Source organism: Burkholderia sp. 567, assembly GCF_040545115.1.
Taxonomy (GTDB): domain Bacteria; phylum Pseudomonadota; class Gammaproteobacteria; order Burkholderiales; family Burkholderiaceae; genus Burkholderia; species Burkholderia ambifaria.
On the sequence record NZ_JBEPLG010000001.1, the window covers coordinates 228,687 to 282,726 of the forward strand.

Annotated in this window: 58 protein-coding genes, 1 tRNA gene, 1 pseudogene and 1 riboswitch (2 of these 61 only partly in view); of the genes and pseudogenes, 30 read left to right on the forward strand and 30 right to left on the reverse strand. The window is 67.5% G+C overall.

The window, feature by feature from the left end; all coding sequences use genetic code 11:
* The 3 genes in view from pcnB to hda are tightly spaced (at most 11 nt apart) and all read right to left on the reverse strand, a layout consistent with a single transcriptional unit that may run on beyond the window.
* A protein-coding gene (pcnB, locus tag ABIC50_RS01030) for a polynucleotide adenylyltransferase PcnB (RefSeq protein ID WP_354161117.1) crosses the window boundary here: on the reverse strand, nt 1-710 show its 5' portion. Its footprint begins 853 nt before the window's first position; 710 of the gene's 1,563 nt are visible here — the first part of the coding sequence; it begins with the start codon at nt 708-710; the stop codon falls past the left edge of the window.
* A gap of 5 nt (nt 711-715) precedes the next feature.
* Entirely contained in the window at nt 716-1,393 is a 678-nt protein-coding gene (locus tag ABIC50_RS01035; RefSeq protein ID WP_011656045.1) for a histidinol-phosphatase, read from the reverse strand.
* Nucleotides 1,394-1,404: 11 nt separating this feature from the next.
* Nucleotides 1,405-2,139: a DnaA regulatory inactivator Hda gene (hda, locus tag ABIC50_RS01040; RefSeq protein WP_006760485.1), complete on the reverse strand. Its 735-nt coding sequence runs from the start codon at nt 2,137-2,139 to the stop codon at nt 1,405-1,407.
* 259 nt (nt 2,140-2,398) lie between these two features.
* Here hda and purM point away from each other — a divergent pair, with 259 nt between their 5' ends.
* A complete protein-coding gene (purM, locus tag ABIC50_RS01045) occupies nt 2,399-3,454 on the forward strand; it encodes a phosphoribosylformylglycinamidine cyclo-ligase (protein WP_175735645.1) in 1,056 nt (351 codons plus the stop codon).
* A 107-nt stretch (nt 3,455-3,561) separates the two neighbouring features.
* Nucleotides 3,562-3,957, forward strand: coding sequence for a YybH family protein (locus tag ABIC50_RS01050; protein ID WP_354161119.1), 396 nt, complete (start codon nt 3,562-3,564; stop codon nt 3,955-3,957).
* 39 nt (nt 3,958-3,996) lie between these two features.
* On the opposite strand, the gene tet is transcribed toward ABIC50_RS01050, so the two are convergent.
* Nucleotides 3,997-5,190, reverse strand: a complete 1,194-nt coding sequence (tet, locus tag ABIC50_RS01055) for a Tet(A)/Tet(B)/Tet(C) family tetracycline efflux MFS transporter (RefSeq protein ID WP_354161121.1) — start codon at nt 5,188-5,190, stop codon at nt 3,997-3,999.
* Between the two features lie 62 nt (nt 5,191-5,252).
* On the opposite strand from tet, the gene tetR reads away from it, so the two are divergent.
* Nucleotides 5,253-5,888: a tetracycline resistance transcriptional repressor TetR gene (tetR, locus tag ABIC50_RS01060; protein ID WP_354161124.1), complete on the forward strand. Its 636-nt coding sequence runs from the start codon at nt 5,253-5,255 to the stop codon at nt 5,886-5,888.
* Between the two features lie 18 nt (nt 5,889-5,906).
* Here the strand turns inward: tetR and miaA are convergent, their stop codons facing one another.
* Nucleotides 5,907-6,881: a tRNA (adenosine(37)-N6)-dimethylallyltransferase MiaA gene (miaA, locus tag ABIC50_RS01065; RefSeq protein WP_354161127.1), complete on the reverse strand. Its 975-nt coding sequence runs from the start codon at nt 6,879-6,881 to the stop codon at nt 5,907-5,909.
* Complete coding sequence (gene mutL, locus ABIC50_RS01070) at nt 6,878-8,857, reverse strand: DNA mismatch repair endonuclease MutL (RefSeq protein ID WP_354161130.1); 1,980 nt, start codon at nt 8,855-8,857, stop codon at nt 6,878-6,880. The genes miaA and mutL overlap by 4 nt, the downstream gene beginning before the upstream one ends.
* A gap of 173 nt (nt 8,858-9,030) precedes the next feature.
* Here mutL and ABIC50_RS01075 point away from each other — a divergent pair, with 173 nt between their 5' ends.
* Nucleotides 9,031-9,714, forward strand: coding sequence for a DedA family protein (locus ABIC50_RS01075; protein WP_041491321.1), 684 nt, complete (start codon nt 9,031-9,033; stop codon nt 9,712-9,714).
* Between the two features lie 69 nt (nt 9,715-9,783).
* On the opposite strand, the gene ABIC50_RS01080 is transcribed toward ABIC50_RS01075, so the two are convergent.
* Nucleotides 9,784-10,596 carry a mechanosensitive ion channel family protein gene (locus tag ABIC50_RS01080; RefSeq protein WP_011656053.1) on the reverse strand — a complete coding sequence of 271 codons (813 nt, stop codon included), beginning with the start codon at nt 10,594-10,596 and terminating at the stop codon, nt 9,784-9,786.
* Between the two features lie 122 nt (nt 10,597-10,718).
* Between ABIC50_RS01080 and ABIC50_RS01085 the strand changes: the two are divergent.
* A pseudogene (locus tag ABIC50_RS01085) lies at nt 10,719-11,089 on the forward strand (GNAT family N-acetyltransferase); the annotation flags it as partial.
* Nucleotides 11,090-11,164: 75 nt separating this feature from the next.
* On the opposite strand, the gene cysC reads toward ABIC50_RS01085, so the two are convergent.
* The 3 genes from cysC to ABIC50_RS01100 form a co-directional block, all read right to left on the reverse strand.
* Entirely contained in the window at nt 11,165-11,776 is a 612-nt protein-coding gene (gene cysC / locus ABIC50_RS01090) for an adenylyl-sulfate kinase (RefSeq protein ID WP_354161133.1), read from the reverse strand.
* Nucleotides 11,777-12,479: 703 nt separating this feature from the next.
* The gene (locus ABIC50_RS01095; RefSeq protein WP_354161136.1) at nt 12,480-13,313 is read right to left on the reverse strand and encodes a class II glutamine amidotransferase; all 834 of its coding nucleotides are present in this window, start codon (nt 13,311-13,313) and stop codon (nt 12,480-12,482) included.
* Nucleotides 13,314-13,470: 157 nt separating this feature from the next.
* Nucleotides 13,471-13,800 carry a carboxymuconolactone decarboxylase family protein gene (locus tag ABIC50_RS01100; RefSeq protein WP_105831886.1) on the reverse strand — a complete coding sequence of 110 codons (330 nt, stop codon included), beginning with the start codon at nt 13,798-13,800 and terminating at the stop codon, nt 13,471-13,473.
* A 130-nt stretch (nt 13,801-13,930) separates the two neighbouring features.
* Between ABIC50_RS01100 and ABIC50_RS01105 the strand changes: the two genes are divergently transcribed.
* The 8 genes from ABIC50_RS01105 to ABIC50_RS01140 all read left to right on the forward strand — a co-directional run bounded on the left by ABIC50_RS01105 (nt 13,931) and on the right by ABIC50_RS01140 (nt 21,171).
* On the forward strand, nt 13,931-14,881 hold the full coding sequence (locus tag ABIC50_RS01105; RefSeq protein ID WP_354161139.1) for a cupin domain-containing protein: 951 nt from the start codon (nt 13,931-13,933) through the stop codon (nt 14,879-14,881).
* Between the two features lie 104 nt (nt 14,882-14,985).
* Nucleotides 14,986-15,429 (forward strand): inner membrane protein YiaA, encoded by a 444-nt coding sequence (gene yiaA, locus ABIC50_RS01110; protein ID WP_175661450.1) that lies wholly within the window; start codon nt 14,986-14,988, stop codon nt 15,427-15,429.
* A 139-nt stretch (nt 15,430-15,568) separates the two neighbouring features.
* Complete coding sequence (locus tag ABIC50_RS01115; protein WP_045554944.1) at nt 15,569-16,633, forward strand: glycosyltransferase family 2 protein; 1,065 nt, start codon at nt 15,569-15,571, stop codon at nt 16,631-16,633.
* Between the two features lie 63 nt (nt 16,634-16,696).
* Nucleotides 16,697-17,713, forward strand: coding sequence for a hypothetical protein (locus ABIC50_RS01120; RefSeq protein WP_354161142.1), 1,017 nt, complete (start codon nt 16,697-16,699; stop codon nt 17,711-17,713).
* Complete coding sequence (locus ABIC50_RS01125; RefSeq protein WP_354161145.1) at nt 17,710-18,459, forward strand: hypothetical protein; 750 nt, start codon at nt 17,710-17,712, stop codon at nt 18,457-18,459. The genes ABIC50_RS01120 and ABIC50_RS01125 overlap by 4 nt, the downstream gene beginning before the upstream one ends.
* Nucleotides 18,456-19,613 carry a glycosyltransferase family protein gene (locus ABIC50_RS01130; protein WP_354161147.1) on the forward strand — a complete coding sequence of 386 codons (1,158 nt, stop codon included), beginning with the start codon at nt 18,456-18,458 and terminating at the stop codon, nt 19,611-19,613. Before ABIC50_RS01125 ends, ABIC50_RS01130 begins: the two co-directional genes overlap by 4 nt.
* Nucleotides 19,589-20,227, forward strand: a complete 639-nt coding sequence (locus tag ABIC50_RS01135) for a phosphatase PAP2 family protein (protein ID WP_354161150.1) — start codon at nt 19,589-19,591, stop codon at nt 20,225-20,227. The genes ABIC50_RS01130 and ABIC50_RS01135 overlap by 25 nt, the downstream gene beginning before the upstream one ends.
* Nucleotides 20,224-21,171 carry a fatty acid desaturase family protein gene (locus tag ABIC50_RS01140; protein WP_354161153.1) on the forward strand — a complete coding sequence of 316 codons (948 nt, stop codon included), beginning with the start codon at nt 20,224-20,226 and terminating at the stop codon, nt 21,169-21,171. The genes ABIC50_RS01135 and ABIC50_RS01140 overlap by 4 nt, the downstream gene beginning before the upstream one ends.
* A 160-nt stretch (nt 21,172-21,331) precedes the next feature.
* Here ABIC50_RS01140 and ABIC50_RS01145 read toward each other — a convergent pair.
* The 9 genes from ABIC50_RS01145 to ABIC50_RS01185 form a co-directional block, all read right to left on the reverse strand.
* Nucleotides 21,332-21,408 (reverse strand) — tRNA-Lys (locus tag ABIC50_RS01145).
* A 109-nt stretch (nt 21,409-21,517) separates the two neighbouring features.
* The gene (gene ybgF / locus ABIC50_RS01150; RefSeq protein ID WP_011656065.1) at nt 21,518-22,267 is read right to left on the reverse strand and encodes a tol-pal system protein YbgF; all 750 of its coding nucleotides are present in this window, start codon (nt 22,265-22,267) and stop codon (nt 21,518-21,520) included.
* Between the two features lie 19 nt (nt 22,268-22,286).
* A complete protein-coding gene (gene pal, locus ABIC50_RS01155) occupies nt 22,287-22,796 on the reverse strand; it encodes a peptidoglycan-associated lipoprotein Pal (RefSeq protein ID WP_006753270.1) in 510 nt (169 codons plus the stop codon).
* Nucleotides 22,797-22,813: 17 nt separating this feature from the next.
* The gene (tolB, locus tag ABIC50_RS01160) at nt 22,814-24,109 is read right to left on the reverse strand and encodes a Tol-Pal system beta propeller repeat protein TolB (protein WP_006753269.1); all 1,296 of its coding nucleotides are present in this window, start codon (nt 24,107-24,109) and stop codon (nt 22,814-22,816) included.
* Nucleotides 24,110-24,217: 108 nt separating this feature from the next.
* Entirely contained in the window at nt 24,218-25,285 is a 1,068-nt protein-coding gene (gene tolA, locus ABIC50_RS01165; RefSeq protein ID WP_126227218.1) for a cell envelope integrity protein TolA, read from the reverse strand.
* Nucleotides 25,282-25,731 carry a protein TolR gene (gene tolR / locus ABIC50_RS01170; protein WP_175726755.1) on the reverse strand — a complete coding sequence of 150 codons (450 nt, stop codon included), beginning with the start codon at nt 25,729-25,731 and terminating at the stop codon, nt 25,282-25,284. Before tolR ends, tolA begins: the two co-directional genes overlap by 4 nt.
* 10 nt (nt 25,732-25,741) lie before the next feature.
* Entirely contained in the window at nt 25,742-26,419 is a 678-nt protein-coding gene (tolQ, locus tag ABIC50_RS01175; protein ID WP_006753266.1) for a protein TolQ, read from the reverse strand.
* A gap of 144 nt (nt 26,420-26,563) precedes the next feature.
* Nucleotides 26,564-27,049: a tol-pal system-associated acyl-CoA thioesterase gene (gene ybgC, locus ABIC50_RS01180; protein WP_105785405.1), complete on the reverse strand. Its 486-nt coding sequence runs from the start codon at nt 27,047-27,049 to the stop codon at nt 26,564-26,566.
* 109 nt (nt 27,050-27,158) lie between these two features.
* Nucleotides 27,159-27,905: an SDR family NAD(P)-dependent oxidoreductase gene (locus ABIC50_RS01185; RefSeq protein ID WP_175668721.1), complete on the reverse strand. Its 747-nt coding sequence runs from the start codon at nt 27,903-27,905 to the stop codon at nt 27,159-27,161.
* Nucleotides 27,906-28,085: 180 nt separating this feature from the next.
* Nucleotides 28,086-28,186: riboswitch (ZMP/ZTP riboswitch) on the forward strand.
* A 137-nt stretch (nt 28,187-28,323) separates the two neighbouring features.
* On the opposite strand from ABIC50_RS01185, the gene glyA reads away from it, so the two are divergent.
* The 7 genes from glyA (at nt 28,324) to ABIC50_RS01220 (ending at nt 33,111) form a co-directional block, all read left to right on the forward strand.
* Nucleotides 28,324-29,571, forward strand: a complete 1,248-nt coding sequence (glyA, locus tag ABIC50_RS01190; protein WP_269016571.1) for a serine hydroxymethyltransferase — start codon at nt 28,324-28,326, stop codon at nt 29,569-29,571.
* A gap of 6 nt (nt 29,572-29,577) precedes the next feature.
* A complete protein-coding gene (gene nrdR, locus ABIC50_RS01195; protein ID WP_006754597.1) occupies nt 29,578-30,057 on the forward strand; it encodes a transcriptional regulator NrdR in 480 nt (159 codons plus the stop codon).
* Nucleotides 30,058-30,210: 153 nt separating this feature from the next.
* The gene (locus ABIC50_RS01200) at nt 30,211-30,771 is read left to right on the forward strand and encodes a GspH/FimT family pseudopilin (RefSeq protein ID WP_354162155.1); all 561 of its coding nucleotides are present in this window, start codon (nt 30,211-30,213) and stop codon (nt 30,769-30,771) included.
* Nucleotides 30,768-31,184 carry a hypothetical protein gene (locus tag ABIC50_RS01205; RefSeq protein ID WP_354161156.1) on the forward strand — a complete coding sequence of 139 codons (417 nt, stop codon included), beginning with the start codon at nt 30,768-30,770 and terminating at the stop codon, nt 31,182-31,184. The genes ABIC50_RS01200 and ABIC50_RS01205 overlap by 4 nt, the downstream gene beginning before the upstream one ends.
* The gene (locus ABIC50_RS01210; RefSeq protein ID WP_354161159.1) at nt 31,168-32,007 is read left to right on the forward strand and encodes a PilW family protein; all 840 of its coding nucleotides are present in this window, start codon (nt 31,168-31,170) and stop codon (nt 32,005-32,007) included. The genes ABIC50_RS01205 and ABIC50_RS01210 overlap by 17 nt, the downstream gene beginning before the upstream one ends.
* A gap of 106 nt (nt 32,008-32,113) precedes the next feature.
* Nucleotides 32,114-32,662: a hypothetical protein gene (locus ABIC50_RS01215; RefSeq protein WP_354161162.1), complete on the forward strand. Its 549-nt coding sequence runs from the start codon at nt 32,114-32,116 to the stop codon at nt 32,660-32,662.
* Nucleotides 32,659-33,111, forward strand: coding sequence for a type IV pilin protein (locus tag ABIC50_RS01220; RefSeq protein WP_354161163.1), 453 nt, complete (start codon nt 32,659-32,661; stop codon nt 33,109-33,111). Before ABIC50_RS01215 ends, ABIC50_RS01220 begins: the two co-directional genes overlap by 4 nt.
* Nucleotides 33,112-33,220: 109 nt before the next feature.
* Here ABIC50_RS01220 and ABIC50_RS01225 read toward each other — a convergent pair whose 3' ends face one another.
* The 3 genes from ABIC50_RS01225 to ABIC50_RS01235 form a co-directional block, all read right to left on the reverse strand.
* Nucleotides 33,221-33,664 carry a DUF3318 domain-containing protein gene (locus ABIC50_RS01225; RefSeq protein WP_175679128.1) on the reverse strand — a complete coding sequence of 148 codons (444 nt, stop codon included), beginning with the start codon at nt 33,662-33,664 and terminating at the stop codon, nt 33,221-33,223.
* A 43-nt stretch (nt 33,665-33,707) separates the two neighbouring features.
* Nucleotides 33,708-34,097 carry a phage holin family protein gene (locus tag ABIC50_RS01230; protein WP_105832615.1) on the reverse strand — a complete coding sequence of 130 codons (390 nt, stop codon included), beginning with the start codon at nt 34,095-34,097 and terminating at the stop codon, nt 33,708-33,710.
* Between the two features lie 123 nt (nt 34,098-34,220).
* A complete protein-coding gene (locus ABIC50_RS01235; RefSeq protein ID WP_006754606.1) occupies nt 34,221-34,523 on the reverse strand; it encodes an ElaB/YgaM/YqjD family protein in 303 nt (100 codons plus the stop codon).
* Nucleotides 34,524-34,838: 315 nt separating this feature from the next.
* Here ABIC50_RS01235 and ABIC50_RS01240 point away from each other — a divergent pair, with 315 nt between their 5' ends.
* A complete protein-coding gene (locus ABIC50_RS01240; RefSeq protein ID WP_012363183.1) occupies nt 34,839-35,477 on the forward strand; it encodes a peroxiredoxin in 639 nt (212 codons plus the stop codon).
* 118 nt (nt 35,478-35,595) lie between these two features.
* Here the strand turns inward: ABIC50_RS01240 and ABIC50_RS01245 are convergent, their stop codons facing one another.
* Complete coding sequence (locus tag ABIC50_RS01245) at nt 35,596-36,783, reverse strand: acyl-CoA dehydrogenase (protein ID WP_175664172.1); 1,188 nt, start codon at nt 36,781-36,783, stop codon at nt 35,596-35,598.
* A gap of 212 nt (nt 36,784-36,995) precedes the next feature.
* On the opposite strand from ABIC50_RS01245, the gene ABIC50_RS01250 reads away from it, so the two are divergent.
* Nucleotides 36,996-37,787 (forward strand): IclR family transcriptional regulator, encoded by a 792-nt coding sequence (locus tag ABIC50_RS01250; RefSeq protein ID WP_175695675.1) that lies wholly within the window; start codon nt 36,996-36,998, stop codon nt 37,785-37,787.
* Between the two features lie 128 nt (nt 37,788-37,915).
* Nucleotides 37,916-38,326: a GFA family protein gene (locus tag ABIC50_RS01255; RefSeq protein WP_126227225.1), complete on the forward strand. Its 411-nt coding sequence runs from the start codon at nt 37,916-37,918 to the stop codon at nt 38,324-38,326.
* A 175-nt stretch (nt 38,327-38,501) separates the two neighbouring features.
* Here the strand turns inward: ABIC50_RS01255 and ABIC50_RS01260 are convergent, their stop codons facing one another.
* Complete coding sequence (locus tag ABIC50_RS01260) at nt 38,502-39,305, reverse strand: EAL domain-containing protein (protein ID WP_012363186.1); 804 nt, start codon at nt 39,303-39,305, stop codon at nt 38,502-38,504.
* 385 nt (nt 39,306-39,690) lie between these two features.
* Between ABIC50_RS01260 and ABIC50_RS01265 the strand changes: the two genes are divergently transcribed.
* From ABIC50_RS01265 to fahA, 5 genes are read left to right on the forward strand one after another with little or no spacing between them, the layout of a single operon-like run.
* Nucleotides 39,691-41,367 carry an FAD-dependent oxidoreductase gene (locus ABIC50_RS01265; protein WP_354161166.1) on the forward strand — a complete coding sequence of 559 codons (1,677 nt, stop codon included), beginning with the start codon at nt 39,691-39,693 and terminating at the stop codon, nt 41,365-41,367.
* A 47-nt stretch (nt 41,368-41,414) separates the two neighbouring features.
* Nucleotides 41,415-41,645, forward strand: coding sequence for a DUF2783 domain-containing protein (locus ABIC50_RS01270; RefSeq protein ID WP_354161169.1), 231 nt, complete (start codon nt 41,415-41,417; stop codon nt 41,643-41,645).
* Nucleotides 41,642-43,003, forward strand: coding sequence for an MFS transporter (locus ABIC50_RS01275; protein WP_175668716.1), 1,362 nt, complete (start codon nt 41,642-41,644; stop codon nt 43,001-43,003). The genes ABIC50_RS01270 and ABIC50_RS01275 overlap by 4 nt, the downstream gene beginning before the upstream one ends.
* Nucleotides 43,004-43,018: 15 nt before the next feature.
* Complete coding sequence (gene hmgA / locus ABIC50_RS01280) at nt 43,019-44,353, forward strand: homogentisate 1,2-dioxygenase (RefSeq protein ID WP_354161172.1); 1,335 nt, start codon at nt 43,019-43,021, stop codon at nt 44,351-44,353.
* Nucleotides 44,350-45,654, forward strand: coding sequence for a fumarylacetoacetase (gene fahA / locus ABIC50_RS01285; protein WP_354161175.1), 1,305 nt, complete (start codon nt 44,350-44,352; stop codon nt 45,652-45,654). Before hmgA ends, fahA begins: the two co-directional genes overlap by 4 nt.
* Before the next feature lie 126 nt (nt 45,655-45,780).
* Here the strand turns inward: fahA and ABIC50_RS01290 are convergent, their stop codons facing one another.
* From ABIC50_RS01290 to ABIC50_RS01310, 5 genes are all read right to left on the reverse strand, one after another.
* Nucleotides 45,781-46,941: an MFS transporter gene (locus ABIC50_RS01290; RefSeq protein WP_175656172.1), complete on the reverse strand. Its 1,161-nt coding sequence runs from the start codon at nt 46,939-46,941 to the stop codon at nt 45,781-45,783.
* A 217-nt stretch (nt 46,942-47,158) separates the two neighbouring features.
* The gene (bluB, locus tag ABIC50_RS01295; protein WP_354161178.1) at nt 47,159-47,929 is read right to left on the reverse strand and encodes a 5,6-dimethylbenzimidazole synthase; all 771 of its coding nucleotides are present in this window, start codon (nt 47,927-47,929) and stop codon (nt 47,159-47,161) included.
* A gap of 124 nt (nt 47,930-48,053) precedes the next feature.
* Nucleotides 48,054-49,052 carry a 2-hydroxyacid dehydrogenase gene (locus ABIC50_RS01300; protein ID WP_126227232.1) on the reverse strand — a complete coding sequence of 333 codons (999 nt, stop codon included), beginning with the start codon at nt 49,050-49,052 and terminating at the stop codon, nt 48,054-48,056.
* Nucleotides 49,053-49,082: 30 nt separating this feature from the next.
* On the reverse strand, nt 49,083-50,069 hold the full coding sequence (locus ABIC50_RS01305; RefSeq protein ID WP_126227233.1) for a LysR family transcriptional regulator: 987 nt from the start codon (nt 50,067-50,069) through the stop codon (nt 49,083-49,085).
* A 294-nt stretch (nt 50,070-50,363) separates the two neighbouring features.
* Nucleotides 50,364-50,660, reverse strand: coding sequence for a hypothetical protein (locus ABIC50_RS01310; RefSeq protein WP_354161180.1), 297 nt, complete (start codon nt 50,658-50,660; stop codon nt 50,364-50,366).
* Between the two features lie 166 nt (nt 50,661-50,826).
* Here ABIC50_RS01310 and ABIC50_RS01315 point away from each other — a divergent pair, with 166 nt between their 5' ends.
* Nucleotides 50,827-52,038, forward strand: coding sequence for a pyridoxal-phosphate-dependent aminotransferase family protein (locus tag ABIC50_RS01315; RefSeq protein ID WP_011656093.1), 1,212 nt, complete (start codon nt 50,827-50,829; stop codon nt 52,036-52,038).
* 60 nt (nt 52,039-52,098) lie between these two features.
* Here ABIC50_RS01315 and ABIC50_RS01320 read toward each other — a convergent pair whose 3' ends face one another.
* On the reverse strand, nt 52,099-53,034 hold the full coding sequence (locus tag ABIC50_RS01320) for a helix-turn-helix domain-containing protein (RefSeq protein WP_175660913.1): 936 nt from the start codon (nt 53,032-53,034) through the stop codon (nt 52,099-52,101).
* Between the two features lie 133 nt (nt 53,035-53,167).
* Here ABIC50_RS01320 and ABIC50_RS01325 point away from each other — a divergent pair, with 133 nt between their 5' ends.
* Nucleotides 53,168-54,040 carry the 5' portion of a DMT family transporter gene (locus ABIC50_RS01325; protein ID WP_011656095.1) on the forward strand. Its footprint extends 24 nt past the window's final position, so the window shows 873 of its 897 coding nt (coding positions 1-873); the start codon lies at nt 53,168-53,170; the stop codon falls past the right edge of the window.

Sequence of the window (54,040 nt, forward strand, 5' to 3'; positions counted from 1 at the left end):
GGATCGCCGATCATCCGCAGCAGGCGGGCGCGGATGTCGGCCATCCCGTCGTGGTAGTCGAGCACCGTCTGCGTCGACGGGTCGTAGTACATCGCGTTGATCGTGAAGTCTCGGCGCGCGGCGTCTTCGTGCTGTTCGCCCCAGACGTTGTCGCGCAGCACGCGGCCGCTTGCATCGACCGCATGCGTGCGGCGATCGAGTTCGTCGCGCTTCAGCCGCTTCGGCGGCTCGGCCGCGGCGGCTTCGGGCGGCGCGTCGACCATGGCGCGGAACGTCGACACCTCGATCAGTTCCTGGCCGAACTGCACGTGGACGATCTGGAAGCGGCGGCCGATCAGGCGCGCACGGCGGAACAGGCGCTGCACCTCGGTCGGCGTCGCGTCGGTCGCGACGTCGAAGTCCTTCGGCGCGATGCCGAGCAGCAGGTCGCGCACCGCGCCGCCGACGATGAACGCGCGAAAACCCGCCTGCTGCAGCGTATCGGTCACGCGCACCGCGTTCCGCGAGATCAGCGAGGGATCGATCTGGTGCACGCTGGCCGGCACGACGGTCGGTTCGTGATTGCCGCGCGGCTTTTTGGCAGCGCCGCCACCGCGGCTACCCTTCGCGGGGCGTGGAGCGGGGGCCGTTTCGACGGCGGGCGCCTCGACGGGTGACGTTTGTTCGGCGTCGTCCTGGCCGAGCAGCTTGCGAATGAATTTTTTGATCACGACGTTCAGAAGAGATCCAGGATGCGCCAGCCGCGGTTGCTTGCATGCGCACGCAGCGTGTCGTCGGGGTTGGTCGCGATCGGGTCGGTGACTTTCTCGAGCAACGGAATGTCGTTGTGCGAGTCGCTGTAGAAGTAGCTGTGTTCGAAGTCGTCCCAGTGCTTGCCGAGCGACGCGAGCCATGCTTCGGTGCGCACGATCTTGCCTTCGCGATAGCTCGGCGTGCCGGTCGGCCGGCCCGTGTACGGCGAGTCGGGGTGCCCGTCGGTCGTTTCGACCTCGCACGCGATCAGCGTGTCGACACCGAACGCGGTCGCGATCGGACGCGTGATGAATTCGTTGGTCGCCGTCACGACGCAGCACAGATCGCCGGCATCGACGTGCTTGCGCACGAGTTCGAGCGCGGCGGGCGTCATCGCGGGGCGGATCACCTCGTGCATGTACTGCTCGTGCCATTCGGCGAGCTGCGCGCGCGAGTACTTCGCGAGCGGCGTGAGCATCGCGCACAGATACGCATGGATGTCGAGCTTGCCGGCCTTGTAGTCGGCGAAGAACTGATCGTTCTGACGCGAGAAGCTTTCCGCGTCGACGATGCCGAGCTTCACCATGAAGCGACCCCATTCGTGGTCGCTATCGGTCGGGATCAGCGTGTGATCGAGGTCAAAGAGTGCCAGATTAGTCATGGATGCGCATTTTACTCGAAGCGGTTGGGGCCTGTGCCGGGCGGTGCGATGTCGTCGCCGGGGCGCGCCAGCATCCGGCGCAGCAAGGGCAGCGTGACGGCGCGTTTCTGCTCGAGCGAGAAGCGGTCGAGCGCGTCGAGCAGCGCCATCAGGCTGGGCATGTCGCGGCGGAAATGGGTCAGCAGGTACGCGGCGATGTCGTCGGTGAGCGCGATCCCGCGCTCCTTGGCCGCGAGCTTCAGCACGGCGATCTTGCCGGCGTCGGACGGCGGCGACAGGTGGAACACGAGCCCCCAGCCGAGGCGCGTGCGCAGATCCTCGCGCACGTCGAGCGCGAGCGGCGCCGCGGGGCCCGCCGCGACGAACGCGCTCGACGGGTGCGCGCGGACCTCGTTGAACAGGTTGAACAGCGCGACCTGCTGCGTGTCGCTCATCCGGTCGCAGTCGTCGATCGCGTAGATGCCGATGCGCGGGTCGAACGTGAACGCGCCGAGCGGGCTCTGCGGTGTGAGGTAGCGCGCGTAGCCGTACGACGCGTCGCTCACGAGCGCCTGCAGCAAGTGGGTGCGGCCGCTGCCGGGCTCGCCCCAGATGTAGAACGACCGGTCCGGCACGGGCCCCGCCGCGAGCGCGAGGTCGAGCTTCTGAAGCCGCGAGATGAGCTCGTCGTTCTCCTCATTCATGATGAAGTTGTCGAACGTGGCGGGCGGCGGCGTGCCGAGATCGAGCGTCAGTTGACGGGACACAACAGTCACAATGCGGGTCGGTTGATGAAACGCGGGCCGTACGGCGCGCCGTACGCCGGGCACGCGCGAGGGGCTGCTCCGGCGCCTGCACACGCGGCCGCACGCACGGCGGCGCGCGGGTTTCGGCGCGGCTCGCGGGGCGATGAAAACGGGGACGTGTCGACCAAGATGCAATCCCTGACGATTCGGTGCTGGGAATTCCGGCCAACGGGCCGGCTTCGGGTAAAATCGCATTTTACCGACCTTCTCGCATTCCCCCATGAATCCTCCGAAATCCGCTCCCGACGCTCAGGGTCTGTCCTACCGCGACGCAGGCGTCGACATCGACGCTGGCGACGCGCTCATCGACAAGATCAAGCCTTTTGCGAAGAAAACCCTGCGCGACGGCGTGCTCGGCGGCATCGGCGGGTTCGGCGCGCTGTTCGAAGTGCCGAAGAAGTACAAGGAGCCCGTGCTCGTGTCGGGCACCGACGGTGTGGGCACCAAGCTCAAGCTGGCGTTTCATCTGAACAAACACGACACCGTCGGCCAGGATCTCGTCGCGATGAGCGTGAACGACATCCTCGTGCAGGGCGCCGAGCCGCTGTTCTTCCTCGACTACTTCGCGTGCGGCAAGCTCGACGTCGACACGGCCGCCACGGTCGTCAAGGGCATCGCGCACGGCTGCGAACTGTCGGGCTGCGCGCTGATCGGCGGCGAGACGGCCGAAATGCCGGGCATGTACCCGGACGGCGAATACGACCTGGCCGGCTTCGCGGTCGGCGCGGTCGAGAAGAGCAAGATCATCGACGGCAGCACGATCGCCGCAGGCGACGTGGTGCTCGGCCTCGCATCGAGCGGCATCCACTCGAACGGCTTCTCGCTCGTGCGCAAGATCATCGAGCGCGCGAACCCCGACCTGTCGGCCGATTTCCACGGCCGCTCGCTGGCCGACACGCTGATGGCGCCGACGCGCATCTACGTGAAGCCGCTGCTCGCGCTGATGCAGAAGCTGCCGGTGAAGGGCATGGCCCACATCACCGGTGGCGGACTCGTCGAGAACATTCCGCGCGTGCTGCGCGAAGGCCTTACCGCCGAGCTCGACCAGAACGCATGGCCGCTGCCGCCGCTGTTCAAGTGGCTGCAGGAGCACGGCGGCGTCGCCGATGCGGAAATGCACCGCGTGTTCAACTGCGGGATCGGCATGGCGGTGATCGTGTCGGCGGCGGATGCCGACGCGGCGATCGCAGACCTGACGGCCGCCGGCGAACAGGTGTGGAAGATCGGCACCGTGCGTGCGAGCCGCGAAGGCGAGGCGCAGACGGTCGTGGTCTGACGCACCGCACGCAGGATGCAGCAACGAAAGCCGCCCGGAGTTGATCCGGGCGGCTTTTTTTCTGGCGCGGGCCGGCATCTCGACGCGCCCCCGAAGGAGGAACGACGATGACCGAAGACGAACGCGCGATTCGCGAGCTGGTGGAAACCTGGTTCGTGTCGAGCCGGCGCGGCGATCTGGCGACCGTGCTCGACCTGATCGCCGCCGACGCGATTTTCATGGTGGCCGGCAAGCCGCCGTTCGACAAGGCGGCGTTCGCGGCCGCGTCGCGCGACGCGAATGCGGCGGCCGCCAACGGGCCGAAGGTTGATGGCCGCTACCGGATCGACGAACTGCGCGTGATGGGCGACTGGGCGTACCTGCGTAATTTCATCGAGATCGACGTGACGCCGCCGGGCGGCGATACCGTGCGCCGCTCCGGCCATACGCTGACGATCTTCCGCAAGTCGGACGGCCGCTGGCAGCTCACGCGCGACGCGAATCTCGTGACGCCCGCGCCCTGAGCGAGGTGGCGTGAGCGCTTCCGGGCCGCCGGCCGCCGGTCACGTGGACGGCCGCGGGGCGCGCGTCGGGCGCGCGCCCGCCAGCAACGGCGGCACCAGCAGATAGAGCAGCGCCGCCGCGGCCCATACGAGCCCCGGCCACGTGCCGCGGGTGGCCGCGTAGGTTGTCGTGACAACAAGCGGCCCGGCGACGCCGATCAGGCTCGCCACGCTCGCGAGCGTGCCCTGCAGTTCGCCCTGTCGGGCATCGTCGACCTGACGCGCGAGCATCGCCTGCAACGCCGGCAGCGTCATGCCGCCCGCCGCGAACAGCGGCAGCAGCGCGAACGGCACCCATGCGGCCGTCGCGAACGCGATCACCACCAGCCCGAGCGCGTCGCCCGCGAGGCCCAGCGCGAGTGCGCGGCGCTCGCCGAGCCGAGTGATCAGCGGCCCGATCGCGAAGGCCTGCGCGAGCGCGTGGCACGCGCCGTAGCCGGCGAGTGACAGCCCGGCGACCGGCGTGGACCAGCCGAAATGCTCCTGGCCGTACAGAATCCACAGCGTCGCGGGCGCCTGCGACACCAGCGCGACGATCACGTAGATGCCGATCAGCGGCACGAGCGCCGGCGCGCCGCTCAGCCGGCGCAGGCCGGCGAACGGGTTGAGCGTGGCGAGCCCGCGACTTTCCCGGGCCGCGCGCGGACGCGATTCCGGCAGCGCGCGCCATACGAGCGCGAGGTTCAGCGCATTGAGCAGCGCGGCCGCGACGAACGGCGCGCGCAGGTGCAGCGCGCCGAACAACCCGCCGATCAGCGGGCCCGCTATGAAGCCGACGCCCATCATCGCGCCGAGCTGGCCGAAGCGCCGTGCGCGGTCGGGTTCGGCCGTGACGTCGGTCACGTACGCGGTCGCGACCGCGACGTTCGCGCCGGTGATGCCGGCGATCAGCCGCCCGACGTAAAGCCAGATCAGCGTCGGCGCGAGCGCCATCAGCAAATAGTCGAGCGCGGCGCCGGCAAGCGACGCGAGCAGCACGGGCCGGCGGCCGAAGCGGTCGCTCAGCGTGCCGAGCAGCGGCGCGCACAGGAACTGGGCGAACGCGTACAGCGCGAGCAGGATCCCATAGTGGGTGTCGGTGCTGCCGGCACCGGCGAGCGTGCGCAGCAGCCCGGGCAGAATCGGCATCACGATCCCGACGCCGATCGCGTCGAGCAATACCGTGGCGAGGATGGCAATCAGGGACGGATTCAAGGCGAGCACTCTATCGGTGATAGAGTGACGATTATTCCATAGTTTCCCTATCGGTGATAGAGATGAAGGACACGGGTGCGCGGCTCACGCGCGACACGGTGATGCGCGCGGCGCTCGATCTGCTGAACGAGGTCGGTATCGACGGGCTGTCGACGCGGCGGCTCGCGGAGCGGCTCGGCGTGCAGTCGCCGACGCTGTACTGGCACTTCCGCAACAAGGCCGAACTGCTCGACGCGATGGCCGAGGCGATCATGCTCGAGCGCCACGGCGCGTCGCTGCCGCGGCCGGGCGACACATGGGATGCGTGGCTTCTCGAGAATGCGCGCGGTTTCCGTCGCGCGCTGCTCGCCTATCGCGACGGCGCGCGCCTGCATGCCGGTACGCGGCCGCGCACGCTGCATTTCGATTCGATCGAACGGAAGGTGGCGCTGCTGGCTGAGGCCGGCTTTGCGCCGGATGAAGCAGTCGACGTGATGTACGCCATCGGCCGCTTCGTGGTCGGGTGGGTGCTGGAAGAGCAGGCGGAAGCGGAACGCGAAACCGACACGACGCTGCCTGACACGGCCGAGCATCCGCTCCTCGCGCAGGGCTGGACCGCGCTGCGCGAACGTGGCGGCGACGAAGCGTTCGAGCGTGGCGTTGCGTTGATCGTCGATGGCGCGCGCGCGCGTCTGGTGGCGCGCCAGCGCGGCGGTTGACCCGCGCCCGCGCCGGGATCAGGTCGGCAGGCGGTCGTCCAGCACGCGCTCGAGCGTGTCGAGCGCGTGCGCGGTCGCATCCGGCGCGACACAGTCGACGACGATCCGCTCGGGCATCGCGCGCAGCCACGTGATCTGCCGTTTGCACAGCTGGCGCGTCGCGAAGATGCCCTTGTCGCGCATGGTCCGGTAGTCGGTGTCGCCGTCGAGGAATTCCCATGCCTGCCGGTAGCCGACGCAGCGCATCGACGGCAGGCCGAGATGCAGATCCTCGCGGCGGCGCAGCCGTTCGACCTCGTCGATGAAGCCCGCGTCGAGCATCGCGTCGAAGCGTTGCGCGATGCGCGCGTGCAGCACCGCGCGGTCCGACGGTTCGAGCGCAACCGGCACGAAGCGGTACGCGGCGGCCTCATCGTCCGCGCGCCGCGGCGCGGCGAGCAGCACCGACATCGGCTGACCGCTCAGCAGGAACACTTCGAGCGCGCGCTGGATCCGCTGCGAATCGTTCGGCGCGAGCCGCGCGGCCGTCGCCGGGTCGACCTGCGCGAGCCGCGCATGCAGCGCGGGCCAGCCGTCGCGCGCGGCGTCGGCGTCGAGCTCCGCGCGTACGGCCGGATCGGCGGTCGGCAGGTCGTTGAGGCCCTGCGTCAGCGCCTTGTAGTACAGCATCGTGCCGCCCGCGAGCAGCGGCGTGTGGCCACGCGCGGCGATCTCGCCGATCAGGCGCAGCGCGTCCGCACGGAACTCGGCCGCCGAATACGCATCGGCCGGGTCGATGATGTCGATCAGATGGTGCGGCACGCGCGCGCGTTCGTCGCGCGTCGGCTTCGCGGTGCCGATATCCATGTCGCGGTAGACGAGCGCCGAATCGACACTGACGATCTCGATCGGGCGGCGCGCGGCCAGCGCCAGCGCGGCGGCCGTCTTGCCCGACGCGGTGGGGCCGAGCAGGCAGGCGATCGTCGTCGGACGGGACTGCGGTGAAGCGCTCATTGGCCGCGCATGAAGAGGCGGTCGAGATCGTTCAGCGTGAGCTGATACCAGGTCGGCCGGCCGTGATTGCACTGATCCGCGCGTTCGGTCGCTTCCATCTGGCGCAGCAGCGCGTTCATCTCGTCGAGCGTCAGGCGCCGGTTCGCACGCACCGCGTGGTGGCAGGCGAGCGTGCCGAGCAGTTCGTGCTGGCGCTCGGTGAGCACGCGCGAGCCGCCGAATGCGTGCAGGTCGGCGAGCACCGCGCGCGCGAGCGACTGAAGATCCGCATCCTTCAGCAGCGCGGGCACCGCGCGGATCGCGAGCGTCGTCGGCGACAGCACCGCGAGGTCGAAGCCGAGCGATTCGAGCGTGTCGCGCTCTTCCTCGACCGTGCCGATCTCGACCGGCGTCGCCGTCATCGAGATCGGCAGCAGCAGCGACTGCACGGCGATCGTGCGGTCGGCGAGCGCGTTCTTGAACTGTTCGTACAGGATCCGCTCGTGCGCCGCATGCATGTCGACGATCACGAGGCCGTGCGCGTTCTGCGCGAGCACGTAGATGCCGTGGATCTGGCCGAGCGCGAAGCCGAGCGGCTGCTCGTCGTGCGCGGTGGCCGCGAGCGGCGACGCGACGAAGCCCGGCGGCGTGTTCGTCGCGCTCGCCGAATCGTGCGCGATGACGGTCGTGCCGTCCGGTGTGCCGGCGCCCGTGTCCTTGCGGCCGAACAGCGCGTCGTAGAGCGCGAGCGGCTGCGCGACCGGCAGCGTGCCCTGCGTCATGCGCGCCTGGCGCATCCACGTGTTGCCGGCCGACGATGAGGATGACGACGGCGACGAGAAGCCGCTGCCGCCGGTGCCGCTGGCGGCGCCCAGGCCGAGCGGCGTATTCAGGAACGACGCGGGGCCGCCCGGCGCCGGCGACAGTTGCGCGGCGTGGCCGCCCGCGGTGGTTTCCGGCGACGCGCCCGCATGGCGGGCGAGGGCGCGCTGGACCGCGTGGAACACGTACTGGTGGATCGAGCGCGAATCGCGGAACCGCACTTCGATCTTCGACGGATGCACGTTCACGTCGACTGATTCGGGCGGCAGGTCGAGGAACAGCACGTACGACGGGTAGCGGTCGCCGTGGAGGACGTCTTCATACGCCGCGCGCACCGCGTGCGTGAGCAGCTTGTCGCGCACGAAGCGGCCGTTGACGAAGAAGTATTGCTGATCGGCGCGGCCGCGGCTCGCGGTCGGCAGGCCCGCGCAGCCGTAGACGGCGAGCGGCCCGGCCTGCTCGTCGAGCGGCAGGTGCGCGGTGGCGAAGCCGTCGCCGAGGATCTTCGCGACGCGCTGCGCGGGTTCGGTCGCGTTCCAGTGCTCGACGGCCTTGCCGTTGTGCAGCACCGAGATCGCGACGTCCGGCCGCGCGAGCGCCGCCCGGCGGATCATTTCGAGGCAGTGGCCGAACTCGGTCTGCTCGCTTTTCAGGAACTTGCGGCGCGCGGGCGTGTTGAAATACAGCTCGCGCACCTCGATCGTCGTGCCGACCGCACCGGCGGCCGGCGACAGCGCGCCGGTGGTCGCGTCGATCTTCGTCGCATGGGCGACGTCGGCCGTGCGGCTCGTGATCGACATCTCGGCGACCGACGCGATCGACGCGAGCGCTTCGCCGCGAAAACCCAGCGTCGCGACCGCCTCGAGCTCCTCGAGCGAGCGGATTTTGCTCGTCGCGTGGCGCATCAGCGCGAGCGGCAGTTCGTCGGGCGGAATCCCGCAGCCGTCGTCGGTGATCGAGATGCGCTTGACGCCGCCTTCCTCGAGCACGATGCGCAGCGTGCTCGCGCCGGCATCCATCGCGTTCTCGAGCAGCTCCTTGACGACCGACGCCGGGCGTTCGACGACCTCGCCGGCGGCGATCTGGCTGATCAGCTGGTCGGGCAGGGGCTGGATCGCGCGCAGCGGGCGCGCGGCGGGCGCGGCGCCCGCGGCCGTTTCGGTGATTTCGGACATGGCGGAATTATAGCGAGGCGGCGGATGCCTGCCGGCGCCGCCGGTGGTTACGTTTTTTCACGGAGCCTTAAGGTAGTTTCGGTATGATGGCTCCGTTCCGCGCGCCGCCTTGTCTGGCGGGCGCTTCCGCTTTTTCCGGCCGCCACGGCCTTTTCGCCTTCGAGGAATCGCATTTGGATACGCTGCTTCATTTCGTCAACCTGGTCCTGCATATCGACGCGTTCCTCGGCGACTTCATCCGGCAGTACGGCGCATGGGTGTATCTGGTGTTGTTCCTGATCGTGTTCTGCGAGACGGGGCTCGTCGTGCTGCCGTTCCTGCCCGGCGATTCGCTGCTGTTCATCGGCGGTGCGTTCGGGGCGACGGGCGACATGAACGTCGTCGTGCTGATCGTGCTGCTGCTGGTCGCGGCGATTGCCGGCAATACCTTGAACTATGTGATCGGCCGCTGGGTCGGGCCGAAGGTGTTCAATACCCATATCCCGGTGCTCGAGCGCTTCCTCGACCGCGCGGCGCTGGAGAAGACCCACTCGTTCTACGACAAGCACGGCGGCAAGACGATCGTGCTCGCGCGTTTCATCCCGGTCGTGCGCACGTTCGCGCCGTTCGTCGCCGGGGCGTCGTCGATGAGCTTCGCACGCTTCCAGCTGTTCAACGTGATCGGCGCGCTGGTCTGGGTGCTGCTGCTGGTGCTGCTCGGTTACTTCTTCGGCAATATCCCGTTCATCCGCCAGTATCTGAACGTGATCGTGCTGGTGGGGATCGGCGCGGCGATCGTGCCGATCGCGTTCGGCGCGCTGTGGAAGCTGGTGCGCGGGCGGCACTCCGGCGATGCGCGCAAGACGGGCGGGCGCTGAGCCGGCACGTTTCGCTTCGGCGCAGTAACAAGCGTGGCGGTCGCCACGCTTTTTTTTCGTCCGTGCGGTTCAGGTAGTGCGATGCGCGAGCGGCGTTTCGGGCGTCGGGTATTGCGCGTCGCGGAACGTCTCGAGGATCACGCGGTTGGTATCGCAGTACACCTGCCAGTAATTCTCCGGCTGCGTCGACGGGCGCACGAACAGCAGCGGGCCTTCCGGCGTGAACTGCAGCACGCCGACGTCCGGCGCCGGCACCTTCAGCACGTTCGGGATCACCTGGATCTGCGTCTTCAGGCGGTTGATCGCGTCGACGGCATCGACGCTGTTGGCGATCTTCGCGGTCAGGTCGACGCGGCGATGCGGCGATGCGCTGTAATTCGCGATGTTGTCCGAGAAGATCTTGTTGTTGCCGACGATCGTGACGATGTTGTCGGCGGTGATGATCGTCGTGCCGAACAGGCCGAGTTCCTTCACCGTGCCCGTGACGCCGCCCGCGCTGATCACGTCGCCGATCTTGAACGGACGCAGCACCTGCATGAACACGCCGGCGGCGAAGTGGGCGAGCAGGCCGCCCCAGGCGGTGCCGATCGCGAGGCCGAGGCCGGCGAGCAGTGCGGCGAACGACGTGGTCTGAACGCCGAAGATCTGCAGGATCGCGAGGATCAGCAGGATCGTCAGCAGCACGCCGACCACCGAGGTCAGGTAGTCGGTGAGCGTCGGGTCGACCTTGCCGCTGCGGCGCACGACCTTGCCGAGCAGGCGGGTGCCGAGGCGAATCGCCCAGCGTCCGATGAACCACAAGACGACTGCGGCGAGGAGGTTCAGGCCGAGGTCGAGGCCGCGGGTCATCAGGAATTGCTGGGCGGTTTCCAGGTTCGGCATGGGGGCTCCGGGGTGAGAGGTGACGGGATACTCGGCGCGGAAAAGGTCGCACTTTTATAGCCGAGCTGGTTTGCTCTGGCAACTTTGCTGAAGATCCGGACCTGCAGCGCTTCGTCGACGTATTCGACGACCTTCACCTCGTGTCGGCCCTGGCACGCTTCTTCGGCGTGCGCCGCACGATCGGCCAGTTGCTGCGCGGACTGGCGCTCGAGACGAAGATTCCGGCGCCGAAGCGTTCGCAGATCCTCGTCGCGCATTGCGCGACCGACGAGCGCCAGCGGGGTACGGACGTGGTTACCGCGTTGTTTCGCGATGCGCTCGCTGCCGGACGACGGCAGTCGCGACATCGTGCTCGACGTGCTGACCCGCAATGAGCGCGCGCAGCCTTTACGAACGACTTGGTTTTACCGCGGTGCCGAGGCATCGCGCTCGATCGCTCCGGTTGCCGGGCGGGCTCGATTCGATCAGGATGCGATTCGAGCACCGTAGTTGACCGCACTTCCGCAGGCCGATCGCCTCATTACGGCTCGCAGGAATGCTGGGCTGACGATCGTTGAACGGGGGCGGCTTACGGCGCACCGACGTCGGTATCCAGGGGCAATTTCTGCATGATCGTAGCGATGCATTCCGATGGGCTCGTTTCCGCTGTCCGCACGTGCACTTCAGGGGACAACGGGTTTTCATAGGCGGAGCCGATGCCGGTGAATTGCGGGATGGCTCCCTGCCTCGCCAGCACATACAGCCCCTTGGGATCGCGCGCCTCCGCTACCTCCAACGCAACGTCGACGAAGACCTCGATAAACGTGCCGGGCGCAAAGCGCGCGCGAGCTCTACTGCGCGCGTCCCGGAAAGGCGAGATCAGGGCAGCGATCACGATGAAGCCGGCATCCATCATCAACCGGGCAACTTCGGCCGTCCGCCGGATATTTTCGCGACGATCGGCATCGCCAAATCCGAGATCCTGATTCAGCCCGTCACGGAGCGTATCGCCATCCAGCAGATACGTGCGGAGCCCGCGCGCATCGAGTTGCTGCTTCAGTAGATTCGCGAGCGTGGATTTACCGGCACCGGAGACTCCAGTCAGCCATACCACAAAAACTTTATCCTGTTTCATACCGGAACGCGCGGATTGACTGCCCGACAGTTTGATGGGAAGAGGGTGCTTAAAAGCGTGAGTCATCTCGGTGCCGATTGTGCCGGAAATCGAGGGGTTACTTTATTTTGAGTCGATATCCGGCTCGTTTTGTCGGGCGATTATAACGTCTTTTTCAGGATTTGTAACTTGCTTCCTTTGTGTGGGAATGAGCGCAATGCGCATATGGGTGTCGTCGTCGGATAGCGCTGTTGAAAATGATTCGGATGCTGGTAATAATTTGAAATAAAACGCGAGCTAGATTGAAATGAAGCCGAGTAAGGTCTCCCCTCTTGATTGCCCTCCAGCCTTGTCGCCATTCGCGCTGCGTGGGTAGTGAGCCGGGGTATTGGTCCGCATCTGATTTATCAGATGAATGGCGACGACTTTCACGTGGATGCCCGGCCGCGCTATATCAATTGTGAAATCTGACCACGCGAGCGGTGTGAGAGGGAAAGGCTATTAAGTTTGTATTTCGGTACGTCTGAAGAACTGGGGGCGAGTTGCTGCAGGCGTTGTTCCGAATTTCCTTCGCCTCCACACACAGCGCGGATTTACTTCGGACCGCTTTGAAAATGCGAAGTCGTTCGGTAATATTGACGCGCGGTTGATCATAAAGACAATCGCACACACTTGGTGAAAAGCCGCAGGTCCGCAATCGGCATCCGATCAACGCGACTCGCCGGTTATTTTTCAGTTCGACGTTCGCCGCGCATCTTGACGTGCTCGAGCTACCGAATCCAATGGCGCATCATGTGTGCCGCGGATTGAACGGCCGCTGCTGCACATCGGCGCCCTGCGCGACGATCGCCGTGCTTTCGGCCACTTCCTCCCATGCCCCGCGCAGGTCGACGAGCGGCTCCGACACGACCATGAACGCGTCGTCGCCCGCTTCGGCGATGCGCGGATTGTGCGGATAGAGTTCGTGCAGGTGCTTGAACGACGTGGTGTGGAACAGCGAGCGCGATTGCCGTTCGCTCGAGTAGCGCACCGCGATGATCCGGTCGCCGTCCGTCGCGCAGATCGTCATGTTGAGCGGCTCGGCGACGCGATACCGCGCGGCGGTTTCCTCGATCATGCCGACCATCCGCTCGAGCGCGGGCAGCGGCGTCTGTTCGAGGCCGTAGGTCAGCGCGAGTCGAAACATCAGCTCGGAGTCGGTCGAGCCTTCGAGCGTCGGGAACAGCGCCGGGTCGACCTTCATCGTCAGGTCGCGGCGCAGCTTGTGGAAATCGCGGATCAGCCCGTTGTGCGCGAACAGCCAGCGGCCGTGGCGAAACGGATGGCAGTTGGTTTCCTGGACGGGGGTATCGGTGGCCGCGCGGATGTGCGCGACGAACATCCGCGAGCGGATCGCACGCGCGGCTTCGCGCAGGTTGCGGTCGTTCCACGCGGGATGCACGGAGCGGTAGCGAAACGGCAGTTCGTCGGGGTCGCCGTACCAGCCGATACCGAAGCCGTCGCCGTTGGTGGTCGTCGCGCCCAGTTCCGAATGCAGGCTCTGGTCGATCAGCGAATGCTTCGCGCGAAACAGTACGGTCTCGAGATGGATCGGGTTGCCCGTATAGGCGAGCCAGCGGCACATGGAGCGCTCCTTCGCGATGCGTCTTCGCGCATGGTAGCCGAGTTCGTGGCGCCGTTATGCGCGCCCGCCGCGCACCCGCCGGCCGGCAGCGCCGGTCGATCGGCCGCTCAGCCATGAAGGATGCGGCGGGCGCCGCACCCTTCATGCTCCCTGCGCGTCAGTCGCCGAGCGCGTCCATCACCCTGGCCGAGTAGACGAGCGCCGCACCCGCGTTCAGCGCGATCGCGACGCCGAGCGCTTCGGCCACTTCCTCCTTGGTCGCACCATGCTTCGCGGCTTCGGCCGTATGCACCGCGATACAGCCGTCGCAGCGCGTCGTGACAGCCACCGCGAGCGCGATCAGTTCGCGCGTCTTCGCGTCGAGATGGCCCGTCTTGGCGCCCGCGCCGGACAGCGCCTGGTAGCCGGCCAGCGTGTCGGGCGACAGCTTGGCGATGTCGCCGATGCGCGTCGAGAGTTCCTTCCGGTATTCGTTCCAGTTCAGCATGATGCGTCCTTTCGAGAAGTGGTGGGTCGGTCGGCGGATGCCGCGATCTCGGGCGATGCAGCGCCTATTCTGATCGCTCCCACTGAGGGTTTCGATACGCTAGAGTGTCAATTTTTAGCGCAAACGTCTCATGGATGCGTTGAGTCAACTGTTGTCGCTGGGCCGCAGCCATGTCGAACTCGACGTGCGCTGCCTGCTCGACGGCCCGTTCGCGATGCCGCACGACCCGCTGCCGCCCGGCGAGGCGGCGTTTCATCTGCTGCTGTCCGGCACGTGCCGGTTGCGCACCGCCGACGGGCGCACGCTGCGGCTCGTCGACGGCGACTTCGTGCTGCTGCCCGCGGGCGACGCGCACGATTTGTCGGATGGAGGCGCGGGCGGCACCAGGTCGGTCGCGTTACTGCGCGAACCGCGCGCGGCAGGCGGCGCGGTGCTGCCGGTCAAGTCGAACCGCGATCCCGCGGATGACGGCGAGGCGGGCGTCGACCTGCTTTGCGGACGCTTCATCTACGCACGCGGGGCCGGTGAATTGCTGATGCGCACGCTGCCGCGCGTGCTGCACGTCGGGCTGCGAGAGGCGTCGTCGGGGCTGGCGTCGCTGCAACTGCTGACGAGCGTGCTGCGCGCGGAGGCATCGAATGCGCAGCCGGGTGCGCGTGCGATCGTGAACGCGCTCGGACAGGCGCTGCTCGCCTATGCGTTGCGCGCGTACGGTCGCGATGCGCGCGTGCCGGCCGGCTGGCTCGCCCTGGCTGCCGATATGCGGCTCGGACCGTCGGTCCACGCCGTGCTGCAGGCGCCGGCGAAACCGTGGACGGTCGAATCGCTCGGCGCGGCGTCGGCGATGTCGCGCGCGACCTATGCGCGGCATTTCCGCGAGAAGGCCGGGATGAGCGTCGGCGCGTTCGTCGCGCAGATCCGGATGATGCATGCGTGCGCGCTGCTGCAGGACACGCAGCGCGGGCAGGCGGAGATCGGGCAGGCGGTCGGCTATCAGTCGGAGGCGGCGTTCGGCAAGGCGTTTCGCGCGGTGCTCGGCACGACGCCGGGGCGCTGGCGGCGGGCGCAGCGCGGCATGTAAGACTGCAAGCGAGGCTGTCGTGGCACGCGCCAAAGCTGCTACCATGCGCGAAACGCAGTTCAACGAAAAACGATTTCGAACAAGAAGAAAGAGAGGGCAAAGCAATGAACCAGACCACCATCCAGCAGCCGTCATTCGCGTTCGTGGCCGCGTCGTGGGCCGCGCTGCTCGCCGGTTTCGCGGCATTCCTGATCGGTCTCTGGAACGCCGGCATGCAGCTCAACGAGAAGGGCTACTACTTCACCGTGCTGGTGTTCGGTCTCTATGCGGCAATCTCGCTGCAGAAGAGCGTGCGTGACCGCGCGGAAGGCATTCCCGTCACGGGCATCTACTACGGGCTGAGCTGGGTTGCGCTGTTGCTCGCGATCGCGCTGCTGGTCGTCGGCCTCTTCAACGCGACGCTGCAATTGAGCGAGAAGGGCTTCTACGCGATGTCGTTCGTGCTCGCGCTGTTCGGTGCGGTGGCCGTGCAGAAGAACACGCGCGACCTGCAGAACGCGAAGCCACGCTATCCCGACGCCGAATCGGCGCCGTCCGTCCAGGAGTGACGGCATGCGAAGCGGGCGCCTTCCAGGCCGCCCGCTTTGCGACGACGGTCGCGGGCGACCCGCATTCGCCGATGCGCGGCGGGCTCCCCGCCCATTCGTTTCATCCATGCCGGTGCGCATGACGATGGAGATATTCCGGATGCCAGACTTCACAGAAGCCACGCGACACGCCCGCGCGGCGGCCCGCGCCGTGGCGGCGCAGGCCGCGCTCGTGCTGGAGACGAACAACCTGCGCGGCGGCGCGGGGCTCGTGCAGGCCGTCGACAGCCTGAAGCGCCTCGTATCGGCGCTGTCGAAGCAGACCGTACCGCCCGCGGCACTCGCGCAATGGATCATCACGCACGACGGCCTGCCGGCCGATGCGTGCGCGGAGATCGCCGCGCTGGCCGGCCGCCCGATCGACTTCGTCGAGATCGGCGCGAGCACCGGCTACTACGATGCGAAGAACGACGGGTTCGACCACGTCGACGCGGCCCGCTGCGACATCGTCGTGTTCGGCGATGCCGATTGCCGGCCGGCCGACGACTGGCTCGAGCACCTGCTCGCACCGTTCGCGCGCGAAGCGGGCGATGCGCCCGCCGCGGTGGCGGGGCGCACCAGCTATGCGCCGAACGTGCTCGGCATCGCGCTGACGTCGATCGATTTCATGTATTTCCCGAGCCCGCTGCGTGACGGTGCGACACGCAATTTCTACGCGAACAACGTCGCGTTCCGGCGCGACGTATTCGCACGATTCCGCTACGAGCCGCTCGACGGCGTCTATCGCGCGCATTGCCAGGTGATGGGGCTGCGGATGCAGGCGGCCGGCGTGGCCGTCGAGTTCGCGCCGGCCGCGCACACCGAGCATCGGCTGCCGGACACGCATCGCGAATCGCTGAAGCTGCGCTGGATGCGCGGCGAGGACAGCGTCGGGCTGACGCCGTATCTCGTGAACGCGTACCTGCCGCGCGGGTGGCAGTGGCTCGGCCGCAGCGGCCCGCTCGGCCCGTTCTGCGTGATGGCCATGCGGCTCGGCTACAGCCTGCGCGCGCTGAATCGCCAGCAGTTGCCGCGACTGGGCGCTGCCCGCTATCTTGCGGCCGTGGGCGTCACGATCGCCGCGTCTGCCATCGATACGCTCGGCGCGCTCGCGCGCGGTTTCGGTCTCGCCGGGCGTGCATCGGCGCGGCGCGATCTCGAAGCGCTCTCCTATCACCGTCACTGAGCCGGTGCCGCGCATCGCGCGGCCATGGCACGCCGACATCCTGCACCCATCCCGACAACGACCATGTCCTCTCTCGCCACCCGTGTTGCCTGCCTCGCCCTGTTTGCCGCCAGCGCCGGCGTCCATGCCGCGCCGGTCGACCATGCGGGGCGCGGGATCTACCACTTCGCATCGCAAAGCGGCTGCCCGTTCGCGAACGCGGCCGCCGCGGACTGCAATCGCGTCGCGCTCGATGCGCCGGACGTTCACGCGAGCATCGATACCGATGCGCACGCGATCGTCTTCGCAAGCGACGAGACCCGCCGCACGAAGGACGTACTCGGCGACGTGCTGCTGCAGGGCACGGGCGTCGACGGCGACGGCCGGCGCGTGCCGCTGAGCGTGCATGTGCTGCTGCGTCGCGACGGCGCGAAATGGGACCGCGACGTGTACGTCCATGCGCCCGTGCACGGCACGTTCACCGATGTCCGGATCGATCCGTATCGCGTGCGGGTGAAGGAGGGCGACGGCGAGCGCGACGTGCTCACGCCGGACGAAACGCTGGCACTGTTCGCGCATCCGTCGCTAGCATCGCGGCTCGCGCGGCATCTCGTGAAGGTGAGCGCGACCGATCCGAAGCAGCCGTCCGCAGATGACATCACGATTGGGCTTGGCGTCGGCGGCCTGACGAAGTCGGTCGCGCGTGCGAGCTTTACGTCGAATGCGCCGCACGATGCCGACGTCGATCGCGCACTCGCAGCCGGCACGTGGACGATTCGTTTCGATGCGTTGAGCAATCACATTCCGGTGTGGGTCGCCCGGCGCGAGCTGTTCCTGTTCGGCCTGGACGGCAGCGCGCTGGTGAAGGACATGCGCACGCGCGGCTTCAGGAAGAACGACCGGATCGAATTCGGCGCGCGTGACGGAAGCGGCTATCTGCGCGTCAACGGCCGCGAGGAAGCATTTGCGGGGGCGACCGCATCCGCGCACGCGTTCATGCAGGAAAGCTTCATCGGCCTGATCCTCGGATGGCGTCGCGATCCTGCCGGTGCTGCGGCGGCAGCGACGAAATCTGCGTCTGTACGAGGCGAGCCGGCATGAGCGCGGCAGGCGAACTGCCGGCGTCGCCGCAGGCAGCGCACGATGCACGCTTCGACTGTCTCGATGCGCCCGTGCCGCGCGGGGCGGCCCGGGTGCGCGCGTACCTCGTCGATCGCCTCAAGCGGGCCGCGATTCGGCAGTTGCATCGCAGCGTGCATGGCGAGCGCTGGGTGCTGCGCATGTACCTGATCGGCGAGGAAGCGACTGAGTGCGCGTTGCACGAGGACTGGACCGGACGGCCACCGGACTGGCTTGCGCCGCGGATCGAGCAGCACCTCGCGGACGAGCGTCGCCACGCCGCGGCGTTCGCCGATGCGCTGCGCGAGCGCGGTGTCGCGCCGTCGACTGCACCGCATGAGCCCGACTGGTTGAGCCGGCGCAAGATCATGCGATGGCGCCGGCTCGCGCAGCGCCATGCACCGCATTTCTCGCAAGGCGTGCTCGTGCCGGCCTATGCGACGGGCCTGTGTGCGGAACAGATGGCGATGCGTGTGCTCGCGCGTCACTGCGCGACGATCGGCGATGTACATCCGTTGTACCCGCTGCTCTCGCGCGTGCTCGCCGACGAGACGCGGCATGTCCGGCTCTGCTCGGACACGCTGCGCCGTCTGGTTGCGCCGTCCGAGGCAGCGCATCTCGCCGCGTTGCTGAACGAGATCCGCGCGATCGAAGCCGGTTTCGGCGTGACGGGCGCGCTGGCGATGGTCGCGGCCGGCTGGTTCCAGTCGCTTCGTCCGCGCGCATGATGCCGCGGATCGTCTATCTCGCGACGGCCGACGCACGCGGCCACCTGATGCGCGCGCAACTGCTCGTGCATGCGCTGCGTGCGGCCGGCGCGCAGGTCGCCGTGCTGACGACGTCCGATGCGGGGCAGGCGTTCCTGGCTGCGTTCGACATCGACGCGGCCGTGCTGTCCCGTCACTACGCGGTGCAGTTCGACGAACGGCAGAACATGCTGCGCGACGCGACCGATCGCAATGTCGCGCACTACGTGTTCAGGCCGACGCGCATGCCGCGTGACATCGCGCGGCTGCGTGCGATCGTCCGCGATGCCGATCTCGTGATCAACGACTCGTTTCATCCGGCGCTGTTGTTCATGGGCGCGATGCCGGGCTGGCGACGCCGCATCGTCCACGTATACGGCGGCAGCCTGCGCCGCGCGTTGACCGCGAATTTCGACGCACGTCTGCCGCGCGCACTGGCGCGTGCATTTGCACGGATCGTCGACTGGCAGATCGATTCGGCGCGATGCTGCATCGAACACGATTTTGCATACGATGCCGCCGATGACGTCCGGCGATCGCGCACGCATTGCCGGCTGCCGACGCCGGTGCCGATCGTCGCCGAGCGGCCTGCTTCGGAGCCGGCCGCAGCCGCCATTTATCTGAACCCGCACTTTCGCGATATCGCGCTCGCCGATGCGTTGTCCGCCGGCATGCGCGACGCGGGGCTCGCCACCCATCGCGTGGGCGAGGGCTATGCCGGGCACGACGGCTGGACCGGTGTCGACGCCGACTGGGTGACGCGCGCCGCCCATGCTCCGCTGATCGTGTCGGCACCCGGCATGGCCGCGCTGTCGATCGCGCATGTGTATCACCGCCCGATCCTGCTCGTGCAGTCCGATCAGCCCGAGCAGGCGAGCAACGCCGCGCGCGCCGCGCAACTGCAACTCGTGCATCGCGTCGTCACGTGGCGCGGCGACGCGGCCGCGTTCCGGCGGGAAGTCGGGCAGGCTGCAGCCGAACTGATGCGCCATCCCGGTACGCGGGCAGGGACGATCGCCGGCCGTGAGCAAGCACGTGCGCGCGTCGACGCATGGACGTCACGCCTTCTCGCGTTGTGTCCGCATGCGAAGGTGGCCGATAGGGAGACGCGATGCGAGGCGCCGGCACCACGATGAATGCGCTGTCGCTTCGTGACGATCGCCGGCCCGACATCCGGCAGATGCTGGCCGCGACGTTCGGCATGGCAGCCGGCCTCGCGATCTTCTTTCTGCTGGAGCGTAGCGTCACGCCGCGCTACGTGTTTGCCACGTCGATCGATGCGCGGATTCCGTTCATCGCGTGGTCGTGGTTCGTCTATGTCGGCTTCTTCCCGTTCGTGATTGCGCTTGCTGCGTATGCGCGGCCGCCCGCGTTCGCCGCGTTCAAGGAGGCCGTGCTGATCGCGTTCGTGCTCGGTGTCGTGTGTTTCCTGCTGTTTCCGGAGGCCGTGCCGCGGCCCGACGTCGCGGAGATCGGCAACACGTTCGTGCGTCACCGTCTCGCGCGCATGTGGCGGCTCGATCTCGCGGCCAATGGTTTTCCGAGCCTGCATGTCGCGGTGACGTGCCTTGCCTGCCGGATGCTGGTGGACCGGCGACGGCTCGTGACCGTGGCGGTCGGCCTGCTGATCTGCACGTCGACGCTGACGCTCAAGCAGCATACGGTGGCCGATGTGCTGGGCGGCGTGGCACTCGCGATGGTCAGTGCGCTGTGGGTCGAGCGGCGATCGCTGCGCGGGAGGTTCGCGTGACGGATACCCGTGTTCACCAAGCCGGGCCGAATGCCGGGCTTGCGCGGTTCGTGCCCGATCCGGCGTTGTTTCGCGTGAGCGCATCGCGCGTCGGCGCAGCGCTGGCAGGTGACTGGCTGATGATTGCCGCCGCGTTCGCGGTTGCGATCGCGTTTGCGCATCCGCTCGTGTACGCGTTGGCAGCGATCGTGATCGCGCGCAGCCAGCTTGCGCTCGCGGTCATGATGCACGAAGGTGCGCACGGTTTGCTGGCGCGGAACCGGCGCGTCAACGACGCGCTGGGCCAACTGTTCGCGGCCGGCCCGCTGTGGTTGTCGCTGCGGACGTATCGTGCCGGCCATCTGAAACACCATCGCGCACCGATGGAGCCGGACGATCCCGTAGCGCTGCTGTTCGGCGTGCACGACTATCCGGTGACGCGCGGGCGGCTGATCGGCCGCCTGCTCGCGTATGCATGCGGGATCGGCTACGTGACGAGCGTCGTGAAGCTCGCCCGCGGCGAGTTTGCGCATGCAATGCCGAAGGTCGGGAAGTCGCGTGCGTACGCCGCGTGGGAAGTCGCGTCGATGCTGGCCGCCAACGGTGTGCTGTTCGGGGCGCTCGCATGGGCTGGGCATCCGCTGCTGTACGTCACGTTGTGGATCGTGCCGTCCGTCACGCTGCTGCCGCTCGCCGGGCACGTGCGCGCGATCTTCGAGCATGCGGGGCTGCCGGCCTGTGCCGACCAGAGCCGCAACGCGCGCACGATCGTCCGGCGTTCGTGGCAGACGTTCCTGTTCGGCCCGCACGCGATTCATTTTCATATCGAACATCACCTGTTCGCTCGGATGCCGTTCCATCACCTGCCAGTCGTGCATCGGCAGCTTGCGCAGCGGCAGTTGCTGCCCGACGGCAATCTGTACACGGGATATGGTGACGTACTGCGCAACGTGAGCGTGCGCTGATGCACGGGCGGGGCACGGTGCGTGCCCTGTCCGGTAGCGGAGTCGGGAGGGGGCGGCTGAGTGTGTTGCAGACATCACCGGGATGCCGCGGCGATACGGATGCGACAGACGCAAAAAAGCCTCCACTTGGGAGGCTTTAATTTGCACTATCGAAGATAGTTGGTAGGGTGGGAGGGACTCGAACCCTCGACTCTCTGATTAAAAGTCAGATACTCTAACCAACTGAGTTACCACCCCACGTTCTTGAAACTTGTCAGCCCGTTGCGCTAACAACTCGCCCAACGACCTAAAGAGCAAAAAATTATAGCGGCGAATTTCAGGTCAGTCAACAACCTGGCACGCTAATTTATTTGATGCTCTCGATCTTGCCCTGCGCGGTCTGCGCAGCGTTCGATCCGGCGTACTGCGACACGACCTGCTCGAACGTCTTCTTAGCGGCCGCCTTCTGGCCTTGCTCGAGCTGGTTCGTACCGATTGCGACGAGCGCGTCGGCCGCGCGCGGATGCTGCGGATACTTGCTCACGACCGTTTGCCACGTCGCGGTCGAGCCGCGATAGTCGCGCAGCGCGTATTGCGCATTGCCGAGCCAGTACTGCGCGGTCGGCTGGTACGGGCTCTGCGGATACTTCGCGATGAAGCTGCGGAACGATGCCGCGGCAGCCTTGAAGTTGCCGTTGCGGAACTGCTGCTGCGCCGCATTGAGCGCATCCGTTTCACCCGGCTGCACGGTGCCTTCGACACCATCGATCGTCGCCTGTTGCGGCTCGAACTTCTTGAGTCGCGTGTCGAGATCCTGGTAGTACTCCTTCTGCTGCCGTTCGAGCGTCGTCAGCCGGTTCGTCAGGTCCTCATTCTCGCCGCGCAGCGTCGCGACCTGCTGGTTCAGCTGGTCGAGACGGCCGGATTGGTCGAGGATCGTACGCTGGGCGGCCGACAACTGGCTCGCCAGGTTGTCGGTTTTGCTGCGCAGATCGAGCACGGCGCGGCGCGCCTCGTTGTCGTCGAACACGCCGGCGTGCGCCGGCGCGGCCGACCACGCCGCGCCGACGACGCAGAATGCTGCGGCAACGCGCAGCCAGGTTACACAGTGCGTCATACGGCAACTCTTCCGTTACTTACTGCTGGTAGACGAGGTCGGCGCGACGGTTCTGCGCCCACGATGCTTCGTCGTGGCCCGATGCTTGCGGCTTTTCCTTGCCGAGGCTCACGGCTTCCATCTGCGAGTCGTTCACGCCGAGCAGTGCCATCGCGCGACGGACAGCTTCCGCACGCTTCTGGCCCAGCGCGAGGTTGTACTCGCTCGTGCCGCGTTCGTCGGTGTTGCCCTGGATCAGCACGTGACGCTGCGGGTGGCTCTTCAGGTACTGAGCGTGCTGCTGCATCAGCGGCTGGTACTCGTCCTTCACCGAATAGCTGTCGAAGTCGAAGTAGATGCTGCGCTTCGCGAGCGGGCTGTTCGGATCGTTCAGCGGATCGACGTTCACTTGCGCGACGTTGTCGGCGCTCGGCTGTGTGCTCACCGCACCAGCGTTGGCCTTGTCGTCGAGCTTCACGCCCGACTTACACGCTGCGAGCGCGCTGATCATCATCACGGCCAGGGCCAGACGAGCTTTATTCGACATCATGGTTACTCTCCTTGTGGTCATTGCATGAAGGGCCCCCACGACGGCTCGCGAACGGAGCCGCCCTGGACGGACAGGATCTGAGGCGGCGCGCTGCCGTCGGAGGGCACAGCTGCCAGCACGTTGCGACCACCCGACTGGGTCGCGTAGAGAAGGTACTGGCCGTTTGCCGCGAAGCTCGGCGATTCGTCGCGATTGGTATTCGTGATCGCGTTCGCCGCGCCGGTTTGCAGATCCTGAACGTACAGCTTGAAGCCCCCACCCGTGCGGGAGATGTAAGCGAGCAGCTTGCCGTCCGGGCTGATGCGCGGGCTCGTATTGTAGCTGCCGGTGAAGGTCACGCGTTGCGCCGCGCCGGCGCTTTCGCCCTGCGCGGGCATCCGGTAGATCTGCGGCGCACCGCCGCGATCGCTCGTGAAGTAGATCCAGCGGCCGTCCGGCGAGTAGTACGGCTCGGTGTCGATCGAGCTGCTCTGCGTGAGACGGCGCAGGCCGCCGCCGTTCGCATTGACCGTATAGATTTGCGTATTGCCCGTCAGCGACAGCGCGACGGCGAGCGTGTTGCTGTCCGGCGACCACGCCGGCGCGCTGTTGTTGCCCTTCTGGTCGGAGACCATGTAGCGGCGGCCGGTCGGCAGGTCGTGGATGTAGACGATCGGCTTCTTGCGCTCGAACGACACGTACGCGACCTTCGTGCCGCTCGGCGACCACGCCGGCGAGATGATCGGCTCGGTGCTCGACAGCGCGATGCGCGCGTTCTGGCCGTCCGAATCCGAGATCTGCAGCTGGTAGCGGTTGCCCGTCTTGATCACGTACGACAGGCGCGTGGCGAACACGCCGCGCACGCCGAGCAGTTTCTGGTAGATGTAGTCGGCGATCTTGTGGCCGGCCGTGCGCAGCGTCGTGTCGGTGGCCGTCAGCGACAGGCCGCCGAGGCTTTGCTGCTTCACGGTGTCGTACAGGATGAAGTTCACCTTGTACTGGCCGTTCGCCTCGCGGTTCACGCTGCCGGCGACGAACGCGTTCGCGCCCTTGGCCTTCCATGCGCCGAGATCCACCGAAGCGGTCTCGGGCACGGGCGTGCTGCCCGCATCGATGTTGGTGAATTTGCCGCTGCGCGCGAGATCCGCGCGGACGATCGACGTAACCTGCTGCGGCAGGCCTGCCTCGTTCGCGAAGTTCGCGGTGGCGATGGGGAACTGGGTCGAACCGACGCCGGTGATCAACACGTTGACCTGCGCGTTAGCGGCGCCGCCGGCCGCAATCAGACACGAGGCCACGAGTGCCCTGAAACCTAGTTTCGTCATCAATCTCATGCTTCTGCTTCCCATGTGACTTGGATCGCTGCGCAACCGCAGAGACAGTAAAAATACCCGATTCGTTCCCGTCCGGCAGCGACGCACGGAGTGTAAGCGCATTTGCGCTCACTCTGCCGCCTTGAAGGTAATCGTAATGCTGGACGGCGTATGACCGTCAGTATCGGGCGGTAACGGAACCGACGCCTGGATCGCATTGACGACCGCCTGATCCCACCCCGAATTGCCGCTCGGCCGCGAGACCGACACGCTCAGCAGGTCGCCCGAAGGCGTACAGCGGATCTTGACGATCGTCGTGAGCCCCGCACGCTCGCCGCCCCAGACGATGTTCGGCTTCACGCGGCGGCGCACCTTGTCGGCATAGCCGGGCGACGCGGCATTGCCGCCGGAACCCGTGCCGGTGCCACTTTTCGCAAGCCCCTGGCCGCCGCCTTCGCCGGCACCCGCCAGGCCCTGCATCTGCGCGAGTCGCGCATTCCGTTCGCGGTCGAGCTTCGCCTTCGCCGCCGCATCGGCCTTCGCGTGCGCAGCCGCTTCGGCCTTCGCCTTCGCCTGGGCTTCCGCCTTCGCCTTCGCGGCCGCGTCGGCCTTGGCCTTCGCCGCCTCCTGGGCTTCCAGCTGCGCCTGCTTCTGTTGCTGCTGTTTCTGCTGCTGGGCCTTCTGCTGTTCGAGCTTCTGCTGCTCCACGAGCTGTTGTTGCTTGAGCTTGTCCGCCTGCTTCTGCTTGTCGCGTTCGGCGGCCTTCTGCGCGGCGAGCGCGGCGGCCTGCTGGGCCGCGAGCTGCTCGCGCCGGGCTTCCTCCTGCTGGGCCTTCAACTGCTGCGCGCGGCGCTGCTGTTCGAGCAGCGCTTCGCGCGCGGCCGCTTCCTGCTGTCGTTTCTTCTGCTGCAGCGCGATGTCCGCCTGCTCGTCCCGGACCGGGGGAGGGGGCGGTGCGAGCTTCGCGGGCGGCGTGGGCGTGACGACGGGCCGCGGCGCGGGCACGTCCGGCACCTCGGTCCACAGCTCGGCTTCGGCGCCGGCCGGCGTGCTGTTCTGCCACTGCACGCCGTGATAGAGGAACAGCGCGAGCAGCACGTGTATCAGCGCGGCAAGCGCGAACGCGCGCCAGGTGCCTCGCTCGCGAGGCGGCCGATACGGGTACGCGTTGCTGCGCGGAGATTGCTGCCGGTTCATTGCGATTTGACGAGGAGGCCGACGCGCTTGACGCCGCGCGCCTTCAAATCCGACATCACGGTCATGACCGCATCGTACTGCACGGTCTTGTCGGCCGCGATCACGACCGGCTGGTCGGGATGATCGGCCTGCCGGGCCGACATGAAGCTGTCGAGCTCGGCCTTGGACATCGTGTCTTCCTGCGTCGCGCCGGAGTCGCCCTTGTACTTGACGCTCATCGTGCGGTCGGCCTTGATATTGACGACGACGGGCGGCGTCTGTTCCTGCGGCGCCGCATTGCCGACGGTCGGCAGATTGATGATCGACGGGGCCACGAGGGGTGCCGTGACCATGAAGATCACGAGCAACACCAGCATCACGTCGATGTACGGCACGACGTTGATGTCGGCCATCGCGCGGCGCGAGCGGCCGCCGCGCATGCTGGATCGAATGGGACTTCCTGCCATGGCGTGCTCCTTACTGGGCCTGACGCTGCAGGATGTTCGAGAACTCTTCGATGAAGGTCTCGAAGCGGATCGCGAGGCGGTCGATGTCGTGCGCGTAGCGGTTGTACGCGACCACCGCCGGAATCGCGGCGAACAGGCCGATCGCGGTGGCGACGAGCGCCTCGGCGATGCCCGGCGCGACGTTCGCGAGCGTGGCCTGCTGCACGTTCGCGAGGCCGCGGAACGAGTTCATGATCCCCCACACGGTGCCGAACAGACCGATGTACGGGCTGACCGAGCCGACCGACGCGAGAAACGCGAGGTTCGCTTCGAGCACGTCCATTTCGCGCTGGAACGACGCGCGCATCGCGCGGCGCGCACCGTCGAGCACGAGGCCCGGATCGGTGAGGCGCTTTTCCTTCGCCTTCAGGAATTCACGCATCCCCGATTCGAAGATCCGCTCGAGCGCGCCGATCGTATGGCGGTTGTTGGCCGCGCTCTGATACAGCGCCTGCAGGTCGCCGCCCGACCAGAAATCCCGTTCGAAGCGTTCGGTCTGCGCGCGTGCGCGGCGAATCGCGAACCACTTGCGGAAAATGAAGGTCCACGACATCAGCGACAGCAGCAACAGCAGCCCCATCACGGCCTGGGCCAGCACGCTCGCGTTGAGCACGAGGGAAATGATCGACAGGTCTTGAGAAGTGTTCATAGAGTTTTGAGTAACGTCCCATCGGGGGTGCCCGGCGAGGGCGCACGGCATGCGTGCGGCGCGGCGCGCCGGCCAGCCCTGGCGCCGAACCTTGCTTAGTATCGATTCAGGAAGGCAAGTTCATAGGCTTTGTCTAAACGGGGCTCATGCGAGCTTCGTTGACAGTACAGTTTGCCCGGCATCGATGACGGGCCCGCGTTGCAGCGCGTCGAGCACGACCGGCGGGATTGCCGCGGGCCGGATGCCGGTGCGGTCAACGCAGCCGAGGCGAATGTGTCCGGTGACGAGCAGCGTGTCGCCACGCCAGGCTTCCTGCGTGAATTCCACCGATGCGCGGCCGATGCGGCCGGGCCGGCTCGTGACCGTCAGCGCGTCGTCGAGTCGCGCCGGCGCGCGGTAGTCGAGCGACGTGCTGCGGACGATGAAGATCGCGCCCGTGTCGTCGGCGAGCCGACGCTGGTCGATGCCGCACGCGCGCAGCCATTCGGTGCGGGCGCGTTCGAAGAATTTCAGGTAGTTGGCATAGAAGACGATGCCGCCTGCGTCGGTATCCTCGTAGTACACGCGTACCGGCCAGGTGAAGCCGGAGGGCGCGTCCGGGGAGCGGGTAGGCTGAGTCATGGCGCGCATTCTACCGGAAGGGCAAGGCCGGATTCGTAACCGATTCGTAACGGAATGTAGTACGTCGCAGCACGCCGCGGGCCGGCTCGAGCCATGCCCGCGGCGGCGCTCGGACAGGTCAGCCGCGATGGATCGTGAGGCCGGCCGGCGCCTGGGCGACCGGCATCATCTCGATCGTGTTGATGTTGACGTGCGCGGGGCGCGTCGCGATCCAGTAGATCGTGTCGGCGATGTCCTCGGCCGTGAGCGGCTGAACGTTCTGGTAGACATTGGCCGCCTTTGCGTCGTCACCACGGAAGCGGACGTTCGAAAACTCCGTGCCGCCGCACAGGCCCGGCTCGATGTCCGTCACGCGCAACGGCGTGCCGATCAGGTCGGCGCGCAGGTTCAGGCTGAATTGTCTGACGAAAGCCTTGGTTGCGCCGTATACGTTCCCGCCCGGATACGGATAGGTGCCGGCCACCGAGCCGAGATTGAAGATGTGGCCGCGCCCTCGCGCGATCATTCCGGGCAGCAACGCGTGCGTGACGGTCACGAGGCCCGAGCAGTTCGTGTCGATCATGGTCTGCCACTCGTCGAGGCTCGCCTTGTGCGCCGGCTCGACGCCGAGCGCGAGACCGGCGTTGTTGACGAGCACGTCGAGCGCGGCGAATTCGGCGGGAAGTGCGGCCGGCACGGCTTCGACGGCTGCGCGGTCGCGCACGTCGAGCTCGAACGGCAGTAGCGCGTCGCCGAGTTCGGCCGCGAGCGCATCGAGGCGATCCTTGCGGCGCGCGGTTGCGACGACGCGGTGGCCGCCCTTGACGAAGGCTCGGGCGATGGCGGCGCCGAAGCCGGCGGACGCGCCTGTGACGAACACGATCATTGCTGCTCCTGGTCGGTAACAAAGTAGCGGATAGTATCGCGCAAGCGTACTGAGATTGCCGCACCGCGGCAAGGCGCCAACGCATGGCGGCACGGGTGCGCGGAGTCCGGCCCTTATTATTTCGGGGCTGCTGGCGTGCGGTTGCCTATTCATGACGCATCCAATACACTAACGCGCTCATCACCCCTGCGTGACTGGCGATAGAACCCTTCGGGTTCAAGGTGGAGCATCCCACCGTGAAGCGCGGGGCGCCGTTTTTGCCGTTCGCCTGGGCAGCCGTTGTGCGCCGTTGCGTGCATCGCCGGTGGCTGTCCTGCCTCGCGTCATACGGATTCTTCCGCCACGTCGAGCTGGTCCCGCCAGCAACGCAATGTACTCGGCCGCACCGGTCAACCTGTACACACTTAACGGAAACCGTATGTTTGACAGAGCCCAAAGCACCATCGCGAACGTCGATCCCGAACTCTTTGCTGCGATCGAGCAGGAAAACCGCCGCCAGGAAGATCACATCGAGCTGATCGCGTCGGAAAACTACACGAGCCCGGCCGTGATGGCCGCGCAGGGCTCGCAGCTCACGAACAAATACGCGGAAGGTTATCCGGGCAAGCGCTACTACGGCGGCTGTGAATACGTCGACGTGGTCGAGCAGCTGGCGATCGACCGTGTGAAGCAGCTGTTCGGCGCGGAAGCCGCGAACGTGCAGCCGAACTCGGGTTCGCAGGCGAACCAGGGCGTGTTCTTCGCGATGCTCAAGCCGGGCGACACGATCATGGGCATGAGCCTCGCGCACGGCGGTCACCTGACGCACGGCTCGCCGGTGAACATGTCGGGCAAGTGGTTCAACGTGGTGAGCTACGGGCTGAACGAGCAGGAAGACATCGATTACGACGCGGCCGAGCAGCTCGCACAGGAACACAAGCCGAAGCTGATCGTCGCGGGCGCATCGGCGTTCGCGCTGAAGATCGACTTCGAGCGTCTGGCGAAGATCGCGAAGTCGGTCGGTGCGTACCTGATGGTCGACATGGCGCACTACGCCGGCCTGATCGCAGCGGGCGTGTACCCGAACCCGGTGCCGCACGCCGACTTCGTGACGACGACGACGCACAAGAGCCTGCGCGGCCCGCGCGGCGGCGTGATCCTGATGAAGTCGGAATACGAGAAGCCGATCAACTCGGCGATCTTCCCGGGCATCCAGGGTGGCCCGCTGATGCACGTGATCGCGGCGAAGGCCGTGGCGTTCAAGGAAGCGCTGTCGCCGGAATTCAAGGCGTACCAGGAAAAGGTGGTCGAGAACGCGCGCGTGCTGGCTGAAACGCTGGTCAAGCGCGGGCTGCGGATCGTGTCGGGCCGCACCGAAAGCCACGTGATGCTGGTGGACCTGCGCGCGAAGAACATCACGGGCAAGGCAGCGGAAGCGGCGCTGGGTGCTGCGCACATCACGGTGAACAAGAACGCGATCCCGAACGATCCGGAAAAGCCGTTCGTGACGAGCGGCATCCGCCTGGGTTCGCCGGCGATGACGACGCGCGGCTTCGGCCCGGCGGAAGCGGAGCAAGTCGGCAACCTGATCGCCGACGTGCTCGAGAACCCGGAAGATGCAGCGACGATCGAGCGCGTGCGCACGCAAGTGGCCGAGCTGACCAAGCGTTTCCCGGTCTATCGCTGATCCCGCATGCGCTGCCCGTTCTGCCGGCATGAAGACACGCAGGTCGTCGACTCGCGCGTGTCCGAAGATGGCGCCGCGATTCGTCGGCGCCGTCGCTGCTCGGCTTGCGACAAGCGCTTCACGACGTACGAGCGGGTCGAGCTGAACCTGCCGGCCGTCGTGAAGAAGGACGGCAGCCGCACGGAATTCGACCGTCGCAAGATCGTCGCCAGCATGCAACTCGCGCTGCGCAAGCGGCCGGTTGCGGCTGACGCGATCGACGCGGCGGTCGCCCGCATCGAATATCAACTGCTCGCTACCGGCGAGCGGGAAGTGCGTAGCGAGAAGCTCGGCGAACTCGTGATGAATGAGTTGCGCGGTCTCGATACGATTGCCTATGTCCGTTTCGCATCGGTTTACCGCCGGTTCGAGGACGTCTCCGAATTTGCCGACGTGATCGAAGAGTTCCGTCGCGCGTCCCCCTCCAAGCCTTCGCGTAAGCGCTGACGCGCTGCGTCCGTTCATCGTCTTCTCCGTGGGTTCGATTCGCGCCGATTGTGTCGGTCGCGATCGCATGTCGCCAGTCGGCCGTTCGGCCAATGGCGCGCGTTCGCTCGCGTCGCTACAGTCGTCGCATCACGTTGACGGAGGGCGATGGCGATGGAACTGCACCGGCAGGTCGTCGAAAAAGGCATGCGCAGCTGCGGCGGCTTCACGCTCGTCGAGCTGATGGTCGCGATCGCGCTGGCCGCGTCGATCGGACTTTTCGCAGCACCCGCATTCAATCAATGGCACATGCGCGAACGGGTGGATGCGCGCTCGCGCGCGCTCGTCGGTGCGCTGTCGTTCGCACGTACCGAGGCGACGCGTCTCGGCGTGCGCGTCACGCTGTGCCGAGCCGGGCGCGACGGCGACTGCATGCGTTCCGGCGAGCGCTGCGACCCCGCGGAATGGTCGTGCGGCTGGATCGTAAGCGGGCAGTTCGACGGACAGTCGCGCGTGCTGCGGCGTTATCCGCGCGATGCCGACATTGCCGTCGCGGGCGTGGCGCACGATCTGGCGTTCGCGCCGCCGGCAGGGCAGGTGATCGGCGGGATCCGGCGCTTCGAATTGCGTCCGCAGCGCATGCTGTCCGGCGACGACGCACGCGTGTCGCGTTGTATCCGGATCGCGGCGGGCGGCCGGGCGCGCGTCGCCGCCGGGCGTTGCGAGGCGGCATGAAGCGCGTGCGCCGATCGATGCGCGGCACGTCGCTGCTCGAAGCGGTGCTGGCCGTCGCGCTGCTTGCGGTCGTGATGCTGGCCGTGGCCGGCAGCCAGCTTGCGATGACGCGCGCACAGCGGGCGACGATCTGGCGTGAACGCGCGCTGTGGCTCGCCGATGCACGTATCGAGCGCCGGTACGCAGCGGCAGGCGCCGACGACGGCATCGCGGCGCTCGCGGCTGCATCGTTGCCGGGCGGTGCGATGACGCTCGACCATGGGCCGGGCGGTGTCCGCTACATGATTGTCGGCTGGCGCGGTGCGGGCGCGGCGGTATCGACGCGATGCGAAGGCGCGGGGGCGACGGTGACGCCGCCGTCGTGCGTACGGATTCCGTTTCGGGAGGTCGACGTCGATGCCGTTGAACGCTGATCGCCGCAGCCGCGCGCATACGCTGCTCGAAGTGCTGATCGCGATGATCGTCGGTCTGCTCGTGCTTGCCACGGCCGGTGCGCTGTATCACGCGCAGCGCGTCGCGCAGCGGCGGGCGGAAGACGGATTCCGGATGCGCGATGCGGCCGCGACCGCACTGATGCTGATCGGCCAGCAGATCCAGATGGCCGGGTTTCGGCCGCTCGATGTCGAAGGCGCGTCGTCGTTGCCGCCGGTGTTCGGCTGTTCAGCGGGCCGCGTGCGAGGCGATGGCGCGCAGGTGCGCTGCGAAGCCGTGCGCGCGGCGTCCGATGCGGTGCTGGTCCGGTATGTCGGCGATCCCGTATCGACGTGGCCGACCAGCAGCGCACAGGTGTCGGATTGTCTCGGGCAGGGTGTCGGCGCCCCGGGTGAGCGGCCGCTCGTGGAAAACCGTTTCGACGCGCATGTCAGCCCGTCGACGGGCGAGCCCGAACTGTACTGCGAGGGAAGCGGGCGTCCGGGCACGCCGCAACCCGTCGTGTCCGGGATCGACCAACTGCGCGTGCGTTACCTGCGTCGCGACGGTCCACAGTTCGTCGATGCACAGGCGATGGGCGCCGACGACTGGCGCGATGTCGTCGCCGTGCATGTGTGCGTGCGGGCGCGTGGCGAACCGATGCCCGAGGCCGCGCGTCATGTCGATTGCGACGGCCGCACGGCCGTTGCGCCGGAGGGTCGCGCGAATCTCGTGCTGCATCGAATCGTCGCGTTGCGGAATTCCGCGATCGCATTCGCCGATCCTGTTCGTGACGCGGCAACGGCCCACGAGGCGTTGCGATGATTCACGCAAACGGGTTCATCGGTGACCTTGCGATGCGAATCGCTGCAGGACATGCACGACGGGGCGCCCTGGTGCCCTGCGACATGCAGCGCGCGGCGGAGGCTTCATGTTGAGCGGCGGCGCGACGCGCGCCCGCGTTCCGTCCGCGACTCGAAGCTGGCGTCGCGACGCGGGCCTTGCGCTGCCTGCCGTGATCGCGGTCGGTGCGGCGGTCGCCGCGCTGACTGGCACGTGGTTCGAATCCGCACTGACGGAATCGCGCCGCACACGGGCGTTGTCCGACCGGCTGATCGCATTCCACGCGGCCGATGCAGCACTGGCGGCCTGCACAGCGCGATTGCTGCGCGGCGGGGCGCCGTACCTGGACGAACCCGCATCATCCGTCGAGCCGGATGCGTGGCGACGCACGCCTGCGCTGGGTGCCGCCGAAGCGTTCGCCCCGTTCGCGTCCTGGCCGATGGCGGCGCAACCGCCGCGTTGCCTGATCGAAGCCTGGCGAGGCGTCGGTCCGCAACATAGTCGTGCGTACCTCGTCACCGCGCGCGGCGTCGGCGGCCATGCGTCGAGCGTGGTCTGGCTGCAGAGCCAGGTCGCGCTGCGCGACGGACGCATCGTTGCGCAGCGCTGGCGTCGCGTCGCGGCGGTGCATCGATGAAAGGGCCTGCGCTGAAGCGTCGAGCGGCGGCGTTCACGTTGCTCGAACTGATGATCGTGCTCGCGATCGTCGCCGTACTCGCCGGGTGGGGTATTCCGTCGTATCGCGAGCATGTCGCGCGCATGCATCGCGCATCCGCGGTGGCCGCGCTGTATCGTGCAGCCCAATATCTCGAAATGCTCGATGGCCCACCGCCGCAGAGCTTGCCGGACGCCTATGCGCAGGCGCCGCCGGACGGGGCGGCGATCTATCGCGTCGCGCTGCGGCGATCGGTCGGCGACGATGCCGCGATCGTCTATGAACTCGTCGCGAGCCCGCTCGATGCGGGCCCGATGCGCGACGACGCGTGCGGCGCATTCACGCTGCGTTCGGACGGGACGAAAGGCAATGCGGGATCGATTGATGGCGAGGCCGATGCGCAGGCGCGCACATGCTGGGGCGTGCGTTGATCACCGCCGCCGCCGTCGCCGTCTGGCTGCTGCTGCCGCCGCGGCAACCGCTGGAAGGCGCGCGGAAAACGCGCAACGGCCCAGAGCCGTGCGCGTTTGTCGTTACGGATCAGTCGTCGTTGACGGTCGTTGCGCGCTCCTCGCGCGACTGCTTCCAGATCCGATAAACCTCCCACGCGGCGAAGCCGACGGTGCCCCACTTCAGCGCAGGGCCCGCGCTCGCGCGCAGAAGCGAGCGGATGGGTTTCGCCAGCACGAGCGATGCGAGCGAACTCAACATCGGATACTGGTTCACGAGGTGACCGAGGCTCGCGTTCAGGTTCTTGGCGGACTGGCCGAACGTGCCGCCCGACAGGCCGGGAATGAACATCTTGAGCCAGCTGAAGCGCGTGACGGCGTGGCGCACGTCGGCGGCGGCTTCGGCAAGCTCGAGCCGCTCGACCTCGGAGCGCAGGATCAGCAGTTCCTTGCGCAGCGCGCGATGCTGCGACGCGCTCCAGTGCGATCGCGACGAATGGGGGCGGGGGGAATGGCCCGTGACGTTCTGGCTCATGGCGCGTCGGCGAAGTAGGTGAGAGGGGCGAACACGACTGCGTTCACGACTTGCCGCGGAAAATTTCGCGGTCTTTCTCGAGCTCGGCGAGCGTGGACTCGAACACGGTCGGCGCTTCGCGCAGGCCCGAGCGCGCCTTCAGCCCACACGCGAGGGCGGCGATCGTGTACAGCGCGGTAATGCCCGCGAGCGACTGCCAGCGATAGGTGTCCCAGAACGCGATCGCGACGAGCACGGTCAGGCTGATCAGCGCCATCGTCGCGAGCATCATGGCCGCGAGCCCGAGGAACAGCACGCCCATCAGGCGTTCCTTCTCCTCGGCGAGCTCGATGCCGACCAGTTCGAGGCGCGTTTGCAGCAGGCCGATCGCTGAGCCGACGAGGCGGCGCAGCGGTCCCTGGCCGGACGGCTGCGGGTGAGTGTCTGTCGTCATGGATAAGGCGCTTGCGCGCGCAGTAAGCGGCTAGGTCAAAGCCGGCCGGTGGCGAACCACCGGCAGCTTCGGCACCCATGCGCCGCACCGTGCGGCACATGGGTCGGAACGGCGCTGAGCGCGTTACTTGCGGTTGATCAGCAGACCGATCAGCACGCCCACGCCGGCGGCGACGCCGATCGACGTCCACGGATGCTCATGCACGTAATCGTCGGTCGCGCGGGCCGCCTTCTTGCCCTTCTCGACCACCACGACCTGAACGTCGGTTGCCTTTTCCTTGGCCTGCTTCAGACGCGACATGGCTTTCTCGCGCAGTTCGGCCGCACGGTCGCCCGTGCTGCTCGCAGCTTGCTTGAGCAGATCCTCGGCGTCCGCGAGAACGGTTTTGATATCCGACATCAGTTTCTCCTTGTTGATTTCCGACATTGCAACTCCCTTCATGCTGTCATGCTGCAGGTTCACATCGTAACGAAACCCCTGCCTGCTGGCGAGCCGGGAACACACGGCGGTGGTGCGATACCGCATGTTAAACGACTCGTAATCTTCAACAGAGCCGCAAACCGTGCAAAAAGTTCTATCGCCGCCGTCAGGCCTGCTTCGACGCAGGGTAAAAATGACAAAAAAGTATGAATATCAAACGGAATAATCGTTCGCACGGCCCATTGCTTCCCGTAAGCTGATGGACTGTCCCGCGCCATCCAGCGCGCGGTTTCAACCAGCATCGTTCGAGGAGGCAACATCATGAGTCTGCGTCTTGGTGACATCGCACCGGATTTCGAGCAGGAAACGAGCCTGGGCCCGATCAAGTTTCATGAGTGGCTCGGCAACAGCTGGGGCGTCCTGTTCTCGCACCCGGCCGACTACACGCCGGTGTGCACGACTGAGCTCGGGTTGACCTCGAAGCTGAAGGGCGAATTCGAGAAACGCAACGTGAAGGTGATCGCGCTGTCGGTCGACGACGTCGAATCGCACAAAGGCTGGATCAACGACATCAACGAAACGCAGTCGACGGTCGTCGGTTTCCCGATCATTGCCGACTCGGACCGCAAGGTCTCGCAACTGTACGACATGATCCATCCGAACGCGAACGAAACGCTGACGGTACGCTCGCTGTTCGTGATCGACCCGAACAAGAAGGTGCGGCTCATCATCACCTATCCGGCCAGCACCGGGCGCAACTTCGACGAAGTGCTGCGCGTGATCGACTCGCTGCAACTGACCGATAATTACAAAGTCGCGACGCCCGGCAACTGGAAGGACGGCGACGACGTCGTGATCGTGCCGTCGCTGCAGGATCCGGAAGAACTGAAGAAACGCTTCCCGAAGGGCTTCAACGCAGTGCGTCCGTACCTGCGCCTCACGCCGCAGCCGAACAAGTAAGCATCGGCCGCGCGTGACGCGCGCACCGATGAAAACGGCCCGCCCGGCAGCGATGCCGGGCGGGCCGTGTCATTTCAGCGCATGCGGCGCGCGGGCGCCGCGCGTTACGCGCGTTTGATCAGAAGAATGCCTGGATGCCCGTCTGCGCGCGGCCGAGGATCAGCGCGTGGATGTCGTGCGTGCCTTCGTACGTGTTGACCACTTCGAGGTTCACGAGGTGGCGCGCGACGCCGAATTCGTCCGAGATGCCGTTGCCGCCGAGCATGTCGCGCGCGAGCCGCGCGATGTCGAGCGACTTGCCGCACGAGTTGCGCTTCATGATCGACGTGATCTCGACGGCCGCCGTGCCTTCGTCCTTCATCCGGCCGAGACGCAGCACGCCCTGCAGGCCGAGCGTGATTTCAGTCTGCATGTCGGCGAGCTTCTTCTGGATCAGCTGGTTCGCGGCGAGCGGCCGGCCAAACTGCTGACGGTCGAGCACGTACTGGCGCGCGGTGTGCCAGCAGGATTCGGCCGCGCCGAGCGCGCCCCAGGCGATCCCGTAGCGCGCCGAGTTCAGGCACGTGAACGGCCCGCGCAGGCCGCTCACGTTCGGCAGGAGGTTCTCTTCGGGCACGAACACTTCGTCGAGCACGATCTCGCCGGTGATCGACGCGCGCAGCCCGACCTTGCCGTGGATCGCCGGCGCCGACAGGCCCTTCCAGCCCTTCTCGAGGATGAAGCCGCGGATCGCGTCCTTGCCGTTTTCTTCCAGCTTCGCCCACACGACGAACACGTCGGCGATCGGGGAGTTGGTGATCCACATCTTCGCGCCGGACAGTGAATAGCCGCCAGGTACCTTCTTCGCGCGCGTGACCATGCCGCCCGGGTCGGAGCCGTGGTTCGGCTCGGTCAGCCCGAAGCAGCCGATCCATTCGCCGGTCGCGAGCTTCGGCAGGTATTTCTGCTTCTGCGCGTCCGAGCCGAATTCGAAGATCGGCACCATCACGAGCGACGACTGCACGGACATCATCGAGCGGTAGCCGGAGTCGACGCGCTCGACTTCGCGCGCGATCAGGCCGTAGCTGACGTAATTGAGGCCCGGGCCGCCGTATTCCTCCGGAATCGTCGGGCCGAGCAGGCCGACTTCACCCATTTCGCGGAAGATCTCGATGTCGGTGCGCTCATGCCGGAACGCCTCGGTGACGCGCGGCGCGAGCTTGTCCTGCGCGTACGCGTGCGCGGCGTCGCGCACCATCCGCTCCTCTTCGGTCAGTTGCTGGTCGAGCAGCAGCGGATCGTCCCAATGAAAAGTTGCAGCGCTCATCGTGTCATCTCCTGTCGGGGCGCTTCGCCGCTTGCTCTGCCTCGTGCTTCGCGGTTGGTCAGAGTCGGCGGATTCAGCGCTTTGCCTGATTCCATGCTTTGCGGTCGTCCCGGGTTGGCGCTTCGACGCCTTGCCCGATGTCTAAAGTTCGCTTGACTGGAGTTCCGCTGTGCGGAACAATGTTTTGCAAAACGAACCCAGTGTAGCATCAGATGACACTTTCAACCATCGACGAAACCACGATCGACGAGCGCAAGTTCGTCGTTGCGCTCGCGCGCGGGCTCGACCTGCTGCGCGCGTTCCGGCCCGGCGAGACGATGCTCGGCAATCGCGATTTCGCGGAGCGCACCGGGCTGCCGAAGGCGACGGTGAACCGGCTCGCATACACGTTGACCGTGCTCGGCTACCTGCGCTATGACGAAACGCTCGGAAAGTATGCGCTCGACGCCGGCGTGCTGTCGCTCGGCTACGCGCTGCTGTCCGGCTCGGGGACGATCGATCTCGCGCGGCCGCACATGCAGGCGCTCGCGCGCGAAATCGGCGCGGCCGTGTCGCTCGGCTGCCGCGACGGGCTCGACATGATCTACCTGGAGACGATCCGCAGCGAAACCGCGCTGACGCTCGGGCTTGCGCCCGGCTCGCGGCTGTCGATGCTGACGAGTTCGATGGGCCGCGCGTACCTCGCCGTGCAGCCGGAGGACGTGCGCCGCGCGCTTTATGCGGAGTTGCACCGGGCGGCCGGCGGCGCGGCCGACGCGGATGCGCTCGTCGCGGCCGCGCAGCATGCGGTGGCCGAGTTCTCCGAGGGCGGATGCTGCTATTCGTTTCGCGCGTGGCACATGGATGTGAACGCGGCGGCCGTGCCGTTTCGCGAGCCGCGCGAGGGGCGCTGGCTGATCCTGAGCTGCAGCGGGCCCGCATCGTCGATGGACGAAGACGTGTTCCGCACGCAGGTCGGGCCGAAGCTGAAGGCGCTCGCGCAGCGGCTCGGGCAGACGGTCTGAGTGGGGTGCCGCGAGCCCGCGCGTCACCCGGGTTCTGCGGAACGGGGAAGCGCGCAGCCGCCGGTTGCACCGCGTGCGAACCGCGCTCATCATCGTTCGCCTGGTTCCCGACGACGACGAGGTTCGCGATGCCACACCCGGAAACGATGGAAGGCGGTTGCGCGTGCGGGGCGATCCGCTACCGGATCGCCGGGATGCCGGCCGACGCCGGTTTCTGCCATTGCCGGCTCTGCCAGCGCACGACGGGCGCGGCGGTCGTCGCGTCGGCATCGGTGCCGATCGACGCATTCGAATACCTGCAGGGCGAGCCGACGGTCTATGCGTCGAGCGCGTGGGGCGAGCGGCGCTTTTGCGGCCGCTGCGGCGCGCAGCTCGAGTACCGGCTGGCCGATGCACCGACGACCGTGGAAATCAACAGTGCGACGCTCGACGAGCCGTCGCGGCTGCGGCCCGCGTGGCACGTGTGGTACGGGGATCGTTTCCCGGGCGTCGAAATCGGCGACGATCTGCCGAAATACGACGACGGTGGAAGGGCGTAGGCGGCCATCGGCGTCGATGCGCCGGCATCGCATCCCGCGCGCAAGCGCGTCCGACCATTCCACCTGAACGACCGCGAAACCGTCAGCCAGCGAGCGACGATGCCCGCTGCCCCCGATTCCCCAGCAATACGTCACCGAGATCCGCCATCCGGCGCGGCCCCGTCGCCCGCCCGCTTCAGGCCGTGACGACCTTCGCGAACACCGGCCCCTGCATGAACCGTACATCGTGCTGGCGCAGCAGCTCGCACTGCGTCTCGTCGACGACGCCGTCGAAAATCAGCGGAATCCGCACGCGCTGCGCATACGCGACCAGCGCCTTCACCATCCCGTCGCGCAGCGCGATGCCCGCATCCATCTTGATGTAGTCCGGCCGCGCCATGTCCGATTCGACTGCGAGGATCCGGCCCGGGTCGGGCAGCTTGTCCGCGACCTTGAAGCCGTGATGCTGGTAGCTGCGCGTCAGGTAGCCGAGGAAGGTCTTGTGCGCGACCGCGACCGCTGGCAGCTCGATCACGATCCGCTCGGTCGGCAGCCCGAAGCGCTGCAGCACCGACGAGAAATGCTTGCCGTGGTCGTACTTCACGCTCTTGAGCAGCCGCTCGTGCACGCGCAGGAACAGCAGCCCGTGGCGTTGCGCGCCGAAGAAGTTGATCGCGTGCAGCGCGCGCGACAGCCGGTCGATCGCGACGAGCGCCTGGTCGTCGACGGCCGAATCGACCGGGTCGTGCGGGGCGCCCGTGACCAGCGTGACGGCCTGGAAGCCGAGCTCGTCGCCGTAGCGCTCGATCGCATCCGTGAACGACGTCGACTGCGGTGCGCCAGGCATCGTCACGTCGTAGATGGGTTCGTAGGCGCTCGCGAGCGTGCGCTCCGGCAGATTCGCGCACGCGGTGCCGCCCTCGGCGAGTGCAAGGTGTTCCCGCAGATACGGTAGTTGCCCGGCACGGACGACCAGCTCGGGAATGTTGGGCGGAATCATCGGCGTAGGAAGGAAAAATGGCGGCCGAACGGGCCGCCTCATGTCTTGATATTAGCAGTGCGCGCCCGGCTCGGCTTGGCGTTTCGCTCATATCGTTATCCCGTCCCTGCGTCGATGGCTAGGGTTTACGTTGATTTCACTATTCGTAATTGGTTTTACTATTCGTAAATCCAAGGATTTGTCGCCGATCAAGAAAAGCGGCGTTCGGGCGCCGGCAACGGCGCCGTTTCCCGAATCGAATCAACAGGCAGCAAGGAGCGAGACGTGGCGGTTGACAGCAAGTGGGCGCAGCAGCGCGGGCCGCGGCAGCGGCACCGACAGGCAAAGGACATGGGCGCAACGACGCGGCACGCGCGGGCGTGCGCGCGGCAGGGTTGACGAGCGGATGGCGACCATGAGCATCGATTACCAGACGCTGAAGTTCGAGTATCGGCCGCGCGCGGCGCGCGCCGCCGGCGATGACGCGGTCATCCACCCGGTGATCGTCGTCGGCGCAGGCCCGGTCGGCCTGTCGGCCGCGATCGACCTGGCGCAGCAGGGCGTGCCGGTCGTGCTGCTCGACGACGACGACACGCTGTCGACGGGCTCGCGCGCGATCTGCTTCGCGAAGCGCACGCTCGAGATCTTCGACCGGCTCGGCTGCGGCGAGCGCTTCGTCGAGAAGGGCGTGAGCTGGCACGTCGGCAAGGTGTTCCTGCAGGACGAGCAGCTGTACGCGTTCGACCTGCTGCCCGAGGAAGGGCATGCGCGCCCCGCGTTCATCAACCTGCAGCAGTACTACGTCGAAGGCTATCTGGCCGAGCGCGCGTTCGAACTGCCGAACCTGGAGATTCGCTGGAAGCACAAGGTGACGGGCGTCGCGCAGTCGGCGGAGCACGCGGCGCTGACCGTCGAGACGCCGGAAGGCATCGAGACGCTGCACGCGCGGTACGTGATCGCGGCCGACGGCTCGCGCAGCCCGATGCGCGCGGCGATGGGCCTCGAAAGCCGCGGCCGCACGTTCAAGGACCGCTTCCTGATCGCCGACGTGAAGATGAAGGCGGAATTCCCGACCGAGCGCTGGTTCTGGTTCGATCCGCCGTTTCACCGCAACCAGTCGGTGCTGCTGCACCGCCAGCCGGACAACGTGTGGCGCATCGACTTCCAGCTCGGCTGGGACGCCGATCCGGTCGCCGAGAAGCAGCCGGAGCGTGTGATTCCGCGCGTGCGTGCGCTGCTCGGGGCGGACGTCGAGTTCGAGCTCGAATGGGTGAGCGTCTATACGTTCCGCTGCCAGCGGATGGATACGTTCAGGCACGGCCGCGTGCTGTTCGCGGGCGATTCCGCGCACGGCGTGTCGCCGTTCGGCGCGCGCGGCGCGAACAGCGGCGTGCAGGATGCGGACAACCTCGCGTGGAAGCTGAAGCTCGTGCTCGACGGCCGCGCGGACGATCGCCTGCTCGACACCTATGCGAGCGAGCGCGAGTTCGCGGCCGACGAGAACATCCGCAATTCGACGCGCTCGACCGACTTCATCACGCCGAAGAGCGCGGTGTCGCGCGTGTTCCGCGACGCGACGCTGAAGCTCGCACGCGACTGCGAATTCGCGCGCAAGCTCGTGAACAGCGGCCGCCTGTCGGTGCCGGCCGTGCTGGCCGATTCGCCGCTGAACACGCCGGACCGCAACGGCGACGCGTTCGCGTGCGCGATGCGCCCGGGTGCCGCGGCGGCCGATGCGCCGGTGCGCGCGCAGGGCGCGTCGGGCTGGCTGCTGCAGCATCTCGGCGATGGCTTCGCGGGCGTGCTGTTCGGGCTGCCGGCCGACGCACCCGCGCTCGTGCAGGCGCTGGACGGCCTCGCACTGCCGGTGCGGCCGGTGCTCATCGTGCCGGCCGGGCATGCGCAACCGGTGGTCGGCGTGGACGTCGTGGAGGACGTCGACGGCTTCGTCGCGCAGCGCTACGACGCGCAGCCCGGCACGTTCTACCTGCTGCGCCCCGACCAGCACGTGTGCGCGCGGATGCGCACGCTGGAGCGCCAGGCGATCGCCGACGCACTGGCGCGCGCGACCTGCGCGCGCTGAACCTCGTATCGACAAAGACAACGACACCGACACCGGAGACACCCGTCATGCCCCGACTCGACACCCGCCCGCGCCTGGCCGATCCGGACGCGTTCTACGAAGCGCTGATCGACATGCATCGCGACCTGTCGGACGCCGACAGCCAGCTCGTCAACGCGAAGCTGATCCTGCTGCTCGCGAACCACATCGGCGACGCCGACGTGCTGCGCGAAGCGATGGCGCTCGCGCGCCAGGGCGTGACGCCCGTCGTGCATCCGGCCGCCGAGGTCGCGCAATGAGCGCGGCGCCGGCCGACGCGCGCGTGCTCGAAGTCGAGCGCGTGATCGACGAGACCCATCGCCCGGGCTTTCACTGGATGCTGCTCGCGCTGTGCGGGCTGTGCCTCGTGATCGACGGCTTCGATGCGCAGGCGATGGGGTATGTCGCGCCCAGCGTGATCGCCGAATGGGGCGTGCCGAAGCAGGCGCTCGGTCCGGTGTTCAGCGCGAGCCTGTTCGGGATGCTGCTCGGCGCGCTCGGGCTGTCGGTGCTCGCCGACCGGATCGGGAGGCGCCCGGTGCTGATCGGCTCGACGCTGTTCTTCGCGGTGACGATGCTCGCGACGCCGTTCGCGGGCTCGATCCCGGTGCTGATGGCGCTGCGCTTCGTCACGGGCCTCGGCCTCGGCTGCATCATGCCGAACGCGATGGCGCTGGTCGGCGAGTTCAGCCCGGCCGCGCATCGCGTGAAGCGGATGATGATCGTGTCGTGCGGTTTCACGCTCGGCGCCGCGATCGGCGGCTTCATCAGCGCCGCGCTGATTCCGGCGCTCGGCTGGCGCTCGGTGTTCTTCGTCGGCGGCGCGGTGCCGCTGGTGCTGACGATCGCGATGCTCGCGCGGCTGCCAGAGTCGCTGCAGTTCCTGGTGCTGAAAGGGCGCGACGCGCAGGCGCGCGACTGGCTCGCGCGTTTCGCGCCGCAGGCCGGCATCGACGCGAGCACGCGTCTCGTCGTGCGCGAGCGCGCGGCGAGCGGCGCGCCGGTCGCCGAGCTGTTCCGTCATGGCCGGCTGCCGGTCACGCTGCTGCTGTGGGCCATCAGCTTCATGAACCTGATCGACCTGTACTTCCTGTCGAACTGGCTGCCGACCGTCATGCGCGACGCGGGCTATTCGCCGGGCACGGCGGTGATCGTCGGCACGGTGCTGCAGACGGGCGGCGTGATCGGCACGCTGTCGCTCGGCTGGTTCATCGAACGCCACGGCTTCGTGCGCGTGCTGTTTGCATGCTTCGCGTGCGCGGCCGTGTCGGTCGGCCTGATCGGCTCGGTCGCGCATGCGTTGCCGTGGCTGCTGATCGTCGTGTTCGCGGGCGGCTTCTGCGTGGTCGGCGGGCAGCCGGCCGTCAACGCGCTTGCGGGCCAGTATTACCCGACGTCGCTGCGCTCGACCGGCATCGGCTGGAGCCTCGGCATCGGCCGGATCGGCTCGGTGCTCGGGCCGCTCGTCGGCGGACAACTGATTGCGCTCAACTGGACGCACGGCGCGCTGTTCCACGCGGCCGCGGTGCCCGTGCTGTGCTCGGCGCTGTTCGTGCTCGGGCTGGCCGGCGTAACGCGGCGCGGCGGTGCGCAGGCGCCGAACGCCGCCATGAATTGATGGAGAAAGGAAACGATGACGCTTGACCTGTCGAAACCGGCAACCGCCGGCTACCTGAGCGGATTCGCGAACGAATTCGCGACCGAGGCGCTGCCCGGCGCGCTGCCGCACGGCCGCAATTCGCCGCAGCGCGCGCCGTACGGCTTATATGCGGAGCAGCTGTCGGGCACCGCGTTTACCGCGCCGCGCGGCCACAACCGCCGCTCGTGGCTGTACCGGATCCGGCCGGCGGCCGTGCATCGGCCGTTCGAGCCGTTCACGGGCCCGCAGCGGCTCGTGTCGGAATTCGGCGATTCGGCCGACGTGCCGCCGACGCCGCCGAACCAACTGCGCTGGGATCCGCTGCCGATGCCGGTCGAGCCGACCGATTTCGTCGAAGGGCTCGTGACGATGGCCGGCAACGGCTCGGCGGCCGCGATGAACGGCTGCGCGATCCATCTGTATGCGACGAACCGTTCGATGCAGGACCGTTTCTTCTACAGCGCCGACGGCGAACTGCTGATCGTGCCGCAGCAGGGGCGGCTCTTCATCGCGACCGAATTCGGCCGGCTCGACGTCGAGCCGTTCGAGATCGCGGTGATCCCGCGCGGCGTGCGTTTTTCCGTCGCGCTGCCGGACGGCGACGCGCGCGGCTACATCTGCGAGAACTTCGGCGCGCTGCTGCGCCTGCCGGACCTCGGCCCGATCGGCTCGAACGGGCTCGCGAACCCGCGCGATTTCCTGACGCCGCAGGCCGCGTACGAGGATCGCGAAGGCGCGTTCGAGCTGGTCGCGAAGCTGAACGGGCGCCTCTGGCGCGCGGACATCGGCCATTCGCCGTTCGACGTCGTCGCGTGGCACGGTAACTACGCGCCGTACAAATACGACCTGCGCCTGTTCAACACGATCGGCTCGATCAGCTTCGACCATCCGGATCCATCGATCTTCCTCGTGCTGCAGTCGCAGAGCGACACGCCGGGCGTCGACGCGATCGACTTCGTGATCTTCCCGCCGCGCTGGCTCGCGGCCGAGGATACGTTCCGCCCGCCGTGGTTCCATCGCAATGTCGCGAGCGAGTTCATGGGGCTCGTGCACGGCGCGTACGACGCGAAGGCCGAGGGCTTCGTGCCGGGCGGCGCGAGCCTGCACAACTGCATGTCGGGTCACGGGCCCGACGCGGACACGTTCGAGAAGGCGTCGGCGAGCGACACGACGAAGCCCCACAAGGTCGACGCGACGATGGCGTTCATGTTCGAAACCCGCACGCTGATCCGTCCGACGCGCTACGCGCTCGACACCGCGCAGCTGCAGGCCGACTACTTCGAATGCTGGCAAGGCATCAGGAAACACTTCAATCCGGAGCAACCATGAGCGAACCCCAAGACTGGCGCGCGACACTCGATCCGGCTCGCAAGAGCTGGGTCGAGACGGCGAATGATCCCGCCTGCGATTTCCCGATCCAGAACCTGCCGTTCGGGATCTTCAGCGATGCGAAGCAGGCGGCGCGCCGCGCGGGCGTCGCGCTCGGCGACCAGATCGTCGATCTCGCCGCGCTCGCGCGGGCGGGCCTCGTGACGCTGCCAGGCGGCGCGGACGTGTTCGCCGCGCCGACGCTCAACCCGTTCATCGCGCTCGGCCGCGATGCATGGCGCAGCGTGCGCGTGCAGCTGTCGCAGCTGTTCTCGCGCGACGACGCGCGGCTGCGCGATGACGCCGCGCTGCGCGCGCAGGTGCTCGTCGCGCAGCGCGACGCGACGCTGCATCTGCCGGTCGACATTCCCGGCTACACCGATTTCTATTCGTCGAAGGAGCATGCGACCAACGTCGGCTCGATGTTCCGAGATCCGAAGAATGCGCTGATGCCCAACTGGTCGGAGATGCCGATCGGTTACAACGGCCGCGCGTCGTCGGTGGTCGTGAGCGGCACGCCGGTGCGGCGCCCGAGCGGGCAACTGAAGCTGCCCGACGCGGATCGTCCGGTGTTCGGCGCGTGCCGCAAGCTCGACCTCGAACTCGAGACGGGCTTCATCGTCGGCCGCGGCAACGTGCTCGGCGAACCGATCGCATGCGAGGACGCCGAAGCGCACATCTTCGGGATGGTGCTGCTGAATGACTGGAGCGCGCGCGACATCCAGCAGTGGGAATACGTGCCGCTCGGCCCGTTCAATTCGAAGGGCTTCGCGACGACGATATCGCCGTGGATCGTCACGCTCGACGCGCTCGAACCGTTCCGCGTCGCGCAGCCCGAGCAGTCGCCGCAGCCGCTCGCGTATCTGCGGCACGCGGGCAAGCATGCGTTCGACATCGCGCTTGAAGTGACGCTGCGCGCGCAAGGGGCGGCCGAAGCGACGTCGATCTGCCGCACCAACTTCAAGTACATGTACTGGACGATGGCGCAGCAGCTCGCGCATCACACGGTCGCGGGCTGCAACACGCGCGTCGGCGACCTGATGGGTTCGGGGACGATCAGCGGGCCCACCAAGGACTCGTTCGGCAGCCTGCTCGAACTGACGTGGAACGGCAAGGAGCCGCTCGCGCTGAACGGCGGCGGCAGCCGCACGTTCATCGAGGACGGCGATGAGCTCACGCTCGCGGGCTGGTGCCAGGGCGACGGTTATCGCGTCGGGTTCGGCGTGTGTGCAGGCAAGATTCTGCCCGCGCGGAGCGCGTGACACGCTCCGTGTGATCGGCAAGGACAGGACGGCCCGCATCGCGCGGGCCGTTTTCATTGTGCGGGCGGGTGGCGGTGCGGGTGCGTTCGCATGTACCGGTGTGAACGCCGCGCGACGGCGACAGCGTCAGACCGCGCGTTGCAACGCGGTGCGTCGTTCCCACAGCGCGGCCGCGACGAACGCGGCGACGCACGCGACCAGCACGCCGACCAGCGCGTTGCTGCCCAGTTGCTCCATCAATGCGCCCGCAACCAGCGGGCCGCCGAAGCTCGCGGCGCTCCACGACGCCGACACGAGCGAGCTCGCGGTGACGAGCGCGGCGCCGCGAAAGCGTTCGCCGCACGCGACGAGCGACAGCGTATAGATGCTGCCGGCCGCCGCGCCGAGCACGAACAGCAGCGGCCAGCACAGCCACGGATTCGCGATCACGAACGGCAGCAGCGGCAGGCCCGCGAGCACGATCCAGCCGGCGCCGAGGTGCACGCGTTCGCGGCCGAGCTTGTCCGCGAGCCAGCCGATCGGGAATTGCATCGCGGTGTCGCCGAACAGCATGATCGATGCGAGCAGCACGGCGGTCGCGCTCGCGACGCCGTGATCCATCGCGTAGAGCGGCAGCAGCGACAGCGCGAGCGTATCGAACAACGCGAAGAAGCCGGTGCCGATGATCAGCGCGGGCATGCGCGGCAGCACGGCGAGCCAGCTGTCGTGCGCTGCGTGATGCGCGTCGTCGCCGGCGAGCGGCGCGCGCCGGATGGTCGCGAGCGTCGGCAGCGCGAGCAGGAACAGCGCGCCGCACAGCGCGAAGCGGATGCCGGTCGCGCCGGCGATCTGGCTGACGAGCACGGGGCCCGCCATCTGGAACAGCGTGAAGTTGGTCGCGTAGATCGCGACCACGCGGCCGCGCGTCGAATCGTCGGCGAGCTGGTTGACCCACGCTTCGCCGATCGTGAACAGCAGCATCAGCGCCGCGCCGCACAGCACGCGCAGCACGCCCCACAGGATCAGGTTCGACGTGAACTGCATCAGCACGGTGGCCGCGGCGAGCAGCACGACCGACACGACGATGGCGCGGCGCGCGCCGATGCGCCGCGCGAGCGCGGTGACGAACGGGACGACCGCGAGGCCGCCGAGCGCCTGCGCGGCCGTCAGCATGCCGACGACGTTGGTGCCGTGTCCGGCTTCGGTCAGTGCGAGTGCGGTGAGCGGCAGCGTGGCGCCGGTGCCGAGACCGACCACCGCGACGCTCAGGATCAGCGCGAGGAAATCACGATTGAGAATGGCTTTCATCGGCCGCGATGCTACACCGCGGCCCTTGAAAGGTCCATGAAGGCCATCAGGATCGGGTGGGGTTGCGTGCGCAACGAACGTCGCGGCGCGAGGTCGGGCGCGCCGCGCGTCATGCGCGTGCGGCCGGATTCGGCGGCGGGTTCGATCGCAGCGCCGTGGCTGGCTATCGGGGCGGCGCGACACGGTGTCGCGGCCGGTTCACGCGTCGTGCGCTCGGTCAGCGGCCCGGAGGCGTCGGGGCGGGTGTCGAGTCGGAGAGATCGGCCGCTGCGGAAACGCCGGGCGACGGCGACGATCCGGGGCTCGTGCCGCCGCTCGCCGCATGATCGGCGGCCTGCGTGGCCTGCGTGGCCTGCGCGTCCCAGCCGTTTTCGAACAGGCACGCATCGATCGGCATCCGCGCGGCCCAGCGCTCCTCCTCGAGCATCGGCTTCGCATAGAACGCATCGACATGCCCGATGCACAGCACGGCGATCGGCTTCGCGCCGGCCGGCATCCCGAGCAGCGTGCGCAGCGCGTCGACGTCGAACAGCGACACCCAGCCCATCCCGAGCCCTTCGGCGCGCGCGGCGAGCCACATGTTCTGGATCGCGCACGCGGCGGACGCCAGGTCCATCTCCGGCAGCGTGCGCCGGCCGAACACGTGGCGCTCGCGATCGTCGGTGAGCGCGACGACCAGCAATTCGCCGCATTCGCGCACGCCTTCGACCTTCAGCCGCATGAATTCGTCCTGCCGCTCGCCGAGCGCGTCGGCTGTTGCGCGGCGCTCGGCCTCGACCAGCGCATGGATCGCGGTGCGCAGCGCGGCGTCGGTGATGCGGATGAAGCGCCACGGCTGCATGAAGCCGACGCTCGGCGCGTGGTGCGCGGCGCGCAGCAACCGCGCGAGCGTGGCCGGATCGACGGGCGCCGGCGTGAAGTGGCGCATGTCGCGCCGTTCGAAGATCGCGCGGTAGACCGCGGCAATGGCGGAGTCGTCGAAACGCATGGGCGGCAGAAAGCAGGGGAGGTCGGCGCAACGATAGCAGACGCGGCGCGTGCGGCGTTACATCAGTCGAAACAAAATGGCGAATCGTTGACGATCGCGCGCACCGAACGCGCGATGCCGTGGGTCAGCGCCCGGCCGTGACGACGTTGGTCGGCGTGCCGGCGTGCCATGCCTCGATGTTCAGCAGCGTCGTGTGCGCGATCTCCGCGAGCGCCTCGCGCGTGAAGAACGCCTGGTGCGACGTGACGATCACGTTCGGGAACGTCAGCAGGCGCGCGAGCACGTCGTCCTGCAGCGGCAGGTCGGAGTGATCCTCGAAGAAGAGGCCGCTTTCCTCTTCGTACACGTCGAGCCCGAGATGGCCGAGCTGCCCGCTCTTGAGCGCGTCGACCAGCGCCTGCGCGTCGACGAGGCCGCCGCGGCCGGTATTGATCAGCATCGCGCCGTGTTTCATCCGCGCGAGCGTCTGCGCGTTGATCAGATGGTGTGTCGACGGCAGCAGCGGGCAATGCAGGCTGACGATGTCGGCGTGGTGCAGCAGCTCGTCGAGTTCGACGTAGCGCGCGCCGAACGCGATCAGCTCGTCGTCGTACGGCGGCATCGAGTGCGCGAGCACGTGCATCCCGAAACCCATCATGATCTTCGCGAACACGCTGCCGATCAGGCCGGTGCCGATCACGCCGACGGTCTTGCCGTGCAGGTCGAAGCCGAGCAGGCCGTTCAGCGAGAAGTCGCCTTCGCGCGTGCGCGCGACCGCGCGCGGCAGCCGGCGGTTGAGCGCGAGGATCAGCGCGACCGCGTGTTCGGCCACCGCATGCGGCGAATAGGCCGGCACCCGCACGACCGCGATGCCGAGCCGCTCGGCGGCGGCCAGGTCGACGTGGTTGAAGCCGGCCGAGCGCAGCGCGATCAGGCGCGTGCCGCCGTCGGCGAGCCGTTCGAGCACGGCCGCGTCGACGGTGTCGTTGACGAACGGACACACGACTTCATAGCCGTGCGCGAGGATCGCGGTTTCCGCGTCGAGGTGGGACGGCTGGAAGTGCAGCCGATAGCCGAACTGCCGGTTGGCGGCGGTAAACGATTCGTCGTCGTACTGCCGGCTGCTGAACAGGATCACGCGCACGCTGCACCTCCAAGGGCTGACGCGTGCAGTTTACTGCAGGCCCGTCTGCCGGCCCGTGACGAGATCGACGCGATCGGGCGTGCGCAGGAAGCTGTAGCCGGTCGCCTCGCGGGCCGCCTGCACGCCGAAATGCTCGAGCGCGTGTTCGATGAAGCTGCGCGTGCGGGCCGGCACATACTGCCGGTTCGGGTAGACGAGCGACAGCTGCGCGTCCGGGTCGTCGATCTGGTAGGTGGGCAACAGCCGCACGAGCGCGCCGGTGGCGAGCGCGCCGGCGACGCACGGCTCGGGCAGCACCACGATGCCGGACCCGGCGACGGCCGCCGCGTGCACGAGCGCCAGCTGGTTGACCGTGCAGGTCGGGCGTACCGTGATCGAATGCGTTGCGCCGTCATGGCCGACCAGCCGCCACGCGGGCGGATGCTGGTGCGGCGCGAGCGCGACCCAGTCGTGGCCGGGCAGGTCGTCGGGCGCGCGCGGCTCGCCGCGCCGTTCGAGATACGCGGGTGCCGCGCAGGCGACGAACGGGGCCGACGGGAGTGCGTGGCCGATCAGCGTCGGGTTGCCGTCGAGCCGGTTGCCGGTCACGATGCCGACGTCGTAGCCCGAATCGAGCACGTCGAGCGGCCCTTCGGCGACGGTGAGCTGCACGCGCAGCTCGGGGTAGCGGTGCCGGAAGCTGCTGACGAGCGGCGTCAGCGCGAGCGGCGACAGCAGGCCCGACGCGACGACCCGCAGCGTGCCGGCCGGTTCGCGCACCGCATGCGCGACGGATGCCTCGAGATGATCGAATTCCTCGAGCAGCGCGCGGCAGCCGTCGAGGTAGCGCAGCCCGGCCTCGGTCAGCGACAGGTTGCGCGTGGTGCGGTGGATCAACCGCGTGTTCAGGTGAGACTCGAGCATCGCTATTGAACGCGTGACGAGCGCATTGGACACGCCTAGATGGTGCGCCGCGCGGCGGAAGCTCTGCTGCTCGGCGACGCAGACGAACACACGCATGGTCTGAATCTGGTTCATGGCTCGCGAATTTCTGGCCCGGTTGATTGATATCGATTGTGATTTTTCGTTGCACGACCTGGAAAACCGTCGCGCGACACCCGGTTCTCCTTCGTATCGAAAAATCGGTTTTCCATTCTGCAGACGATTGTTCATTATGGAAGCGTTATCCGTCAACCTGCGAGAAAGGTCGGCTTGCGTAAAATCGAAATCACGGGTATCGCTTTAACGAATCGGGGTCGCGGGGGTGCGGCCGGGATAGTCGGTGGCGTATTGAATCAGGGTGCCGGTGATTTGAAATATTTGTCATTTAAATCAGGGCGTTATGCGTGAAGCGTGGCGACCGGATCCGGTAATGGGTGAAATCGCTCCCCAATAGATGCCGCGATAATGGATGTTTTTGCGCAGATCGCGGTTTTCGTGGGTCGATTCCACCTGCGCGATTTTTGGGCGTGATGGCCGGTATTCCGGCCGATACATGCACCATGCTGAAGCCGGGAATCCGGCACTCGTCTCGATATTGCCGGGGAAAATCGCGGCGATCGAACCCCCGATGGAACCGTTTCGCATGCGCACGGCAATGCCGCGGCAATATGGAACCCGGTCGTCCAAAGGGTGCGCGGCCGGTGGCCCGGTCCGTCCACCGGGCCACCGGCACGCTGTCCGCCCGCCGGTGCCTCTTGCGCGCGGCCGCGGAACACGGAATGATCGATCAGTTCGCCATGCCGCGCGGCGGACGACACGTCCGTGCGTTTTCTTCCCTCCACTTTTGCCTGCCATGTCCATCGATTACTCGCCGATTCCCTGTCCCGTCGTCGTGCCGCTCGACGCGATCCTGCCCGAAGAACCGCTGCTGATGATGGGGGCCGGCCCGGTCCCGATCCCGGCCGCCGTCGCGAAGGCGAACACGATCGTGATCAACCACCTCGGCGCGACGATGGCGAAGATCATCGAGCAGGTGAAGGAGATGGCGCGCTACGTGTTCCAAACCCGCACGAAATGGGTGCTCGGCGTGGCCGGCCCCGGCTCGGCCGCGATGGAAATGGCGATCTCGAACCTCGCGTGGCGCGGCACGCGCGTGCTGTCGATCCGCAACGGCTTCTTCAGCGCGCGGATGGCCGAGATGGCGACGCGGGTCGGCGCCGACGTCGCGACGCTCGAAGTGGCCGACCGCGCGGTCGCGAGCCTCGACGAGATCGCGGACGCCATCGCGCGCGAGCGGCCCGAGATCGTCACGATCGTGCAGGGCGAGACGTCGAACACCGTATGGAACCGGGAACTGCGCGAGATCGCGGCACTCGCGAAGGCGGCCGGCGCGCTGGTCGTCGTCGATGCGGTGTGCACGCTGTCGACGATGCCGCTCGAAATGGACGCGTGGGGCATCGACGCGGTGATCACGGGCGGCCAGAAGGGGCTGTCGTCGATCCCCGGCGTGTCGCTGATCGCATTCTCCGACGCCGCGTGGAACCGGATGAAGCAGCGTCCGGAACCGAACGCGCACTGGTGCCTCGACATGGCGCTCGCGGAGAACTTCTGGCACAACGCGGGCTATCACTACACGGCGCCGGTGTCGGGCGTGCTCGCGCTGCACGAGGCGCTGCGCCTCGTCTGCGCGGAGACGCTCGAAAGCCGCTTCGCGCGCCACCTGCGCTGCTCGCTCGCGCTGCAGGCGGGCGTCGAGGCGATGGGGCTCACGCTCTATGCGCCGAAAGAGTGCCGGCTCAATTCGGTGGTCGGGATCGAGACGCCCGAGGGGCTTACGCCCGGGATGGTGTGCGGCCATATCTCGAAGCAGTACCAGGTCGAGATCTCCGGCTCGTTCGGGCTGCCGATCGTGCGGATCGGGCAGATGGGCGAACAGTGCCGCGAACATAACCTGTTCCGCACGCTGCATGCGTTCGGCCGCACGATGGACGATCTGAAGGTGCCGGTCGACCTGCCGGCCGGCGTGGCCGCGCTCGAGCAGGAACTGTCGCGGCGGGGCGCGTAAGCGGGAGGCGAAGGGGCCCGATGCGCGCGGCGGCGCCGGCCGTCGAAACGTGCGCGGGCCTCAGCCGCCCTGCATCGCGCGCCGGTACGCGTTCGGCGTCGTGCCGTGCGCGTCGCGAAAGCGATGGCTGAAGTGGCCGGCGTTCGCGTAGCCGCATTCGGCCGCGACCTGCGCAAGCGGCAGCGCCGTCGTGCGCAGCAGCAGGCGCGCCCGCGCGAGCCGCTGCTCGGCCACCCATGCGTGCGGCGCACGGCCGAACGACAGCCGGAACATCCGCGAGAAGTGGTATTCGGACAGCGCGGCGACGTTCGCCAGTTCGCCGAGCGTCAGCGGCTGCGACAGATAGCTGTCGATATAGTCGCGCACGCGGCGGCGCACGGCCGGCGCGAGCCCGCCGCGGAACGGCACGTCGGTGCGCGTCGTGCTCTGGCCGCGCAGCAGCAGGCTCAGCACGTCGTGCGCGGCCTCGTTCGCGCGCAGCCGCCCGTCGGCATCGTCCCAGCGCTCCAGCGCGAGCGAACGGAACTGGGCCGCCACGCGCGCATCCTCGAAATAGGTGCGGTCGGCGAGCTTCAGCTCGCGCGGCTCGCGATCGAGCTCGCGGATCGCGCGCTGCGTGAAGTGCTCGGGCAGGAAGTACAGGTGGATGAAGTGCATCTCGCCGCGCACCCACCAGCGCGATTCATGATCGCCCGGCAGCGCGCACAGCAGGCTCGGCGCGCCGTAGCGCGGCACGCGTTCGCGCTCGGTCCGGTAACCGCCGTCGAGATAGCACGACAGCGTGTGGTGGCCGGGCTGTTCGTAGATCGTCTCGCTTTCGTCGGTGATGCGTGTCCATTCGGCGATCGCGAGATGGTCGCCGAGCCACGTGAAGCGCTCGAGCGTCGCATTCGCCTCGGCCAGCGTGCGGCACACCGACTGCAGGCCGAACGGCATCGCGCCGCCGGCAGGGGCGGCCGAATGGTCGACGGGTGGGGCGTACAGGGGCGAACTCATGATGCGACGAGTATAAGCGGGCGCGCCGCGCGCCGTGCGGCGCCGCCCAAAAGACCGCAATTCCGGACAATCCGCACCGGCGAGGCGGCGGCATAGTCGGAGCCCATTCCACTCGTTTTGCGTCGTTGCCGCCATGAACCTGTCGCTTTATTTCGTCACCGTGCTGATCTGGGGCACCACCTGGATCGCGATCAAGTGGCAGCTCGGCGCCGTGCCGCCGCCCGTGTCGATCGCGTGGCGCTTCTGGCTCGCCGCCGCCGTGCTGTTCGCGCTGCTGCGCGTGATGCGCCGGCCGGTGCGTCCGCCCCGAGAAGCGTGGCGCTACCTCGTCGCCCAGGGCGTCGCGCTGTTCTGCGTCAATTTCCTGTGCTTCTACTATTCGGAGCAGGTCGTGCCGAGCGGCCTCGTCGCCGTGATCTTCTCGACCGCGCCGCTGCTGAATTCGATCAACGGCCGGCTGTTCATGGGCCGCCCGCTGCGCCCGTCGGCGATCGCCGGCGCGCTGCTCGGACTGACCGGCATCGCATGCCTGTTCTGGCAGCAGATGGCCGGCCATCTCGACGATCACGCGACCTGGACGGGCCTCGCGATCGCGTTCGCCGGCACGATGTGCTTCTCGGCCGGCAATCTGCTGTCGAGCCGGATGCAGTCGATGGGCCTGCACCCGCTCGCAACCAACGGCTGGGCGATGCTGATCGGCGCGGCGATCCTCACGGTCGGCAGCGCGGCGGCCGGGCTGCCGTTCACGATCGACCCGAGCCCGCGCTATCTCGGCGCGCTCGTCTACCTGGCCGTGCCGGGCTCGGTGATCGGGTTCACTGCATACCTGACTCTCGTCGGGCGGATCGGGCCGGAGCGCGCCGCGTACTGCACGGTGCTGTTCCCGATCGTCGCGCTGGCCGTGTCGACGGTCTTCGAGGGCTATCAATGGTCGCCGCTCGCGGTGATCGGGCTGCTGCTCGTGCTGGCCGGCAATCTGGTCGCGTTCGATTTGACGCGGCGGTTG

Excerpts from the sequence above, each read along its gene's own strand:
- purM (WP_175735645.1), top strand. The coding sequence starts at position 2,399 with ATGAATCCTCCGAAATCCGCTCCCGACGCTCAGGGTCTGTCCTACCGC.
- ABIC50_RS01245 (WP_175664172.1), bottom strand. The coding sequence starts at position 36,783 with ATGAGCGCTGCAACTTTTCATTGGGACGATCCGCTGCTGCTCGACCAG.
- fahA (WP_354161175.1), top strand. The coding sequence starts at position 44,350 with ATGAGCGAACCCCAAGACTGGCGCGCGACACTCGATCCGGCTCGCAAG.
- ABIC50_RS01185 (WP_175668721.1), bottom strand. The coding sequence starts at position 27,905 with ATGATCGTGTTCGTCACAGGCGCGTCCGCCGGCTTCGGCGCCGCCATC.
- yiaA (WP_175661450.1), top strand. The coding sequence starts at position 14,986 with ATGAACCAGACCACCATCCAGCAGCCGTCATTCGCGTTCGTGGCCGCG.
- ABIC50_RS01125 (WP_354161145.1), top strand. The coding sequence starts at position 17,710 with ATGAGCGCGGCAGGCGAACTGCCGGCGTCGCCGCAGGCAGCGCACGAT.
- ABIC50_RS01115 (WP_045554944.1), top strand. The coding sequence starts at position 15,569 with ATGCCAGACTTCACAGAAGCCACGCGACACGCCCGCGCGGCGGCCCGC.
- ABIC50_RS01210 (WP_354161159.1), top strand. The coding sequence starts at position 31,168 with ATGCCGTTGAACGCTGATCGCCGCAGCCGCGCGCATACGCTGCTCGAA.
- ABIC50_RS01250 (WP_175695675.1), top strand. The coding sequence starts at position 36,996 with ATGACACTTTCAACCATCGACGAAACCACGATCGACGAGCGCAAGTTC.
- ABIC50_RS01270 (WP_354161169.1), top strand. The coding sequence starts at position 41,415 with ATGCCCCGACTCGACACCCGCCCGCGCCTGGCCGATCCGGACGCGTTC.
- ABIC50_RS01320 (WP_175660913.1), bottom strand. The coding sequence starts at position 53,034 with ATGAGTTCGCCCCTGTACGCCCCACCCGTCGACCATTCGGCCGCCCCT.
- ABIC50_RS01235 (WP_006754606.1), bottom strand. The coding sequence starts at position 34,523 with ATGTCGGAAATCAACAAGGAGAAACTGATGTCGGATATCAAAACCGTT.
- ABIC50_RS01260 (WP_012363186.1), bottom strand. The coding sequence starts at position 39,305 with ATGATTCCGCCCAACATTCCCGAGCTGGTCGTCCGTGCCGGGCAACTA.
- ybgF (WP_011656065.1), bottom strand. The coding sequence starts at position 22,267 with ATGACGCACTGTGTAACCTGGCTGCGCGTTGCCGCAGCATTCTGCGTC.
- ABIC50_RS01225 (WP_175679128.1), bottom strand. The coding sequence starts at position 33,664 with ATGAGCCAGAACGTCACGGGCCATTCCCCCCGCCCCCATTCGTCGCGA.
- ABIC50_RS01035 (WP_011656045.1), bottom strand. The coding sequence starts at position 1,393 with ATGACTAATCTGGCACTCTTTGACCTCGATCACACGCTGATCCCGACC.
- ABIC50_RS01305 (WP_126227233.1), bottom strand. The coding sequence starts at position 50,069 with ATGAACCAGATTCAGACCATGCGTGTGTTCGTCTGCGTCGCCGAGCAG.
- mutL (WP_354161130.1), bottom strand. The coding sequence starts at position 8,857 with ATGTCCGAAATCACCGAAACGGCCGCGGGCGCCGCGCCCGCCGCGCGC.
- ABIC50_RS01205 (WP_354161156.1), top strand. The coding sequence starts at position 30,768 with ATGAAGCGCGTGCGCCGATCGATGCGCGGCACGTCGCTGCTCGAAGCG.
- pal (WP_006753270.1), bottom strand. The coding sequence starts at position 22,796 with ATGATGTCGAATAAAGCTCGTCTGGCCCTGGCCGTGATGATGATCAGC.
- ABIC50_RS01215 (WP_354161162.1), top strand. The coding sequence starts at position 32,114 with ATGTTGAGCGGCGGCGCGACGCGCGCCCGCGTTCCGTCCGCGACTCGA.
- ABIC50_RS01050 (WP_354161119.1), top strand. The coding sequence starts at position 3,562 with ATGACCGAAGACGAACGCGCGATTCGCGAGCTGGTGGAAACCTGGTTC.
- tolQ (WP_006753266.1), bottom strand. The coding sequence starts at position 26,419 with ATGAACACTTCTCAAGACCTGTCGATCATTTCCCTCGTGCTCAACGCG.
- ABIC50_RS01105 (WP_354161139.1), top strand. The coding sequence starts at position 13,931 with ATGGATGCGTTGAGTCAACTGTTGTCGCTGGGCCGCAGCCATGTCGAA.
- miaA (WP_354161127.1), bottom strand. The coding sequence starts at position 6,881 with ATGAGCGCTTCACCGCAGTCCCGTCCGACGACGATCGCCTGCCTGCTC.
- ABIC50_RS01230 (WP_105832615.1), bottom strand. The coding sequence starts at position 34,097 with ATGACGACAGACACTCACCCGCAGCCGTCCGGCCAGGGACCGCTGCGC.
- cysC (WP_354161133.1), bottom strand. The coding sequence starts at position 11,776 with ATGACTCACGCTTTTAAGCACCCTCTTCCCATCAAACTGTCGGGCAGT.
- tolB (WP_006753269.1), bottom strand. The coding sequence starts at position 24,109 with ATGAGATTGATGACGAAACTAGGTTTCAGGGCACTCGTGGCCTCGTGT.
- ABIC50_RS01275 (WP_175668716.1), top strand. The coding sequence starts at position 41,642 with ATGAGCGCGGCGCCGGCCGACGCGCGCGTGCTCGAAGTCGAGCGCGTG.
- ABIC50_RS01255 (WP_126227225.1), top strand. The coding sequence starts at position 37,916 with ATGCCACACCCGGAAACGATGGAAGGCGGTTGCGCGTGCGGGGCGATC.
- hmgA (WP_354161172.1), top strand. The coding sequence starts at position 43,019 with ATGACGCTTGACCTGTCGAAACCGGCAACCGCCGGCTACCTGAGCGGA.
- bluB (WP_354161178.1), bottom strand. The coding sequence starts at position 47,929 with ATGCGTTTCGACGACTCCGCCATTGCCGCGGTCTACCGCGCGATCTTC.
- ABIC50_RS01135 (WP_354161150.1), top strand. The coding sequence starts at position 19,589 with ATGCGAGGCGCCGGCACCACGATGAATGCGCTGTCGCTTCGTGACGAT.
- glyA (WP_269016571.1), top strand. The coding sequence starts at position 28,324 with ATGTTTGACAGAGCCCAAAGCACCATCGCGAACGTCGATCCCGAACTC.
- tolA (WP_126227218.1), bottom strand. The coding sequence starts at position 25,285 with ATGAACCGGCAGCAATCTCCGCGCAGCAACGCGTACCCGTATCGGCCG.
- ybgC (WP_105785405.1), bottom strand. The coding sequence starts at position 27,049 with ATGCGCGCCATGACTCAGCCTACCCGCTCCCCGGACGCGCCCTCCGGC.
- ABIC50_RS01095 (WP_354161136.1), bottom strand. The coding sequence starts at position 13,313 with ATGTGCCGCTGGCTCGCCTATACGGGCAACCCGATCCATCTCGAGACC.
- ABIC50_RS01120 (WP_354161142.1), top strand. The coding sequence starts at position 16,697 with ATGTCCTCTCTCGCCACCCGTGTTGCCTGCCTCGCCCTGTTTGCCGCC.
- ABIC50_RS01100 (WP_105831886.1), bottom strand. The coding sequence starts at position 13,800 with ATGCTGAACTGGAACGAATACCGGAAGGAACTCTCGACGCGCATCGGC.
- ABIC50_RS01130 (WP_354161147.1), top strand. The coding sequence starts at position 18,456 with ATGATGCCGCGGATCGTCTATCTCGCGACGGCCGACGCACGCGGCCAC.
- ABIC50_RS01200 (WP_354162155.1), top strand. The coding sequence starts at position 30,211 with ATGGAACTGCACCGGCAGGTCGTCGAAAAAGGCATGCGCAGCTGCGGC.
- ABIC50_RS01265 (WP_354161166.1), top strand. The coding sequence starts at position 39,691 with ATGGCGACCATGAGCATCGATTACCAGACGCTGAAGTTCGAGTATCGG.
- tolR (WP_175726755.1), bottom strand. The coding sequence starts at position 25,731 with ATGGCAGGAAGTCCCATTCGATCCAGCATGCGCGGCGGCCGCTCGCGC.
- nrdR (WP_006754597.1), top strand. The coding sequence starts at position 29,578 with ATGCGCTGCCCGTTCTGCCGGCATGAAGACACGCAGGTCGTCGACTCG.
- ABIC50_RS01315 (WP_011656093.1), top strand. The coding sequence starts at position 50,827 with ATGTCCATCGATTACTCGCCGATTCCCTGTCCCGTCGTCGTGCCGCTC.
- ABIC50_RS01080 (WP_011656053.1), bottom strand. The coding sequence starts at position 10,596 with ATGCCGAACCTGGAAACCGCCCAGCAATTCCTGATGACCCGCGGCCTC.
- tetR (WP_354161124.1), top strand. The coding sequence starts at position 5,253 with ATGAAGGACACGGGTGCGCGGCTCACGCGCGACACGGTGATGCGCGCG.
- ABIC50_RS01290 (WP_175656172.1), bottom strand. The coding sequence starts at position 46,941 with ATGAAAGCCATTCTCAATCGTGATTTCCTCGCGCTGATCCTGAGCGTC.
- ABIC50_RS01240 (WP_012363183.1), top strand. The coding sequence starts at position 34,839 with ATGAGTCTGCGTCTTGGTGACATCGCACCGGATTTCGAGCAGGAAACG.
- ABIC50_RS01220 (WP_354161163.1), top strand. The coding sequence starts at position 32,659 with ATGAAAGGGCCTGCGCTGAAGCGTCGAGCGGCGGCGTTCACGTTGCTC.